Genomic DNA, 55864 nt, shown 5'->3' on the forward strand with positions numbered 1-55864 from the left:
CTTCCTCACCATCATGGATGGCGAGGCCCGGCGGATGCAGCGGCTGGTGGATGATCTCATGTCCCTCTCCCGCATCGAGGCGGACAAATATCGCTCGCCCGACCAGCCGGTGGCCTTCGCCCCGCTGGTGGAGGAAGTGGTGCAGGTCTTCCGCCAGGGGCAGAACAAGCGCGGGCAGGATATCGTGACGCAGGTCGACCCGGACTTGCCGCCGGTGCGCGGCGACCGTGCGCAGTTGAGCCAGCTGCTTCACAACCTCATCAGCAATGCGCTCAAATATGGCGCGGCCGGCACGGCGGTGACGGTTCGGGCCGAGCCGCATGAGCGCAACATGGTGCTCCTGGCGGTGAGCGATCAGGGCGAGGGCATTCCACCCGAACACCTCCCCCGCCTCACCGAGCGCTTCTACCGAATCGACTCAAGCCGCAGCCGCGCGATGGGCGGAACGGGCCTTGGCCTCGCCATCGTGAAGCACATCGTGCAGCGCCATGGCGGAATTCTTCAGTTCGACAGCAAGGTCGGCGTGGGCACCACCGTGCGGGTGGAACTGCCGGTCTTCCGCGCTCTTGCGGGGGAAGAGGCCGCTGCCGGCACCGCGCGGGCCGCTTCTGCCGGGTGACCGAGTCACAAAAGTGAAACAGAAACGTCACAGAGGCGCGAGGAACCCGGTTCTAAGGCGACGCCGGGCAACACAAGCGCCTCCCGGAGACCAGTCCATGCGTCACGCATTTTTCGCCGCGTCCCTGCTCATGCTCGCGGCCTGCCAGAACCAGCCCGGTGGCGGCGCGCGCGATCAGATTCGCGCGGTCGGCTCGTCCACAGTCTATCCGTTCGCGCAGGAAGCCGTGCGCCTCTTCCAGAATGACAATCCCGGCATGAAGGCGCCGATCATCGAATCCACCGGCACCGGTGCCGGCATCAGCCTGTTCTGTAAGGGTGTCGGCGCCCAGAACCCGGATATTGCCAACGCCTCCCGCCGGATGAAGAAATCCGAGTTCGAGGCGTGCAAGGCAAACGGCGTCAACGAGATCATCGAAATCCAGATCGGCCTCGATGGCCTGGCGCTGGCGGAGTCCGTGAAAGGCCCCAAGATCGCGCTGACCACCAAGCAGGTCTATGAAGCGCTGGCCGCCAATCCCTATGGCAAGGGCCCGAACAAGGCCAAGACCTGGAAGGACATCGACCCCGCGCTGCCCGCCATTGCCATCTCCGTCTTCGGCCCGCCCTCGACCTCCGGCACGCGCGATTCGCTGGCCGAGCTGATCCTGACCCCGGGCTGCGACACCGACCCGGCCATGAAGGAGCTCAAGGCCAAGGATGAAGACAAGCACAAGCAGCTCTGCACGCAGATCCGCGAGGACGGCGCCTATGTCGATGCCGGCGAGAATGACAATCTGATCGTGCAGAAGCTGAATGCCAACCCCGATGCAGTCGGCATCTTCGGCTTCTCCTTCCTCGAGGCCAATCGCGACACGGTGCGCGACATCGCCATCAACGGTCAGGAAGCCACTTACGAAACCGTTGCCGGCGGCTCCTATCCCGGTGCCCGTCCGCTCTATATCTATGTGAAGAAGGCCCATCTCGCGGCCATTCCGGGCCTCAAGGCCTATATGGAAGCCTTCGCCAAGAACTGGGCACCCGATGGTGCGCTGGCCCGCCGTGGCATGGTCGCCGCGCCCGAGGATGTGCGCACGGCCAATGCCGAGCGCATCGCAAACCTCACCGTGCTGAACGGCGACGAACTGCACTGATCGGACAATCCAACCGGTGACGGCGCGCTGCCGCCACCGGTTCCTGCCAGGTTGAATGGCCAAGGGGGTATGAGCGAATGAGCGGCGTAATGATCGTCCTGATCATAGGCGCGCTTGGGGTGATCGGCTGGATCATCGCCCGGGCACGCGCCACCCGGCTGCAGGCGGAGGTCGGTCGTCTCGCAACCAACAGCCGCCCCACCCAGCACGGTTGGTATGTGGCTCTGTGGACCATGCTGCCGGCTTTCGCCTTCCTCGCAGTCTGGGCGAATGTAATGCCGGCGCTGATCGCGGACTCCGTGCTGGCCACGCCCGCGGCCCAGAGCCTGCCCACCGACGATTTCTCCCGCAACGCGATCCTCGCCGAAGCACAGTCCATTGCCACCGGGTCGCAGGCGGCCGCCTTCAATCCCCAAGCCACGGAGCTGGTCGAGCCCTATCGCGTCGCGACGATGCGCTATTCGACCACGGGCGCGATCCTCGCCGCGATCCTGGCCTTTGCCTGCGGCGCCTATGCCCTCTCCCGCGTCCGCCCCGCCTTCACCGCCCGCCACCGCGTCGAGAAGGTGGTGATGTGGTCGCTGCTCGGCGCCTCGTTGATCGCCATCGTCACCACCGCCGGCATCGTCGCCTCGCTGGTGTTTGAATCGATGCGCTTCTTCTCGATGGTCAACCCGCTCAACTTCCTGCTCGGCCTCAACTGGAGCCCGCAATCGGCCGCGATGGGTTATGGCAATGAGGACGCCTTCGGCGCGGTGCCGCTGTTCTGGGGCACGATCTTCATCGGCGCGATCATCGCCATGATCGTCGCCATTCCGCTGGGGCTGATGAGCGCCATCTACCTCACCCAATATGCCCGCCCGACGACCCGCAAGTGGATGAAGCCGATCCTTGAGGTGCTCGCAGGCGTGCCGACGGTGGTCTACGGCTATTTCGCCGCGCTGACCGTCGCGCCGGCACTGCGCAGCCTCGCGGTTTCGCTCGGCATTTCCAACGCCTCCTCCGAGAGCGCGTTGGCCGCGGGTCTCGTCATGGGCATCATGATCATCCCCTTCGTCTCCTCCATGGCGGACGACAGCATTGCCGCCGTGCCGCAATCGATGCGCGATGGCAGTCTGGCCATGGGTGCAACGACCAGCGAGACGATCCGCAAGGTGCTGATCCCCGCCGCGCTGCCCGGTGTTGTCGGCGGCGTGCTGCTCGCCGTGAGCCGCGCCATCGGCGAGACGATGATCGTGGTGATGGCGGCCGGCCTTGCCGCCAACCTCACCCTCAATCCTTTCTCCAGCGTGACGACCGTGACCACCCAGATGGTCCAGTTGCTCACCGGCGACCAGGAGTTCGACAGTGCCAAGACGCTCGCCGCCTTCGCCCTCGGGCTGGTGCTGTTCGTCGTCACATTGCTGCTCAACATCGTCGCCCTGCGGGTCGTGAAGAAATATCGGGAGGCTTACGAATGAGCGGCGAGACTGTTCTCGACCGGGCCGCAGCCAGCGACCGCGCCGAACGGGCGCCGACCGACTGGCGCGGCGACGCGATGAAGCGTCGCATTGCGCGCCGCTACGCCGCCGAGCGCCGGTTCCGCCTGTGGGGCATGGCCGCCGTGCTAGTTTCGGCCGGCTTCCTCGCCTTCCTGCTCATCTCGATGATGGGCAATGGCCTGCGCGGCTTCACGCAGACGGAAGTCGCCGTGCCCATCGATTTCCCGCGCTCGCCCGCGCTGATCGATCCGGCGGTGCTTGCGACCAACCCCGAGCAGGCGCTGGCCAGTGCCAATCTGCCGGCGGTGCTGGAGCAGGCCACAAGGGAGGCGTTCGGCCTCCCCGAGACCCAGATCCTCTCGCCCAACGCCGTGCTCACCCTGCGCAAGGCGATCATCAACGATCCGACCATTCTCCAGCGCAAGGCCACGGTGAGCCTGCCCGCCTCGACCGGCTTGGACGTCGCGATGAAGAGCGACGGCACACCTGCCGACGAGGCATTGGTCGCGAAGCTCGGCGATGCCGGCGCGCTCTCCACCGCCTTCAACATCGGCTTCCTCACCGGCAGCGATGGCACGGACCCGACCATGGTCGGCATCTGGGGGGCGCTCAAGGGCTCGCTGATCACGATGGTGATCACGCTTGCGCTGAGCTTCCCCATCGGCGTGTTCGCCGCGCTCTATCTGGAGGAATATGCGCCGCGCAATCGCTGGACCGACCTCATCGAGGTGTCGATCAACAATCTGGCGGCGGTGCCCTCGATCATCTTCGGCCTGCTCGGCCTCGCTATCTTCCTTAACGTGATGCACCTGCCCCGCTCCGCGCCGCTGGTCGGCGGCATGACGCTGGCGCTGATGACCATGCCGGTCATCGTCATCGCCGGGCGCAATGCGATCAAGGCCGTGCCACCCTCGATCCGCGATGCGGCGCTCGGCATCGGCGCCTCCCCGGTGCAGGTCGTGTTCCACCATGTGCTGCCGCTGGCCCTGCCCGGCATTCTCACCGGCACCATCATCGGCATGGCCCGTGCCTTGGGCGAGACCGCACCGCTGCTGATGATCGGCATGCGTGCCTTCGTCTCGCAGCCGCCGGGCGGCTTCACCGATCCCGCCACCGTGCTGCCGGTCCAGATCTTCCTGTGGTCGGATGAAGTGGGCCGGGGCTTCATTGAAAAGACCTCCGCCGCGATCATCGTGCTGCTGGCGTTCCTGCTCACGATGAACAGCATCGCGATCTTCCTGCGCAACAAATTCGAGAAGAAATGGTAATGGCCGATATTCAGACCAGCGCACCCAAGATGTCCGCTCGCGGCGTCAAGGTCTTCTATGGCGAGAAGCAGGCGATCGACAATGTCTCGATCGACGTGGACCTGGATCATGTGACCGCCTTCATCGGCCCCTCGGGTTGCGGCAAGTCCACCTTTCTTCGCACGCTCAACCGCATGAACGACACGGTGGCGAGCGCACGGGTGGAAGGCGAGATCACACTCGACGGCGAGGATATCTACGCCTCTGGCATGGACGTCGTGCAGCTGCGCGCGCGGGTGGGCATGGTGTTCCAGAAACCCAATCCCTTCCCCAAGTCGATCTATGAGAACATCGCCTATGGCCCGCGCATCCACGGCCTTGCCGCCAGCAAGAGTGATCTCGATCAGGTCGTGGAGAAGTCGCTGCGCCGCGCCGGCCTGTGGGAGGAAGTGAAGGACCGCCTCAACGAGAGCGGCACCGCCCTTTCCGGCGGCCAGCAGCAGCGCCTGTGCATCGCCCGCGCGATTGCCGTGGACCCGGAAGTGATCCTGATGGACGAGCCCTGCTCGGCGCTCGACCCGATCGCCACCGCCAAGATTGAGGAGCTGATCCTGGAGCTGCGCGGCAACTACGCCATCGTGATCGTAACGCATAACATGCAGCAGGCGGCGCGCGTCTCCCAGCGGACGGCCTTCTTCCACTTGGGCAAGCTTGTGGAACAGGGACCGACGACCGAAATCTTCACCAACCCGCGAGAAGAGCGCACCAAGGATTACATCACCGGACGCTACGGCTGACATCGGCCGATTGGATGGACAGGAACGAGCTATGACGGAACACACGCTCAAGGCCTTCGACGACGACATCAACGCCCTGCGGGCGCTGATCGCCGAGATGGGCGGCCTCACCGAGGATGCCATCGACAATGCCATCAAGGCGCTGACGACACGCGATGTGGCGCTCGCCAAGAGCGTCGTTGCCGGCGACGCGCGGATCGACGAGCTGGACGCGCATATCGAGCGGCTGGTCGTGCAGACCATCGCGCTGCGCGCGCCAATGGCGGACGATCTGCGCGAGATCATCGCGGTGCTCAAGATCGCCGGCATCGTCGAGCGCATGGCCGACTATGCCAAGAACATCGCCAAGCGCGTGGAGACGGTGACGGCCTCCAGCCGCATGGAGCCGCTCTCGCTGCTCCCCTCCATGGCGCAGATCGCCCGCGAGATGGTCAAGTCCGCGCTCGATGCCTTTGCCGCGCGCGATGCGCAGCAGGCGCTGGCCGTGATCGAGCGGGACCGGGCGGTGGACGATTTCTACAATTCCATCTTCCGCACCATGGTGACGTTCATGATGGAGAACCAGAAGATGATCTCCGAGAGCGCGCATGTGCTCTTCATCGCCAAGAATCTGGAGCGCATCGGCGACCACGCCACCAACATCGCCGAGATGGTCCATTATGTCGCGACCGGAGCCAAGCCGCCGGAGCGGGAGAAGGGAACGTCAGTCGACCTGCTGGCGGAGGACTGAGTGGTGGTCCGCGCAAAGATGTTGCTCGTCGAGGACGATGCAGCGCTGGCGGAATTGCTCATCTGGCACTTCCAGCGCGAAGACTTCGACGTCACGCAGACGCCCGACGGCGAGGAAGCGCTTATTCTGGCGCAGGAGAGCACGCCGGATATCGTGCTGCTCGACTGGATGGTGGAGAATCTCTCCGGCATCGAGGTCTGCCGGCGACTGCGGCGGATGCCAGAGACGGCCAATGTGCCGATCATCATGCTCACCGCCCGCGGTGAAGAGGAAGATCGCGTGCGCGGCCTGGAAACGGGCGCTGACGATTATGTGACCAAGCCGTTCAGCCCCCGCGAGTTGATCGCCCGCGTGAATGCGGTGCTGCGCCGCGTCCGCCCTGCCCTCGCCGGCGAGGTTCTGACCTTTGCCGATCTGGAAATGGATACGGTGGCCCACAAGGTGCGGCGCGCGGGGCAACTCGTGGCCCTCGGCCCCACCGAATTCCGCCTGCTGCGCCATCTGCTCGAACATCCCGGCTGGGTGTTCTCCCGCGAGCGCCTGCTCGACAGCGTTTGGGGGCAGGACAGCGAGATCGAACTGCGCACCGTCGATGTCCATATTCGCCGGCTGCGCAAGGCGGTGAATGCCGGCGGCCTGCCGGACATCATCCGCACCGTCCGCTCAGCCGGCTATTCGCTGGATGCCGACGCCGCCTGACCGCGCGCCTTTAGAAACGCGCGGTCCCGCCGGCCGTCAGAACTCATACTGCGCGCGCAGACCGAACACGTCGCTACCATAATCGTCCCGCGTGCCGGCGACGACGGGCGTATCGCGCACTTCGACGCGCAGATAATTGGCCAGGAACTTCACCCGCTCGATCGGCACCCAGATGAGTGACACGCCGTAGGTCTGCTCGCGGCCGCCATTGATCAGGCCATCGTCGAGATCGAGCCAGTCATAGCGCAGGTTGAGCTGCCAGGCGCCCGAGCCGCCCTTGTCCAGCCCGCGTGTGGGCTTGATCGAGCCGAAGGCGCCGTTGCGATAGCCCCGGCCGGAGGCGCCAGCGAGGATGTAGCCGACTTCCCCATAACCACCAAAGAAGGTCGGATCGGCAAGGCCGGGCCGCGCCACCTGCTGCCAGAAGCCTTCCGCCGCCACATGCCACCGTCCCCGCAAGGCCGCGAATTCCAGGCCATAGCCTGTCTCCGCGCTGGCGCTGAACAGGCCGGTGTCGACAAAGCGGACATCGGTCGTCCGCGCGCCGGGCCGGGCGCGATATTGGAGGACGTCGGTCAGATCGTTCAGCTCCCGGTGATGCAGCGAGCCGCCAATATGAAGTTGCGTGTCGCCGAGCTTGGGCATGAACACCAGCCGGCCATCCAGCGCATAACTGTTGCTGGTGACGCCCGACGTGCCGAGCGCCGCGAGATCATCTGCAAAGGCGCCGGCCGAGAGCATCACGTCGCCGTTTCGATAGGTGGCCGAAAGCCCCAGCCGCCGCTCCAGACCGAAGGCCTGCGTATAGGCCGCGCGCTCGAGGAAACTGGTTTCCAGATCGCTGGTCAGATCTTCCAGCGTGGTGATGCGGTGATGCCCGACCGTCAGCGTAAGCGGCCCTCGCTCATAAGTGAGCCAGGCGTCGGTGAACTGCGCGCTGCCGGACGCGAAATCCAGCTCCAGCCGATAGCCAAAGCCGCCACCCAGCGTGCCGTCCGCACCCAGATAGGCGCGGCGCACGTCGGCCGACCAGCCCAAAGTGGGCGCATTGATGCCATCCGGGCGGGAAACGACGTTGGTATCGAGTTGCAGCCGACCGCGGGGCTTGAAAGAAAGCCCGCCCTCGCCGCTAAATTGGGGCGCACCACGCCAGCTGAGCTGCGCATCCGGCTTGGCGCTCGCTGCGGGCGCGGGAGTGGCAGTCTGGGCAGAGGCGACCGCCGCCTCGGGGGTCGCGGACGGCGTGGAGGACGCGTCCTGTGTGCCCTCGACCTTGCCGAGCCGGGCCTCCATGCTCTCAAGCTGCGCTCTTAGCCGCGTAATTTCTGCCCGCAGCGCGGCGACGTCATCCGGGGCAGAGGCTTGCGAGGAGGCCTGGGCCAGCACGGGCGCGGGTATCGTCAGCGCGCTCGCAGCGAGAAGCGCCGCCATCAGGGGAAATCGCAAGGTCCATGCTCCGTTCAAATGTCGGACGCCGGTATGACAGTTTGATGACAGTTTTGCGACAGTCGGGTGAGAGACCTGGCGGCGACGCGCCTGCCCCTAATCCTCGATCAGCTTCATCAGCCGGCGTTCGACAGGCGCCAGAATTCCGGCCAGTTCCTGCCCCCGGCGCAGGATCACGCCATTCTCGCCGATCAGCGCCCACATGCCCTGACGGTTGCGCAGAGACGGGCGCTTCTCGATGCGCACCTCCGGGCGTTCCGCCGTGCGGCGGAAGGCGGAAAAGATCGCGACGTCCCGATTGAGATCGATGGCATAATCGCGCCACTGCCCGGCCGCGACCATGCGTCCGTACAGATCCATGATGCGCGAGAGTTCCAGTCGGTCGAAACTCGTCTGCGTGGGCGGGCTATTGGCCGGTGTGGGCCGGGGAGGAAATGGTGTGACGTTGCTCATCAAGCCGAGGTGCGGGACTGGCCGTCAGCGCCGTCCGCGCGCCGGGCTTCCTGCTCGGCGACCAGATCCGCCAACCGCTTGCGCAGCACTTCGACCTCGCACTGGAGGATTTCCAGCTTCTGCGTCGCCGGATCGTAGGTCTCGCTGCAGGGCGTACCATAAGGCGTGAACGGCTTTTGATATTCCTTGGCATCGACCAGCGTCGCGCGGGCTGGAATGCCGATCATTACCGCGCCCGCCGGCACGTCCTTGGTCACCACGGCATTGGCCCCCACCCGCGCGCGCTCACCCACGGTGATCGGGCCGAGCACCTGCGAGCCCGATCCGATGATCGCGCCGTCGCAGATCGTCGGGTGGCGCTTGCCGGCGATTCCATTCGCCGGATCGGTGCCGCCCAGCGTCACGCACTGGTAGATGGTGACATTGTCGCCAATCAGCGCCGTTTCGCCGATGACCGTGAAGCCGTGATCGATAAAGAAATTCTTTCCGATCGTCGCACCCGGGTGAATGTCGATCGCGGTCAGGAAGCGGGAAAAATGATTGACCAGACGCGCAAGGAAGAAGAGCCGCCAGCGAAACAGCTGATGCGCGACCCGATGCAGGCCGAGCGCCCAGACTCCTGGATAAATAAGGATTTCCAGCCGCGAGCGCGGCGCGGGATCGCGCTCTTTCACGGAATCGAGATAGGACAAAAGCCCCATGGCAAAGCGTCCCTTGCTGGCCGACAAGAGCAGCTATCTAGTCGCGATGCGTTGAAATTTCTAGAGCGTTGCCAGGATTAGGCCCAAGGACAATTTCCTTGCCAAGCCGGAAACGGCGGGCCTATTGTCCAGTGAGTTAATTGAGAAAGGCTTGCCCTTGCCCGACGCCTGGATGGATTTTGCGCTGATGCTGTTGCCCTTCGTGGCCGTCGGCTTCGGTGCGCAGATAATCGATGGCGCGCTCGGCATGGCCTATGGCGTCATTTCCAGCAGCCTCCTGCTCGCGCTCGGTGTTCCGCCCAAGGCAGCCTCCGCCAGCGTTCATGCCGCGGAGACCTGCACCACCGCCGTCTCCGCGATCAGCCATGTTCTGCATGGCAATGTCGACTGGAAGCTGTTCTGGAAGCTGGTGGTTCCCGGGATGATCGGCGGCGTTGCGGGCGCCTATTTCCTCTCGAATATCGATGGCGAGCTGATCCGGCCCTATATCCTCTCCTACCTTGCCTTTATCGGACTCTGGCTGCTGTGGCGCGGGCTGCGTCATACCGAGGCGCATGTGCGCGACCCCCGGTTCGTGTCCCCGCTCGGCCTCCTCGGCGGCTTTCTTGATGCCTCCGGTGGCGGCGGATGGGGTCCGGTCGTGACCTCGAACTTGCTGATCCAGGGCACCAGCCCGCGCCACACCATCGGCACGGTCAACACGGTCGAGTTCTTCCTGACGCTGTCGATCAGCATCACCTTCCTCGTCCATCTCGGCTGGGAGACGTTCACGACCGCCACGACCGGCCTGTTGATTGGCGGCGTGCTGGCGGCGCCGCTCGGCGCCTGGATCGCCAAGCATGTTCCAGCCCGGCCTCTGCTCATCATGGTCGGTTGCGTACTGACTCTGACGACCGGGTACGGCATCCTGCGCTCGCTTGAACTGATCGGCTAGATCGATTAAATTGTCCCTTTCCAGCGGAAAGGGCGATCAATGTCGATCTACATGCCGACCCTCAAGCAGCTCCAATATCTGGTTGCGCTGAAGGAACATGGCCATTTCGGGCGTGCGGCGGATGCGTGCTTCGTCACCCAGTCCACCCTCTCGGCAGGCATCCGCGAACTGGAATCGCTTATCGGCGTCACCTTGGTCGAGCGAACCCGCCGTATCGTGCGCTTCACGGCGCTGGGCGACCGCATCGTCACCAAGGCCCACCGCGTGCTGCGCGAGGCCGAAGAACTTGCCGCCATTGCGCAGGCCTCCGGCACGCCGCTGGTCGGCGAATTGCGGATGAGCGTCATCCCGACTATTGCACCGTTTCTCCTCCCCCGGCTGTTGCCCAAATTGCGCGAAGAGCGCCCGGCGCTGCAGCTTTATCTCCGCGAGGAAACCAGCCACGCGGCGCTCGACTCGTTGCGCCACGGCCATGCAGATTGCGTGCTGCTCGCCCTGCCCTTTCCCTGCGGCGATGCGGAAATCGAGGTGCTGTTCGATGATGCGCTGTTCGTGGCCTTCCCCAAGGACGATCCACGCGATCCGCCGGCCCTGATCACGCCCGAGATGATCGACGGCAACCGCCTGCTGCTGCTGGAGGATGGCCACTGCCTGAAGGAACATGCGCTGGCTGCTTGCAACCGCGCGGAGTTGCGCACCGAGGCGACCATCACCGGCACGTCGCTGCATACGCTGGTGCAAATGGTGGATAATGGCCTGGGGCTGACCTTGCTGCCGGACATGGCGATAAGGGGCGGCATTCTTGCCAACACCAAGATCACCGCGCGGCCGATCCAGTCGCCGAGCGCCCATCGCGAGATCGCCCTGGTCTGGCGGCGCAACTCGCCGCGAGAAGCCGACTTCCGATTGATGGCTGACATTCTGCGCAACGCCGCGACCAGCCAGCAGGAGACAGCCGAGGCCGCCTGAGCGCGGCGGCCGTCAGATCGGGTCCAGCCGCCCCTGCCGCCAGATCGCGGCGCGCGCGTCGTCGGCGCCTTTCGCTTCGACCCAGCCGGCCGAGCCGTCATGCCGGATTTCCTGCTTCCAGAAGGGCGCTGAGACTTTCAGCCAGTCGATGAGAAACGCACAGGATTCGAGCGCAGCGACGCGGTGGGCCGAGGCGGTGCCAACGAAGACGATCCGCGCGCCGACCGGCAGTTCACCGAACCGGTGGATCACCGTCACGCCGAGCAGCGGCCAGCGGGCGCAGGCCTCTTCGACCACCGCTCCGATCTGTGCTTGCGTCATCGCGGGATAATGCTCCAGCCGGAGCGCGCGCAGCCCGCCATCATCGCGCACCAGCCCCGTAAAGCTCGCGATCCCGCCGCCCTCCAGGCCTTCCAGCCGGGCCAGCTCGCGGCCGGGATCGAAATCCTCCGCCGTGACGCGCAGCGAGATCGAGGGGGTGGCGTCAGCCACCGGTCACGGGCGGAAAGATCGCCAGCTCGCGCGCCTGGCCGATGGCAGTGTCCAAGGGCACGAACTTCTGGTCCAGCGCCGCGCGCAGACGCGCTCGGTCAGCAAAGGCCGCCGCATGACCAGCGCTACCGGCTGCCAAGGCATCGAGAAGTTGCGCAACGGTCGTCTCCGGCGATGGCACGGGCTGCTTCTCCTCATCCACGCCGATCCGCTCGCGCACCCAGGCGAAATAGAGAATCGTGATGTCGGCCATGTTCAGACCGTCATGTGCTTGAGGCCGGCGCGCAGATAATCCCAGCCGGTAAGCAGGGTCAGCAACGCTGCCGCCCACAGGGTGACGAGGCCGGCAAGCTGGATGAACGCGATGTGCGGCAATCCGCCCGCCAGAATGAGCGCGCCCAGCGACACAAGCTGAAACGCCGTCTTCCATTTCGCGAGGCGCGAAACCGGGACGGAAATCCGCAGGCCCGCGAGAAACTCCCGCAGGCCGGAGACCGCAATCTCCCGCAGCAGGATCACGAGCGCGGCGATGATATGGACGCCGTTGATGTTCTGGTTGGCACACAGGATGAGAATCACCGCGCCGATCATGATCTTGTCCGCGATCGGATCGAGGAACACGCCGAGCTTGGAGACCGTGCCCTGCGCGCGAGCGAGATAGCCATCGAAATAATCGGTAATGCCCATCAGGCAGTAAAGCGCAAACGCCGCGAGATAGCCGATGCGCCAGGCATGGACCGAATCCGCCGGCCACAGCAGGGCCACAAGCAGGGGCACGGCGAGAATCCGCGAGAGGGTGAGAATGTTTGGCAAGAACTTCACGACAATGCGGGTGCCACAGCCGCCGAGCGCAGACAAGGGGCTGCGCGATGCGGCATCCAATGTCTTTTCAGCTGCCCATTTCGCCGCTAGAAGCCCGGCGACGGCGCGAGTCCGGCCGGATCACAAGAGTTCACGCACTTATGCAGGCATCCCTGCGGCTGCTCGGCCACCGGAAGTTTCTGCCCCTGTTCGTCACTCAGTTCCTCGGGGCCTTCAACGATAATCTCTTCAAGACTGCGATGATCCTGTTCGCGACCTATGGCGTGTTTCAGGACCCGCAGCAGGAATCGGCGTTCAATGCGGTCGCGACCGGGCTGTTCGTGCTGCCCTTCTTCCTGCTCTCGGCGCTCTCCGGCCAGCTTGCGGACAATATCGACAAGTCCAGGATCATCCGCACGGTCAAGCTCGCGGAAATCCTGATCATGACGGTCGGTGCGGCCGGCCTGCTGGTGAGCGCGCGGCACCCAATGACCGGCGTTGGCCTCATGCTGACCGCATTGCTGGCGATGGGCGTTCACTCGACCTTCTTCGGGCCGATCAAATATGCGATTCTCCCTCAGCATCTGGAGCAGGATCAGGTGCTCGGCGGGACGGGGCTCGTCGAAGCCGGCACCTATATCGCCATTCTGACCGGGACGATCGTCGCGGGCTGGATCAGCCCGACCGCCGCGGCGTGCGGCGTCCTCATCATCGCGATGATCGGCTACCTCTCGGGCCGCATGGTGCCGCCCGCCCCGCGCGTCGGGCCGCCGATCGACATGGATTACAATATCTTCCGGGCCTCCTGGCGCCTGATCTCGGCAACCATGCACATCCGCCGCCTGTTCCTGGCGATCATGTCGATCAGCTTCTTCTGGATGATCGCCACGGTGCTGGTCATCATCTTCCCGCCGCTGGTGAAAAATGAGTTCACCGCGACCAAGGAAGTCGCGAGCATGTTCCTCGCGATCTTCTCGATCGGCGTGGCGGTAGGATCGGTGGCGGTCAACCGCCTGCTCGGTGGCGTCGTCTCCGCCCGTTACTCCCCCATCTCGGTGCTGATGATGGCCGGCTTCATCTGGTTCTTCTCCTATGCCTCCGGCGACTGGGTCCGCGCGCCCGCCGATACGCTCTATACGGTCCGCGATTTTCTCGCCGCACCACATAGCTGGCGCATCGTGATCGCTTTGTTCGGCATCGCGACGTTCGGCGGCATGTTCGTTGTGCCGCTCTACGCCTTCCTCACCACCACGGTGAGCAAGGACCAGACCGCGCGGACAGTCGCCGCCAACAATGTCGTCAACTCAGGCGCGATGGTCTTCGGCGCGCTCGTCATCATGGCCGCGACCAGCGCGGGCCTGAGCAACCGGGAAGCACTGCTCATCATGTGTGGCATGTGCGGCATCTGCGCCCTGCTGGCGCTGAAGCTTCACCGGGCGTGCGAAGCGGACCTGGCAGCCGCGCGGGAAGCCGGCGGCCGCTGAGTCCTCACACGATGAACGTGTAGGCGACCGTAAAGAACGCCGCGAAGCTCAGCACAAACAACTTCCAGTCCTTGTCTTCGTCCGGCGCAGGGCGGGCTTGCGACGTCGCGTCCGGCGCAGGCCGGAACACATGGCGGGGAAGCGACTGGCGAAACGGATGTCTCGCCTCTTCGTGAGTCAGAACGGGGGCGCGTCTCATAGTTAAGAACTGTTAACCATTGTAACCCGGCAGGGAAGCCCGGAAGATGGTTAACGCGCCGTGCGGCACCCCGAGGCGCAAATTTGCGGTGAAATTTTACCGACTTCGCCTCCAACCATCTCAAAAACGGACCCAGTTCCAAGATGATAAACTTTTCGTCAATTATATTTGGCCAACGTCCGGACACGAACCCTCGAACCGTCTCGCGCTCATTAATCCGGAGTTTCGCCCCGTCATGGTCAAGCAGAGCAAGTGGGCTATGCCCCTCCTCATCACTCTTCTGACCACCGCCTGCGGAGGCGGTGGAGCGGGCGGCGTCAATTCCACGCCGACCCCGACACCGACGCCGACTCCCACAGCTACCCCGACACCGACGCCGGCCCCGACGCCTACCCCTACGCCGACTCCCACACCTACCCCGACACCGACTCCCACTCCCACGCCGACGCCGACCCCCACCCCGACGCCGGCGCCCGCCCCCAGCCCGAACCCGATTGTCGGGCCGAATACGAGCCTGATGGGGCCGCTGCAGAGCCAGACGTTCACCAGCAATGGCGGCAATCTTTCCGGCCGCTTCTATGCCGATGAGCGGCCGGTCGAGAATGGCCAGTCGGCCCGGGGCACGCTCTCGATCTCCTATAACGCCGCCACGCAGAGCTATTCCATCGCCACGGCCAACCGCAGCGCCACCTTCGCCCCAGCCGATCTGGTCGCGTCCGGATCCCCGGCGTTTATCAGCTTCCAGAAGCTCGGCACGACCAGCGAGGCACTGACGCTGACACGGCCCGGCACATCGGGAGAACTGACCTATCGCTATGTCGGCGGCGGCGCATGGGAGCGCGCCACGGTCTCCGGTAACACCCTCGACTTCACCTATGATCCGTTCACTTATGGCATCCAGACGCCTGCCGGCCAGCTCCAGCCATCCGGCACCGGGCGTTATGCCGTGAGCCTCGTCGGTGCGCGGGCGATCGATTCTCCCTTTGCGGTCGCGGGGAGCGGCGCCCTGCAGATCGACTTCCAGAGCGGCGCCCTGACCAGCAGCGGCGTGCTGACCACGATCGACGTGGACACCGGCCTCATCAAGGGCATCGGCGCCTATTTCGGTGAGGCAGCGCTGACCAGTGGCACCACCGCCTTTTCCGGCAACTTCTTCATGGATGACGGCAAGCGCTTCAACGGCGGTTGGGACGGTCGCTTCTACGGGCCCAATGGCGAGGAAGTCGGCGCGACCTGGTATCTCTATAGCGCCGACGGCGAGGTGACCGCCGGCTATATGCTGGGCCGGCAGGACAGCACAGTGGCCGGGCTTAACATGTCGCTCACCGCCCTGCAGTTCGACGACAGCTTCGAGCACCGGTTCAGCCAGCTCAGCCTGACCGATATGGGCAGCGGAAACAGCGCGAACAATGCAGCACTGCTCCGCTCCAACGGGCTGTTCACCTACAACGCCGCGCAGGGCAGCTACCGCTATCAGGATAGCGACCGGGGCATCGACACGACATTCGGTTCCGCCAGCCTGGACTCGGCGGCCTCCTCGAATGCACTCGCGGTCTACAAGATCACCGGCGGGGATGGCCTGTCCTACACGCTCTCGCTCAACAAGGCCGGCGCGGGCAACACCGCCATTGCGCTCAGCTATGCGAGCTTCGGGCGCTGGGAGCGCGCGCAAGCACCGGGCAGCGACCGGCTCGACCGCTGGTTCGCCTGGGGAATCCGCACCAACGGCTTCCAGATCCCGACCGGATCGGGCAGCTTCACGGGCATCATTCGCGGCACGGCGGCGCAGTTCGGCGGCGGCGCGACCTATGCGCTGAGCGGAACGAGCAACTTCGCCGTCAATTTCGGCGCCGGCACATTCACTGGCTCGCTCAACCCGATCGGCAAGAGCAATTTCGACGGCAGCACCCGCAATTTCGGCACGTTTACCTTCGACCGCGGGGTCATGGACATCGACGCCGGACTGACGGCGGACGTCGTGAACGGCAGCAATGCCTATCTCGGCTTCTTCGAGGGCGCTCTCTACGGCCCGACGGCGACGGAGATCGGCGGCACCTTCGGCTTCCAGACCGCGCCGGGCGATACCAGCAGCACATATTATCTAAGCGGCGCGACGGTGGGCAAACGCACCAATTGATTTGTCCATAGCGCACCGGCAAGGGCCTGCCATGACATTGCGACGACTGAGTTGGCTGGGGCTGATCCCAGGCCTGTGCCTGCATGCCCCGCTGGAAGCGCAGGCGCAGGCCCAACCGCCCGCTGGCAGCACGCCGACCGTTTCCGAAGACGCCAGGTCCATCTCCGGCCTCAATGCTGCGCAACTGTTCGACCTCGCCGATCAGGCGCGCGTCGCGGGGCGGCTGGAGGATGCCGAGACCATCTATCGTGCGCTTGCCCGCGATCCTGATCTCAAGGTCCGCTCCGAAGCGCGCTTTCGCCTGGGCATGATGCTCGATGAGCAGGGCCGGCAGACCGATGCCGCCCTCGCCTTCCGCGCTATCTTGGATGAGGAGCCGGGCGCGACCCGCGTGCGGCTGGAACTCGCGCGCGTGCTGGCGGCAATGGGCGATGAAAGCCGCGCCCGCCAGCAATTGCGGCAGGCGCAAGCCAATGGCTTGCCGCCGGACGTGCAGCAGGTGGTGGATCGGTTCGCCGCCGCACTGCGCTCCAACCGGCGCTTCGGCGGCAATTTCGAACTGGCCATGGCGCCGGACAGCAACATCAACCGCGCCACCGATGCCAAGGAGCTGGATACGGTCATCGCCCCGCTCACGCTGGATGAGGATGCGCGGGAGCAATCGGGCATTGGCCTGCGCCTCTCAGGGCAGGTCTATGCCCGTGTCGGGCTGGGCCAGGGACTGACGCTGGTGCCGCGGCTCTCGGGCGATGGCACCTTCTATCGCGCCAGTCAGTTCAACGACCTTTCCGGCAGTGCCCTGCTGGGGCTGGAGTGGCAACGGGGGCGCAGCCGCCTCATGCCTTCTGCCGGCGTCACCTGGCGCACTTATGGCGGCAAGGCTTATGCTCGCACGGAGACGGCCGATCTCCGCTGGACGCAGCGCATCGGGCGGCGGGCGCAAAGCGATGTCGGCTTTTCCTACGGCCGGTCCCATTACAATCGCAACGCCCTGCAGGATGGCGCGCTCTACAATCTGAGCGCCGGCATCGAGCGCGCGCTGTCTGCCCGCAGCGGCGTCGGCATTCAGCTGAGCGGCACGCGGCAGACCGCGCGCGATCCCGGCTATGCGACCGCCTCGGGCGGGGCGACCTTGCTCGGCTGGCGGGACATGGGCCGAACGACCCTGTTCGCCAATGCCACGGTGCGGCGGCTAGAAGCCGATGCCCGGCTGGCTCTGTTCCCGGAGCGCCGCAAGGAGTGGTTTCTGCGCGGATCGGTCGGCGCGACCTTCCGCCAGATCGAGGTGGCAGGCTTCTCGCCGGTCGTGCGGCTGGCCTATGAGCGTAATATCTCGACGGTCGGCATCTACGATTATCGGCGCACGACCGTGGATCTGGGCATCACCCGCGCCTTCTGACTCTGCCCCATGCGGTGGGGCGTGACGGCGCGCGGGAAAGGGTGTAACGGCTCGCCCATGCCTCGTTTGCTCGCCTCGATCCATGATGTGACGCCGCATTTTGAAAGCGAAGTCGATGCGCTGTTCGACCGCCTGAGCGGCCTGCTCGGTGGTCCGCGCATCGCCATGCTGGTGGTGCCCGATTTCGAAGACAAGGCGCCGCTCGCCGGCAATGCCGCCTTTGCCGGCAAATTGCGCCGTTGGGCCGATGCCGGGGTGGAAATGTTTCTGCACGGCTGGTGCCACCGCGACGATGCCCGCGAAAAGGGCTTCATGCAGAAGCACATGACGGCCGGCGCCGGTGAGTTCGCGCAGCTCTCGCGGGAGGAAGCGCGTCGCCGGCTGGAGCGTGGTCGCCCGATCGTGGAGGACGCTATCGGCCGGCCCGTGACCGGGTTCATCGCCCCGGCCTGGCTCTACTCGCAGGATAGCCTGCAGGCGCTCGCCGATTGCGGCTTCCCGCTCGCCGAGGATCATCTCAAGGTCTGGCAGCCGGAAACGGGCCTTGTCGTCGCCAAGGGGCCGGTCATCACCTGGGCCAGCCGCACGAAGGGCAGGATCGCCAGTTCGCTGATCGTCGCCGCCGCCGCCCGCGCCGCGCCCTGGGCGCTGCCCAATGCTCGCATCGCGGTGCATCCGCCTGACACCACCGTACCCGCTTTGCTCGACAGCATCGACGCGACCTACAGCAAGTTCATGCGCACTCACACGCCCGCGCGCTACGCGGATCTTGCCGCCTGATGGGTGACGAGAGGCCGTTGTTCGTCCTGAGCGTGCTCCACAGCCTCGAACCGGGCGGGGTCGAGCGCGATCTGCTGCGCTTTACCAAGGCCTGGCGAGAGGCTGGGCTCGATGCCCGCATCGCGCTTGGCCGGTGGGAAGGCCGGCTGCAGGAAGAGGCGCCGGACGTCCCCTATATCATCCCGCCCCCGGGCCGGCTCGCGCGGATCGAGACCGAGAGCCTCTGGATGATGATCAAGCTGCCGGGCATTGTGCGGCGGTTGAAGCCCGATGTGCTGTTCTTCCCCAGCAACGGGCTGATGGCGGTGGCTGCGGTCACGCGCCTTGTTCTGGGCAAGAGCTGCCCGCCCATCGTGCTGCGCCCGAGCAACAGCCTCGACGAGCGCCACAGCAGCCCGCTGCGACGGCGGCTGAGCCGGTTCATCATGCATGGCCACAGCCATATCTATGCGGCTGTTGTCGCGATGGCGCCGCCGGTTCGTGACGAGATCGAAACCGAGATGGGCGTCCCACCTGAGCGGATCGCCATCATTCACAATGCCTCGATGACGGCGGCGGTGGCGCAGCGTCTGGCCACTCTGCGCGACGCCACGCCCCGCAATCACCCGGGCCGGCATTTCCTCGGCGTGGGGCGCCTCTTCCCGCAAAAGAACTTCGAGCTGCTGCTGGATGCCTTTGCACGGATCGCGCGGCCGGACGACCGGCTGACGATCGTGGGTGAAGGCCCCCTCCGCGCCACACTGGAAGCGAAGGCGCAGGCGCTCGGCGTCGCCGCGCAGCTTAGCCTTCCCGGCCATCACAACCCTGTCGACCCCTGGTTTGCGCAGGCCGACGCCTTCATCCTGTCCTCGGACTTCGAAGGCGTGCCGGCGGTCATCGCGGAGGCGCTGGCAGCCGCCATTCCCATCGTCGCGACGGATTGCACCATCGCCATGCCGATGATGATGGAGGATGTGGGCACGCTGGTTCCAATCAAGGATGTCTCGGCTCTCGCCGCCGCCATGGATCGCGTGTGCGACCAGAAGCCGCAGATATCCGCCATGCGCGCGCGTGCATCCCTGTTCACGATGGAGGCGACGCTAGAGAAGTGGATCGCCCTCTTCCGCCGTGTTGTGGGGAAATAGACTTTGACCCCGGCCAGATTGTTGCTATCCGCAGCGCGGACGCGATCGGGCCTTATCAAGTAAGCAAACACACATGCAGACACCAGCCCCTGCTCCGTCGAGCGACGATCCTTCCAAAGACCCGATCCCGCTTCCTGTCCGCCAGACCTCGTGGTGGGTGTGGATCACCCCGGCGCTGTCCATTGCCATTCTTGCGGTTGTCATCTGGCAGTTCCGCTCGTTCCGCCTTGACGATCTGTTGCAGACCATCCCGGCCAATCCTTTGTTCTGGGTCGCCTTTTTCGGCTATTATTTCACGGGCCTGGCCTTTGATTTCATCATCTTCCGCTGGCTTTGGCATATTCCGGGCGAAGGCCTCGTCGCCCTTGCGCGCAAGAACGTCACCAACGAGCTGATCGTCGATTATCTCGGCGAGGCCTATTTCTACAGTTGGGCACGCAAGAAGATCAAAATGGAGGGTTCGCCCTTCGGCGCCGTCAAGGACGTCGCGATCCTCTCCGCCGTGGTGTCCAACATCTTCACGCTCGCGATGATGGCCTTGGTCTATCCTTATGCGAAGAGCCTGAACCTCGGCATCACCAGTTCCGCCCTGGCCGCATCGGTCGGCGTCATCATGGTCGTCTCCCTGCTGGTTTTCGTGTTCAGCAAGCGCATCTTCAGCCTCACGCGCACGCAACTCTGGGCCATTTCCGGCCTGCATTTCGCGCGACTGCTGGTCGGCAACGTCCTGCTCGCGGTGGTGTGGAGCCTGGCCCTGCCGGACGTGGCGCTGGGGTGGTGGCTGGTGCTGGCCACGGTGCGAATGCTGCTCTCGCGCCTGCCACTGATCAGCAACAAGGATATCATCTTCGCAGCGGTCGCCGTGTTCGCGGTCGGGCAAGACAGCGAGATCCACATTCTCATCGCGCTCATCACCACCCTCATCCTGCTGACCCATCTCGTCATCGGTGCGGTGCTGGCCATTGGTGATCTCGCCACGATCAGGGTTGGCAGAAAAGAAAAGCGGGCCTGATGGCAGGATCGCGCGACAAGGTGGACGCCATGTGCGCCCGCGCCGGGTGACATCCATGCGCATTGTGGATGTCGCCGCCTTCTACACGCCCTATGGAGGCGGCGTAAAAACCTACATCGACCGCAAGCTTCTCGCCGGACCTGCGGCGGGGCATGAGGTGGTGGTGATCGCACCAGGGCCGGGGTTCCGCGTTGAGGATCATGGCCCCAATGCGCGGATCATCTACCTGGAGAACCCTCAATTTCCATTGGACCGGCGTTACCATTATTTCCGCGACGTCGACACGTTGCACGATACGCTGAGCCAACTCGAACCCGACGTCGTCGAATGCTCCTCGCCCTGGCGCAGCGCCCGCTTTGTAGGTGAGTGGCCAGGCAAAGCACCGCGGGCGCTGGTGATGCATGCCGATCCCATGTCGGCTTATGCCTATCGCTGGTTCGATCCTTTCCTGCCCCGTCCGGCCATTGACCGCGCTTTCGGCATGTTCTGGCGCCACCTTAAGCGAATGGACCAGCTGTTCGACGGCTCGATCACGACTGGCGAGGACCAGACCAATCGCCTGCTGGCGGGTGGGATGAAACGGGTCGTGACCAATCCCATGGGCGTCCAGCCAGGCATTTTCTCTCCGGACTTTCGAGATGAAGAGTTGCGCGCGCGCCTCCTTGCGCGCTGCGACCTGCCGCCCGAAGCAACGCTGCTGCTGGGGGCTGGGCGGCACGGCCCGGAGAAGCGCTGGCCTATGGTGATCCAGGCCGTGACCATGGCGGGGAACAAGGCGCCGGTCGGCCTCGTGATTGCCGGCGATGGGCGCGATCGCGCGCGTGTGGCCCGCGCCGCCGCGCAAATCCCGCACGTCCATCTGCTCTCACCAATCTCGGACAGGCAGGCAGTCGCGCGTCTTTTCGCCAGCTGCGATGCTCTGATCCATGGCTGCGAGGCGGAGGTGTTCTGCACCGTCGGCGGTGAGGCGCGTGCGGCCGGCCTGCCCCTCATCATGCCGGATCGTGGCGGCGCTGCGGATCACGCCCGCTTGTGCGAAGGGTGGCTGTACAAATCAGCCGATCCCACAGCCGCAGCCAAGGCGATCCTGGACTTCATTGCCACGCCCAAGGAAGAGGTGCGCGCCAAAGCCCTCCATTATGCGCAACATGTGCGCACCATCGACGAGCATTTCGCCGATCTGTTCGCTTATTATCAGCAGCTCGTCGACAATCCCGTCGTGCGACGGACGGGCACGCTGGCAGCCTGAATCGCGAGGGCGGCTAGGCCAGCCCTCCCCTTTCCGCTACTTCTTCAGCGGGCCAAAGCAGACCAGACTGCGACGATATTGCATGGTGACGTTGATCGTGGTCGGGCCATTGCCGACGGTCGCCCGCGCATCGCGGCCCTTGGGCTGGCCCCAGCACAGCTTGGGATCACCCGGAAAAGCGACGCCATCCACCGACAGGCCGAGCTTTCGGTTGGAATCGCGGTCATGCAGCAGGCTCAGCGTGTAGGTGCCCGCGCTCGGCGCGCGGATGCACAGCACGACCGGGCCGCTGGCCGGCACCTTCATCTCGGCGCGACGGAAGGGCTTGCCCGCCATGAGCAGGACATTGTCGTCGGCGAGGAAATCCTCGTCGCTATTGGGATAAAGCTCAACGCGAACCAGACCCTGACGGTCCTTCAACCCGTTGATGTTGATCATATAGGCCGGGCCGCTTTCATTCGCGCGGCAGCGCCCTTCGGCCATCCCCAGCGTGGGGCTGGACGGGATATATTGCGGCGATCCTGCGGCCGCCGCCGCGGCAAGCAACACACTCAGTGTCATCAGCACTCATTCTCCTGCACCGGGCAGACCCCGCACCGCATGGCACGCGATCCGCACTGGCTCAAACTACCAAAGGCCCGGCTCAAAGCCGGTACCGACAAGGGCGCAGAGGCCCGTTGCGACAAGCTGAAAGCCTATCTGCATGACATCATCCGGCTCGGCAATGCCTGACTGGCACGGACAGTTACAGCGTCAGCGCGTCCGTGAACCGTTACAATGCCGCGCCGACCTGAAAGATCCATGGCATGGCGCGCCTGAACACAGGATGGATCGGCCCTTGTTCGCCCCTTGGGGAGCGGCTACCGGATGCTGCGCTTGATGGTCAGATATGCGACCAGGTGACTCTCGCGATGACGCAGTTCGCGCTCATAGGGCATCAGCGAGCGCCGATCCGGATCGTAGAAGTCGCGCACGCGCCGCTTGCCGCCATCCAGCAGGTTCTCGCTGCCGAGCGTCACCGTCCAACGGGAATTCGGGCGATATTCGACAAAGGCGGCGACATTGGGCGCGATCCCCCGGTTGAAGTCCACCTCGTCGATCCGATAGCTGTCCGACCCGCTATTGCCGGTCATGCTCGTGCCCCAGGCGAAGCGGCCCAGATCCTGCCGGAAGCGCGCCTCGTAGTAGAAGGGCGCATAGCCGGAAAAGGGGCGGTAGCGCAGGGTGTACGGATCCCGCACGGAGGTATCGATGTAGGAGCCATAAAGCGTGAGCCGCCCGCCTTTGACGCCCAGCCGGGAGAGCGGCAGATCGATATTGGCCGCCGCGCTGAACTGGGTGCCGTCCCCCAGATTACCCGGCGCATCGAAGCCCTCCGGCGTCGGCACGCGGTCCTGAACCTTGGCGATGAAATCATAGCCCAGATCGAGCGTGATGCGCCCGTCTCCGGGCAAGGCGCGATCGACGCTCAGCTTGAACCCCCAGGCCCGCTGCGGGAGGAGATCGGGATTGCCACTGTTTACCCGGTCCGCAGAAAGCTCCGCGGCGCTGACGAAATCCTCGAAATCGAGCTGGGCCACGGTCCGTTCGGCGCTGATCTGGCTGTGCCAGGCGCCGTGCCGCCAATCCAGGGCGACCTTGGGCTTAACGAAATCGAGAGTCCGACGGGCGCTGACATCGCCCCTTACGCTGAGGCGCGAGCGTTCATAGGCAAGGCCCAAATCGATCCGCAGCCGGGATGACAGTGGCCGGCCCGCATTGGCAAAGACCTCGCCGCGATCTTCCGTCACCACGGCATGGCTGACGGGCAGATCATAGACCGTGACCGCCCCATCGGGATCGACGGAAAACAGATCCACTTGCCCATCCAGCCGGGTGCGGACGCCCTCCACGCCTGTCTCGACCGTCCAGCCGGAGAATGCCGTGCCATTCCAGCTCAGGCGGGCCAGCGTCTCGTCCCGCCAGTCACGCTGGTTCTGAAAGAGGCCGCCCAGATCGTCTCCTGCCAGGCTGGCCTCGGTCGCCTGATCGCGCAGGCTGCGATATCGCCGGGAGGCCAGACCGAGCAGCTTGATGCCGCCAGAGCCGAGCGGGCGCGTGATATCCCCGCTGACTTCCATGGTGCGGGTAAACCAACGCTGCACAAGGGCGTCGTTGCGCGCGGATCCATCAGCGGATTGCACGAAGCTGCTTTGCGTCAGGTCATCGTAATTGAGGTTGAGACTGGCGCTGAGATTGACCGTGCGATGCTCCCCCTCGTTCAGCGTCCACCGCACAGAGCCGGAGGGCTGGGGATTGCGGAAGCGGCTGAACTTCTCGCGATATTCCTGCTCGGCCTCGCCGGGCAGCGCGACCAGCTGGTCGAACCCCTCCTCAGATGTCGCAGCATTTTTAACGGCGAGTGCGACGTTGAAAGTCGAAGCGCCCCGATTCCACAGCGCGGAGATGCTGCCTTCCGGAAGGATCGCGCCGCGATATTCCCGGCGCAAGGTCGTCTCAACCGTCGCGGCGAGCCCGCCCTCCTGCGACAGCACGACATTGGCGACCAGCGCGCGCCCCGCATAATCCGTCCCGAACCGATCGCCTGAGGCGAGTTCGATGCGGACGACGCGGGCAGCAGGAATGCGCGAGAGCAGCGTGCCGAGCGTCTCGCTCTTGGCATTGGGCCGTCGGCCATTGATCACGACATTGCCTGCCGCCTGCCGAAAACCGCGAATCTCGGCATCGCCCTCGTCCAGCGTGAAGCCGGGCACCAGGGAGATCATCTCCAGCGCATTGCTGGGTGCGGAGGGGCTAAAAAAAGCGGCCTCGTAAACGGAGCCGCGCGATTGGTCTGCAGGCTGCCCCTGTGCCAGCGCTGGCAAGGCTCCGCCGGCCAGACACGCATATCCAAAGATGAGCCACTTGCGGCGTGACAAACCAGATCCCCCAAGGCGATACCCACACCGGCTCTCGGGAAGCCGACCGGCCTGCTCGCTCCCACAGGCCAAGTCCCTCATTATGGTTAACAATTCCTCATGTCATGGCCCGAAGATGCACCTTGCCAAGAAAGCATGAGGGATGTGGCAATCAGATCATAGCCTGCTAAGGAATTTGCGCGTTAAGCGGCAAGGCCCAGTTCTTTATCGGTCGCGGGGCGCCCCCATTTGTCTCGGGGAGGCATGGGGCGGTTACGCCAGTCGAAATCCGGGGAGAAGCTGGAGACGGCCCGCCCTTCGGGAATGCGGCCGTTGCCGCCGCCCTGGCTGTAATCATAGTAGAGCTTGATCAGCTCTTCATGGCTGCGGTGCTGGGCGGCCGGATGCGCGACGCAGGCTGCGCGCCAGCGCAACACCCGGTCGAACTGGGCGGGCACCGCATAATCTTCGTAATATTCGAGGAACCACAGCCGCTTGAACATCGGCGTGAAGGCGACCTCCGCCCAGCCGAAGCGATCCTCGAACAGAAAGTCCGCGCCCGTGGCGTAGCGGCGCAGAAAGGCATCCACCTTGCCGAACTCCGCGTCCACAGCCGCGCGCATTTCCCCACGCTTGTCCGCATCGCGGTTGAGGATCATACGGTAACCCGCGCCCGAGAACGGGCCGGACAGCTCCGCCAGCATTCCCTCGACGGCGTGGTGGAACGGGTCGGGATGCGCGATGGCAGGCTGCGGATATCGCTGCTCAAGATAGCGCAGGATGACCATGCTCTCCTTGAGGCTCTCGCCATTCTCTACGTCGAGCAGCGGCAGCGCCGTGGTGCCGCCGCTCTTTGCCAGCAGCCAGTCCGGGCGCGGCTTGGAGATGTCGATCTCGACATCCTTCAGCGCCACGCCCTTGAGCGCCATCATGATCTCGATGCGCTCCGAGAAGGGGCAGCCGGGAATGTGGTAGATAGTGAGATCCTGCGTCATTGCCCGGTCCGTCTCTTATCGTTGGTGTATGACCGCCGCCCAGTTCAGGCGGCGGGCTGCGGCTTGGCCTTGAGCAGATCCTCGCTCTTGGCCTTCTCGAACATCGCCTTGATCGCCGGACGCTCGTTGATGCGCGCCAGCCAGGCGCACAGGCCGGGCGTCTTCTGCTCGTTCACATAGTCGCCGAAGAAGCCACCGGGACGCTGCAGGCCATTGGCAATGGCGAAGTTGCAGATGTCTGCGAGGCTAAAGCCGCTGTCGACCAGATAGTCCTGCTTGGAGAGCGTCTCCTCCAGCCGCTGGACCGACACGCCGACCTTGCGGAACTCCTCGTCCAGCATTTCCTGCGGGAAACCGTTGCGGGCGCGGCGCCACTTCACCTGCTGCTCGGGGATCGTCACCTTATTGGTGACATGATCCTCGAACTCCTCGTCGGTCATCTTCTGGGCGATCGCCTTGATGCCGAATGCCCACCCGATGGTGGAGACGCACCAGCAGAAATACTCGTCCACCCATTTGGTCCACACGCGCATTTCCGCGCGCTTAAACGGATCGGCGGGGCGCAGCGATGTGCCGGCATCCGGAAACACGTCTTCAAGATATTCGCAGATCACGGTGGATTCGGTGACGACCTGGCCATCATGCCAGAGCGCCGGCACCTGGCCGCGCGGGTTGATCTTCTTGAACCAGTCCGAATGCTGCTCGAATTTGGCGGGGTCGACGAACACGGGCTCGAATTCAAGGCCCTTCTCATAGAGCGTCGCGAGCGGCTTGAGCGAATTGGCGCCGGGGCCAAAGCTGTACAATTTGAGGGTCATGTCTCTCTCCGATAGTTCTTAGCGCGACCATGGCTCCGCATGGCGCCCCAGCGCAATTCGATCGCGCAATGCGATTATTCGCCCTTCTTGCCGTCGGCGAAGACGCGCGTGCGGTCGCGACCCCAGTTGATCAACGCCTCGGTGCGCAGACGCGCGCCCTCCGGGTCGCTCTCGATCGGCGCGACGGACTCGATGATCGCCTGGAAATGCTTCTCCAGCCCCTCGCGCACTTCTGGATAGGGAATGATGTAGAGCGCGTTTTCCTGAATGCCCCTCATGATCGCCTCGCCCAGCTTCTCGGGATCGAGCCCATGCTGGTGGATCGAGTGCAGGGAGGCGATGGAATCGTCATTCTCGACATAGCCGCTCGACCCAAACTTCTCAGGACGCAGGCGGCTCGCCTCGGCGATGTTGGAGCGGATATTGGCCGGCGTGCAGACCGAGACGCCAATATCATATTGCGCCAGACCCTGCCGGTAGCCTTCCATCAGGTTGATGCTGGCCGCCTTCGCCGCCGAATATGGGCCGGCCAGCGCGCTGCCCATGAACCCGCCGAGCGAGGACACTGTCACGATATGCCCCGGCACACCCGCCGCGATCATGCGCGGGACGAAGGTGACCATGCCATTGATGACGCCGCCGAGGTTGACCCCGACAATCCAGTCAAAGTCATCATAGGTTGTCTTCTCGATCGGCCCGAAGCTGTTGACGCCAGCGGTGTTGGACAGGATCGTCGGCGCGCGACCGAAAACGGATTCGACCTCGTCCGCAGCCTTCGCATAGGCGTCGCGGTCCATGATATCGAGCTTGATACCGTGGGCGCGGATGCCCTCTGCCCGCAGCTTCTCAAGGGCGGCGTCGATTCCTTCCGCGCGCACATCGGCAATGACAATCTCAGCGCCGGCCCGTCCGAACACGGTCGCCTGGCCGAAGCCGGCACCCGAGGCACCACCGGTGATGAAAGCCAGCTGGCCCTTTAAATCCTTCATGCAATCCACTCCTCGCTCCGGTCATCCGACGGGAGACTGACCTGTTATGCCCATCAGGGTGTTCCGTGCTGGTGCGCCAGGCCGCTGGCCCTTCGCTTTGCGCGGAATGATTCCCCATTCCCCGCCCGGTTTTCACTCAATGCCGGACAATGTCAACAATGAGTCGGCGGTGCGCGCGGTCGACGAGGAGCGTGAAGCGGCGACCGTTCGGCAAGTCCGCTTCGTAGCGGACAAAGCCGGTCTCGGCCGATTCCCAGTCGGAAACGCTCATATCCGCCCCGTCCGCTCGGAACCAGCGGCCGGGCTCAGGAAAAGTCGCGAACGCATCGAGATCCGCCGCGCGCGCGGCGGAGAGCGCACAGGCAAAGGCCTCCAGTGAGGTATCGCGATCATGCCAGGCAAGCCAGGAGAGTGGATTATCCTGCGCATAAGCGTTGTTGTTGCCCTGCTGGTTGCGGCCAAATTCATCGCCGGCCGTCAGCATGATCGTGCCGGACGAGGCAAAGAGCGTCGCGAGCAAGGCCCGCAGATCGTCCCCGCGCGCCGCGATCACGTCCGGGTCGTCGCTCGGTCCCTCGACACCGTGGTTCCAGCTGAAATTCTCGCCATGTCCGTCGCGATTATGCTCACCATTGGCGAGATTGTGACGATGGACATAGGCCACGGTATCGGCGAGCGTGAAGCCGTCATGAGACGCCAAAAAATTGACGCTCCGGCTCGGCTTGCCGAAGATGTCCGCCGATCCGGCGAGACGCGTGACGAAAGCGCCGATCCCGCCATCGCCGCGCCAGAAGCGGCGCACATCGTCGCGATAGCGGTCGTTCCACTCCAGCCAACTCTCAGGAAAGCGGCCAAGCTGATAACCGTCCGCGCCGATATCCCATGGCTCTGCGATCAGGATACGATCCGCCAACCAGGGATCGCGCGCGATCTCATCGAAGATCGGCGCCTGCGGATCGAACGCCGGGCCGCGCGCCAGCACCGGCGCGAGATCGAAGCGGAAGCCGTCCACGCCCGCCTCGCGCACGAAGCGCCGCAGCGTCTCCAGCGTGAGCGCCCGCACGGCGGGCTCGGTAAAATCAAGCGTGTTGCCGGTGCCGGCGACGTTAATAAGGTCGCCATCAGCCTCTAGCGCATAATAGCTCCGCTCGCCCAGCCCGCGCATGGACAGGGTCGGCCCGATCCGGTCGCTCTCACCGGTGTGGTTGAACACAAGGTCGAGAATGACGCCGATGCCGGCCTGGTGCAGGCACGCCATCGTTTCGCGCAATTCCGCCATCCCACCGGGACAAAGCCGGGGATCAAGGGCCATGGGCGCGATCGGGTTGTAACCCCAGGCATTGGCCAAACCACGCGCGACCAGATGCCGCTCATCGATCCAGGCGACGATCGGCATCAGTTCGACCGCGCCGACATGCAGCTTCTGGAGATGCGCGATGACCGCCGGGTGGGCAAGCGCCGCCACCGTGCCACGCAGCGCCGGCGGCACGTCCGGGTGCAGCATGGTGAAGCCGCGCACGTTCAACTCGTAGATCAGGCCGCCCTGGCGGAAGTGCGGCGGCGCCGGCGGGAGATCAGCCAGCGGTGCGGTGACGACACTGCGCGGCACCAGCGGCGCCGTCTCTACGCCGCGCTCAGCAAGCTGGGGATCAAAGACAAAAGGCCGATCGATCGCGCTCGCCCAGGGATCGACCAGCAGCTTGGCGGGATCGAAGCACAGCCCCTGCTCCGGCGCCCATGGGCCGTCGGCGCGAAAGCCATAACGCTGGCCGGCGGCAACCCCGGCAATCTGCGCCTGCCAGACATCGCCCTGTTGGGCCATGGCATGGCGATGCTCGCGCTCGTCATCGCCGAACAGGCACAGGGTGACAGCGGTGGCGTCGGGCGCCCAGACGGAGAATGTCGCGCCCTCGCGGGTGAGGTGAACGCCGTACATTCAGGCCCTGGACGCCTGCAATGCAAAGGCGCGCCGCCTCATGTCACGACATCCGGGGCATTGCGGCCCGTGTGGCGCGCGATACCGGCAATCGCCTCCGCCGCTGCGATCAGCTCCGCCAGCATCGCAGGCGTCTCTTCATCCAGCTTGCCGCCAACCGGCTCGTAACGCTCCAGATAGACGCGCAGCGTCGCGCCTTCCGTGCCCGTGCCGGAGAGACGGAACACCACGCGCGAACCGCCCTCGAACAGCACGCGCAGGCCCTGATTGGCACTGACCGAGCCATCCACCGGATCTGCGTAGGAGAAGCTGTCCGCCGCTGCGACGGTGAGCGCGCCGAAGCGCGCACCGGGCAGCGCGGGGAGCGCCGCTATCAGCGCCTCGATGAGCGCATTGGCCTTCTCCGTCTCGATGCCCTCATAATCGTGCCGCGCATAATAATTGCGGCCAAAGCGCGCCCAATGATCGTGGGCCAGAGCATCGACGCTGATCTTGCGCTCGGCAAGGATGTTGAGCCAGAGCAGCACGGCCCACACCCCGTCCTTCTCGCGAACATGGTCGCTGCCCGTGCCGGCGCTTTCCTCGCCGCAGATCGTCGCCATGCCGGCATCCAACAGATTGCCGAAGAATTTCCAGCCGGTCGGCGTCTCGAAGCTCGGGATGCCGAGCGCTTCCGCCACGCGATCCGCCGCTGCGCTGGTCGGCATGGAGCGGGCAATGCCCTTGAGGCCGCCGCGATAGCCCTTGGCGAGATGGGCGTTAGCCGCCAGCATCGCCAGCGAATCCGACGGCGTGACGAAGCGCCCCTTTCCGATAATCAGGTTGCGGTCACCATCGCCATCCGACGCCGCGCCGAAATCGGGGGCGTCCGCGCTCATCATCAGATCGTACAGCACCTTGGCGTGGACGAGATTGGGGTCTGGGTGATGATGGCCAAAGTCCTCCAGCGGTGTCCCATTGCGGACGGTGCCGGGCGCAAAGCCCAGGCGTCGCTCGAAAATCTCGGTCGCATAAGGGCCGGTGACCGCGCTCATCGCATCGAAGGCGAGCGTGAAACCGCCCGCGGCCATGGCGCGAATGGCGGCGAAGTCGAACAGCTCCTCCATGAGATCGGCATAATCGGCCACAGGATCGACCACCTCGACCGCCATGCCGCCGACCGTGACGGTGCCCAACGCATCGAGATCGATGTCGCCGGCTTCCACCATCTGCCACTGGGTGATGGTCTGCGTACGCGTGTAGATTGCCTCGGTCACTTTCACCGGCGCCGGCCCGCCATTGGAGACATTATACTTGATCCCGAAATCCTCGTCCGGCCCCCCGGGATTGTGGCTGGCAGAGAGGATGAGGCCGCCCAGCGCGCCATATTTGCGAATGAGGTGGCTGGCGGCAGGCGTCGAGAGGATGCCGCCCTGCCCCACCATCACCTTCGCAAAGCCATTGGCGGCGGCCATGCGGATCGCCTGCTGGATGACCGTCCGGTTATGATAGCGCCCATCGCCACCAATCACGAGCAGGGCGCCATCCTTGCCGTCAATCGCATCGAAGACCGACTGGACGAAATTCTCGGCGTAATTGGCCTGCTGGAACACCCGCACCTTCTTGCGCAGGCCGGATGTGCCGGGCTTCTGGCCTTCGAACGGCGTAGTGGGAACGCGCGTGATCGTCATCTCTGCTCCTTGATTTGCCGATAGAGCGCAGCATAGGCAGCGCCGCTCCGTCCCCAGCTATTGTCCGTCTTCATGCCCGCCTGCTGGATCGGCCGCCAGGGCGCTCCCGCCCCATAAAGGCGGATCGTGCGGCTGATCGCCGCTGCAAGGCCCTGATAATCGACCGGCGAGAACAGCACGCCGGTGGCTGCCCCCGCGTTCATCGCGGCCTCATTGGCGTCGATCACCGTATCGCCCAGCCCGCCGGTGCGCGCGACGACCGGCACGCAGCCATAAGCCAGACCGTAAAGCTGCGTGAGACCGCAGGGCTCGAACCGGGAGGGAATGAGAATGGCATCGCCCCCGCCCTGCATCAGATGAGCGAGCGGCTCGTCATAGCCGATGCGAATGCCGACGCGACTGGGGTGGCGGCCGGCGGCGGCATGAAGTCCGGCCTCGATTGCAGCATCACCGCTGCCGAGCACCGCGAGCCTGCCACCGAGGCCAACGAGGTGATCGATCACCTCCAGCAGCACGTCCATGCCCTTCTGCCAGGTGAGCCGCGTGATGACGACGAACAGCGGCCCATCGCCGCTCTCCAGCCCGAAGGCGGCCTCGATCGCCCGCTTGTTGGCCACGCGACCGGAGAGGTCGTCCGCCGTGAATGGCGCGGCCAGCGCTGCATCCTTGGCCGGATTCCACTCGGCGGCATCGATGCCGTTGACGATGCCATGCATGCGGTCCTGCCGGCCGACGACCAGCCCCTCCAACCCCATGCCGAATTCCGGCCGGCGGATTTCCTCGGCATAGCCGGGGCTCACGGTGGTGATCGCATCGGCGAGGACCAGCCCCGCCTTCAGCATCCCCACGCCTCCATGATATTCCACGCCCTCGATCGACCATGCGACAGGCGGCAGGGCCAGCCGGGCAAAGAAAGCTGCGTCGAACCAACCCTGGAATGCCATGTTGTGGATGGTCATCACGCTGGCGGGTCTTGTTGCCTGATCTCCGGAATAGACCAGATAGGCCGGCGCGAGCCCGGCCTGCCAATCATGCGCGTGGAGCACATCGAACGGCTTGAGCCCTGTGCGCCCGGCGGCGAGATCGGCTGCGGCCTTGGCGAAGGCGGCGAAACGCAGGCCGTTGTCCAGCCAGTCCCGCCCCATGGCATCGGCATAAGGTCCGCCGTCGCGCTCGAAAAAGCCGGGCGCATCGAGCACCAGCAGCGGGCGCCCCTCATGCTTGGCAGCGAGAATGCGCGCCGGCGTGCCGAGCAGCGAGTCATAGCGGAAGACGGTGCGCTTGCGCGGCAGGGCCTTCAAGACGGAGGGGTAGCCCGGCAGAAAGCGCGTCATCGCCACGCCATGCGGCGCCACCGCCGCCGGCAAGGCCCCGGCCACATCGGCAAGGCCACCGGTCTTGATGAGCGGCCAGCATTCGGACGCGGCGGAGAGGACGGAAAGCTCTGTCATGTTCGTAACAACCCGATGGACGGCGACACGCCTTAAGGCAAAGGATGAAAAATCCGGTTCGACACGCGCAAGTGCTGCGCGCGCCGCAAGACGCTAGTCCAGCCGGTCGATCATCGCCTTGGTGATCAGACAGATGCCGCTTTCCGTGCGGCGAAACCGCTGCCCGTCCAGGCCCGGATCTTCGCCGACGACCAGACCTTCCGGAATGCGCACGCCGCTGTCGATGATGCACCGCTTGAGCCGCGCACCGCGACCGATGTTGCAATAAGGCAGGATCACCGCCTCCTTCACGCTGGCGAAGCTGCCCATCTTCACCCCGGTGAAGAGCAGGCTGCGATGCGCCTCGGCGCCCGAGACGATGCAATCCTGCGAGATGAGCGAACTCACCGCCATGCCCCGGCGGCCTTCCTCATCATGCACGAACTTGGCGGGCGCAGCGATGATCTGGTCGGTCCAGATCGGCCAGTCCCGATCGTACATGTTGAGCTTGGGCACGACGTCGGTCAGGTCGATATTGGCTTCCCAATAGGCATCCAGCGTGCCGACATCGCGCCAATATTCTTCGATCTGCTCGGCGGCGCGGATCGCGCTCGATGAAAACAGATGAGCGACAGCTTTGCCGTGCTTGACGATATAGGGGATGATGTCCCCGCCGAAATCGCGCTTGCTCTCCGGATCGTCGGCATCGCGGCGGAGTTGCTCGAAGAGAAATTCGGTTGTGAAGACATAGATGCCCATCGAGGCGAGCGCGACATCGGGCTTGCCGGGCATGGCCGGCGGGTCCGCCGGCTTCTCAAGGAAGCTGGTGATCTGGCCCTTGTCATCGACATGCATGACCCCAAAGGCCGTCGCCTGCATGCGCGGCACTTCAAGGCAGCCGACGGTCACATCGGCATTTTCCTGCACATGCTGCTGCAGCATGAGCTCATAATCCATCTTGTAGATGTGATCGCCCGCCAGGATGACGATATATTTGGGCGCGTGGCTGGCGATGATGTCGATGTTCTGGAACACCGCGTCCGCTGTGCCCTCATACCAGTGAAACTCGTCGATGCGCTGCGAGGCGGGCAGGATGTCGAAGCTCTCGTTGCGCTCGGGGCGCAGGAAATTCCAGGCGCGCTGCATGTGGCGGATGAGCGAGTGGGCCTTGTACTGCGTCGCCACCCCGATGCGCCGGATGCCGCTGTTGATCGCATTGGAGAGCGCGAAATCGATGATGCGGGACATGCCGCCGAAATAGACCGCAGGCTTCGCGCGATTGTCGGTCAGTTCCATCAGGCGGCTGCCGCGCCCGCCGGCCAAGACATAAGCCATCGCATCGCGTGCCAGAGGTTGTTTGCGGCCTTCTCTTTGTGTCACCTGTTCCCACTCCTTCCTCTGGCGCGCCATTATGACGGCAGACGCCTCAATCCTCTCCGTGCAGCATGATCGTGGCGAGGGGCGGCAAGGTCATCCTCGCCACGCCTTTCTCGGCCTGCACCGCACCCAAATTACCGACACCGCTGCCCCCATAGATCGCGGCATCGGTGTTCATCACCTCCTGCCAGACGCCATCATGCGGCAGCGGCACGCGATAATCATAATGCACCACCGGCGTCATGTTCGCGATCACCGCGACAGGCGCCTCGCCGGGTGCCTTGCGGACCCAGGCGAACACCGAATTCTCGCGATCGTCCACGATCAGCCATTCAAAGCCCTCGCCCTCGCAATCGCGCTGATAAAGCGCGGGAAGAGAGCGATACAAGCCATTGAGATCACGAATGAGCGTCCGGATGCCGGCATGGGCAGGCGCGTCCAGCAGCTCCCAGTCAAGCGCCCGCGCTTCGCTCCACTCGCGACGCTGGGCGAACTCCTGCCCCATGAACAGCAGCTTCTTGCCGGGATAGCCCCACATGAAGGCATAATAAGCGCGCAGATTGGCGAATTTCTGCCAATCATCGCCAGCCATCTTGTTGAGCAGCGAGCCCTTGCCGTGGACCACCTCGTCATGGCTGAGCGGCAGCACGAAATTCTCGGTATAGGCGTAGGTCAGCCCGAAGGTGATTTCTTCGTGATGGTACCGCCGGTGGATCGGATCACGCGCCATGTAACTGAGCGTATCGTTCATGAAGCCCATGTTCCACTTGAACCCGAAACCCAGGCCATTGTCATGCACGGGATGCGTGACGCCCGGCCATGTGGTGGATTCCTCGGCAATGGTCATGATGCCGGGATGGGCGCCGTAGATCGCCTTGTTCATGGTCTGGAGGAAGGCCGCGGCCTCCCAGTTCTCGCGCCCGCCCTCCGCGTTGGGCACCCATGCACCCGGCTCGCGGCTATAGTCGCGGTGGAGCATGGAGGCGACGGCATCGACCCTTAATCCGTCGACATGATAGCGCTCGGCCCAGAACAGCGCATTGTTGACGAGGAAGCTCGCCACCTCGCGCCGGCCGAAATTGTAGATCGCGGTGTTCCAGTCCGGATGGAAGCCCTGGCGCGGGTCTTCATGCTCATAGAGCGCCGTGCCGTCGAAGCGGGCCAGCCCGTGCGCATCCGTCGGGAAATGCGCGGGCACCCAATCGAGCAGCACGCCAAGGCCGGCGCGGTGGGCGCCATCGACAAAGCGGGCAAAGCCGGCCGGATCACCGAAGCGGGCCGAAGGCGCATAAAGACCGGTGGTCTGGTAGCCCCAGCTCGGGTCATAGGGATGCTCGGAGACCGGCAGGAACTCGATGTGCGTGAAGCCCATGTCCGCCACATAGGGGATCAGTTCCTCGGCCATCCGGTCCCATGACAGGAACCAGCCGTCCTCGTCCCGCCGCCAAGACCCGGGGTGAACCTCGTAGATGCTCACCGGTACGCGGCGCGGATCGACCGAGGCCCAATGCGCGCGGTGGGCGGCATCCCCCCAGTCCGGCTTGGCAGGAGAGAAGGTCATCGACGCGGTTTTCGGCCGAAGTTCGGAGGCGAAGGCGAACGGATCGGCCTTGAGCGGCTGGACCGTGCCGTCCGGCCCGACGATCAAATATTTATACGCCTCCCACACCCCCAGGCCGGGCATGAAGATTTCCCACACGCCATTGTCGCTGCGGCGGCGCATCACATGGCGTTGGCCGTTCCAATCATTAAAGTCGCCGACCAGCGCCACGCGCTGTGCATTGGGCGCCCAGACGGCAAAGTGAACGCCACTGGCGCCTTCATGTTCAATGAGATGCGCGCCAAGCTTGTCGAACAATCGGAAGTGTGTGCCTTCCCCGATCAGCAGATCGTCAAGCGGGCCCAAAACCGGCCCAAAGCTGTACGGGTCCGTGATTGTCCATTCTGCCCCCTGCCCCTTCACACGATAGCGCAAGGGCCGACGCGGTCCCGACACGGCGCCTTCGAACAGACCGCGCGCATCGACGCGCTCCAGCGTGCCCAGCCGCGTGCCCGCCAGATTATAGGCGTCCACCTGCTCGGCACCCGGCACGACAGCGCGCACGAACATGCCAGTCGGCCCTTCGTGCGGCCCGAGCAACGAAAAGGGGTCGGCATGGGTGCCAGCCAGCAAGGCTTCAAGGGCCGCTTTGGGCGGCTTCACATAACTCCCCAGATGTCTTTGGCATATTCCGCGATGGTGCGGTCTGAGGAGAACCAACCAACGTTCGCAATGTTCCGCAGTGCTGCACTTTGCCAACCCGCGGGGTTTGACCAGCGCGCATCGACAGCGCGCTGGGCCTGGCTGTAGCTCTCGAAATCGGCTGCGACCATGAACCAGTCATGGTCATACAGGCCGCCGATCAGCTCGACATAACGGTTGGGGTCGTCCGGCGAGAAAACGCCCGAGGCAATCGCTGACACCGCCTGCTGCAACTCGCGCGACTCCTCGATGATCTGGCGCGGATTATAGCCATTGGCCCGCTGGTGCGCGACTTCATCCGCCGTCAGACCGAAAATGACGATATTGTCATCGCCCACCCGGTCCTTGATCTCGATATTGGCGCCATCGAGCGTGCCGATGGTCAGCGCGCCGTTGAGCGCGAACTTCATGTTGCCGGTGCCGGATGCCTCCATGCCGGCGGTGGAAATCTGCTCGGAGAGGTCGGCCGCCGGGATGATCTTCTCGGCGAGGCTCACATTGTAGTTCGGCACGAAGACGACCTTGAGCAACCCGCCCACCGAGGGGTCGCTGTTGATCCGCCGGGCGATGTCATTGGCCAGTTTGATGATGAGCTTGGCATTATGGTAGCTCGGCGCCGCCTTGCCGCCGAAAATCTTGACGCGCGGCACCCAGTCGATCTCCGGATGGCTGCGGATCTGGTCGTAGAGCGCCACCGTCTCGATGAGATTGAGGAGCTGGCGCTTATATTCGTGGATGCGCTTGATCTGCACGTCGAACAGCGCGGAGGGATCGAGGCGGATACCCATATGCTCGCGCAGATGCTGCGTCAGCGCCTCCTTGTTGGCGCGCTTGATGGCGCCCAGCCGCTCGCCGAGAGCCGCATCATCAGCGAACCGGTTCAGCTCGTGGAGCTTCTCGGCATCGTCCATGAACCCATCGCCGATCGTCTCGCGAATGAGCGCGGTGAGGCCGGGGTTGCACTCCAGCAGCCAGCGCCGCGGCGTCACGCCATTGGTCTTGTTATTGATCCGGTCCGGGTAGAGCCGGTGAAGATCGGCAAAAACGGTCTGCTTCATCAGCTCGGTATGCAGTGCCGCGACGCCATTGACGCTGTGCGCGCCAGCAAAGGCGAGATTGGCCATGCGCACGCGACGCTCGCCATTTTCGTCGATCACGGAAATGGCGGAGATAGCTGCATTGTCGAGCTGCTTACTGGCCCGCGCCTCACGCAGCACCAGCGCATTGATGGCGTAGACGATCTGCATATGCCGGGGCAGCATCCGCTCGAACAGCGGCAGCGGCCAGCTCTCCAGCGCCTCGGGCAGCAGAGTGTGGTTGGTATAGCCGAAGGTGGCGCGCGTGATGGTCCACGCATCCGCCAGTTCCAGCCCGTGATCGTCCATCAACAGGCGCATCAGTTCCGCGACGGACACCGCCGGATGGGTATCGTTGAGCTGGATGGCGACCTTGTCCGGCAAGGTGCGGATATCGCCATGATATTGCATATGCCGCCGCACGATGTCCTGAATGGAGGCCGACGAGAAGAAATATTCCTGGCGCAGCCGCAGTTCCTGCCCCGCCTGGGTCGAATCGGCGGGATAGAGCACGCGCACCAGGCTTTCGGCGCGCACCTGTTCGGCCAGCGCGCCGGCATGATCGCCAGCATTGAAGGCATCGAGCCGCAGCGGATCGACCGGGAAGGCATTCCACAAGCGCAGCGTGTTCACGCGACGTCCGCGCCAGCCAACCACGGGGGTGTCGACCGCCATGGCGATGACCTTCTCGGCCGGATGCCATTCGACGCGCCCATCGACATCGCCGACCACTTCGCCGCCAAAACCGACGCGATAGGCGCTCTCCCGCCGCTCGAACTCCCAGGGATTGCCATGGGCCAGCCAGTTTTCCGGTAGCTCGACCTGCCAGCCATCATCGATGCGCTGGCGGAACATGCCGTTCACATAGCGGATGCCATAGCCATAAGCGGGGATGTCGAGCGTCGCGAGGCTCTCCATGAAGCAGGCAGCGAGACGGCCGAGGCCGCCATTGCCCAGCGCAGCATCCGGTTCGATCTCCACGATCTCGTCCAGGTCCACGCCATGTTCGGCCAGCGCGGCGCGAACTTCCTCCACCACGCCCAGATTGCTCAACGCATCGCGCAGTAACCGTCCGATCAGGAATTCCAGGCTGAGATAATAGACTCTCTTCGCACCTGCAGCATGAGCCGCCTTGGACGATTCCATCCACCGCTCGATGATCTCGTCGCGCAGGGTATAGATCGTCGCGGCAAGCCAGTCGTGTGGCAGCGCAGCTTGGCTATCCTTGCCAATCCGGTGGACCAGCGCGTCAACAATCCGCATCTGAAGCGCCTTGTCCGACCTGCTGTCTCTACTCGCCATTACCCCTGCCCCTTTTCGATTCATGCCGCGTCGCGGAATCACCCATCGATAACACAGACGCACGCATGCGCCAGCCTTGCTTTCAATGCTTTTCCCCAACCCTCCGGATCAGTGAAGAGCCCAAATTTCGATTGAATCTTAGTAGTTGCCGTCTGCATTTATTTGAATAGCATTCATTTGAAGCTGACCTTTCGAGTCGGCGACGCAGACGGGGAGGATATGGCTGCGCGGCACAGGTCCGCGCAGGCAGATGGCGTTCGCTCATTCGATGTTCCTGCGCACGATGACGCGTATCCACGCCGCTCACTCTTCCTCGAGAGACGACCACGCTGCGCGAATGGCTCGCGCGACGCAGGGGAGGAAGACTGATGAACCCACGAACTGACAGATGGACGGCGCGTGCCCTGATGAGTTGCACGGCGCTCGCCTTTGCCTTCAACGCGCCAAGCCCGGCAAAGGCCCAGTCCACCGAGGCGGACGCGCAGGAGACGCAGGCGATCGTCATCACCGGATCGCGGATCGTGCGCCGCGATTATACCTCAGCGACGCCGCTGACCACCGTGACCAGCGACACCTTGCAGTCTTCCTCGGATCTCAGCATCGATCAGGGCCTGAAGGAAATGCCGCAGTTCACAGGCGGCGTCGGCGCAACCGGTCGCGGCGGCGCCGGCCTGACCGGTCTGGCCGGATCTGACGTGCAGGCCACACCGACCAACAGCCCCGGTATCGCGACGCTCGACCTGCGCGGCATCGGCGCCAATCGAACGCTGGTCCTCCTGGATGGACGGCGCACCCAGCCGGCCAATGCGACACTGGTGGTCGACATCAACACCATTCCGAAGGCAGCGCTCGACAGCGTCGAGGTCATCACCGGCGGCGCGGGCGCAACCTATGGCGCGGATGCCGTTGCCGGCGTCGTCAATTTCAAGCTCAAGCGCGACTATTCCGGCGTCACGATCGATACCAGCATGGGAATCAGCGAACGTGGCGATGGCCGGCAGTTCGAGATATCCGCGCTTGTTGGTGGCAACTTCGCCGATGGACGCGGCAACGCCATGCTGGGCGTGACCTATCAGGACCGCGACATCATCTATCAGGCGGATCGCCCCTTCTATCAGGCCGGTTATACCGATCCCGCCAGCAGCGGCGGCGCGGTCTTCTTCGGCAGCAGCTTCGGCGTTACGCCGCGCACCAATACGACCGGCGTACCGGGCGTGGTGGCCGGCTTCGACTTTGGCACACCAGCCGGCAACCCGTCCCAGGCGGCCGTCAATCAGGTGTTCGCGCGCTACGGCTTCGCGCCGGGCGAAGTCACGATTGCCGGGCCGGGCCTGTCGACCAGCTTCTTCTTCAACAAGACCGCCAATCCGCTCGATGCCACGATCTTCTCGGGCGTCGTCGGCCGCGTGACTGGTGCGCCCGCACCCAATTACAACGGCACCGACCCCAATGTGAAAATCCTGGAGAACGGCAATGCCTCCTTCGTCAGCAAGGAAGGCTATCTCCAGTTGCCGCTGCGGCGAATCTCCTTCTTCGGCAGCGCGCATTACGACATCACGGATGACATTACGGCCTATGTTCAGGCCAAGTTCGACCAGAACAACGTCCAGACCCAATCCACCTATGCCACGGCGTTTAGTCAACTGAACGCGGGTATCACTTTCGACGCCGCGACATGTGGCGCGGCGGTGGGGCATCCTGTGCCGCAGGACCTCTGCGACATCCTGCGCAGCCGCTCCCGCCCAAATGCGCCATGGTCGCTCAATCAATCGATGACGTTCATGGGCCCCTCGCGCACCGAAACGAACACCTATAATTATGAGGTGATTGGCGGCTTCCGCGGCAATGTCGGCATTCGCGACTGGACGTTCGATGTCTTCGGCGGTCACGGCAAGAGTTCGCAAGTTACGCGCTATGAGAATTTCATCGATCTGGATGCCTACCAGACGCTCATCGGCCTACCCAATTACGGCGCCGGAACAACCTTTCTGCACCCCAGCCTCGGCATGTCCGCAAGCTGCACGAGCGGCCTCAACCCGTTCACCACCGCCCCGGTCTCGCAGGACTGCCAAGACCTGATCCAAGCGAACATCAAGGCTGAGACGGTCGTCGGGCAGACGCAGGCTGAAGTGAACTTCCAGGGCGGACTGTTCGACCTGCCGGCCGGAGAAGTGCGCTTTGCGGCCGGCGCGTCCTATCGCGAAAACAACTTCTTCTATGAGCCCAGCGGCCCGCTCAACGCGCAGACGATCAACAGCGGCGTCATCAGCCTGCCCGGCGTCTCGCGAACGGAAGGCAAGATCTTCGTCAAGGATTTCTACGGCGAGGTCCTGATCCCGCTTCTGTCCGATCTGCCCTTCATTCAGGCACTGAACCTTAATGCGGGCTATCGTCACTCGAGCTACAACACGGCAGGCTCGGTCGGCACATGGAAAGTCACTGGCGACTGGGACGTGAATGACTGGCTGAAGTTCCGCGGCGGCTATCAGGTGGCCAACCGCGCACCGAACATCGCGGAAATCTTCCAGCCGGGCATCTACACCGTGGTCAACTGGCCCGGCGGCGATCCGTGCGCGACCCACGCCAACAATTCCGCCTATCCCGGTTATGGCAATCGCGCCGACAACCCGGATCGCGCACAGGTTCTGGCACTCTGCTCCGCGATCTCAGGCGGCTTTCCGATCGGTCCGGATTTCGTCGGCAATCAGCCGCAGCTGTTCCCGCTCGGGCGGGATGTCACATTGGGCAACCCAGATCTCAAATCCGAGGAAGCCCGCACCTTCACGGCCGGCATGGTCATCCGCTCGCCATGGCGGGATTCCCCATGGCTCAGCCGGCTGACCCTCTCGGTCGACTATTATAATATCAAGATCGCAGGCGCCGTCTCGACCCTGTCGACCGATTATGTCTACCGCCAGTGCTTCAACTTCGATGGGACGAGCAATCCCACTTACGATCCCGGCAACGAGTTCTGCACCCGGATCATCCGTGAGCCGCAAAGTGGCTTCTGGTCGGCGACCCGCGCCTTCTTCGAGAATCTGGGTAAAATCCACACCGCAGGCATCGATGCCAATCTCAACTGGACCGTCCCGGCGCCTGGGCTGTTCGGGGATGAGGGATCGTTCACCACCAATATCGCGTTCAACTATCTCGCCAAGTTCGACGTTCAGAGCTTGCCGGGCGGGCCGACGGCCGATTACCGCGATACCATCGGCAGCAACCAGTATAGTGCGCAGTTCAAATGGAAGCTGTCGACCAATGTCGCCTATAATTTCGGGCCGGGGGCGATCAGCCTGACATGGCGTCATCTGCCCAAGGTTCGCTACTTCACCTACGCGACCAGCACGACCGCGACCGAACTCCCAATCCCCGCCTATGACATCTTCGATCTCTCAGGGCGGATCGCAGCGACATCCACTGTGGAGTTGCGGTTCGGCGTGGACAATCTGTTCGACAAGCAGCCCCCGCGCCTCGGCGTGCGGGCGGGCACGCTCGCGCAGGGAGGCTCTTCGCAGTCCGGTGTCACGGACCCGAGTACCTACGATGTGCTTGGCCGGCGCTTCTTCCTCGGCGCGCGGTTGCGCTTTTGACAAGGGTGTGGCGGGCGCATTGGGCGTCCGCCACTTGCCTCCCAACGCGCCCCTGAACGGTTGCAGACAAGACAGGTCGCGCGGGCGGTTGCACATTGCTCACGCGCAAACTAATTTTGCCGATCGCAGCGGTTTTTGCGATCTTTTGGGCGATCGCGCCCTGCTGACAAGGTAACGAAGGAACAGCATCGCATGAAAAGCGCTCCCAAGACGGCAGGCAGCGAAGCTGAAATCTTCGGCAAGGTCCTGCCACCGAAATCCGGCTATCCCTCCCCGGACATGGCGCTGACCATCACCATCGTGATGCTGGCCCGCCGCTGGCGCGCGCTGGTCGATGAGAAGCTGCGGGATATCGGCCAAAGCGCATCGCGCATGGAGGCGATGTCCTCCATCGCCTATGCACCGCCCGGCACGACCCAGATCCAGATCGCCAAGCGCGTCGGGATCGAAGGCCCTACCCTCACTCGCACGCTGGACCTGCTGGAAGCCGAGGGACTGGTGGAGCGGCTGCCCGATCCCAGCGACCGGCGCAACAAGCTGATGCGCCTGACGGCAGAGGGCTATCAGACGCTGGCCCATATGCTCGAAATCGCCGCCAGCCTGCGCGCGCATTTGCTTGAGGACGTCTCCGAGGAGAAGGTGCGGGAAGGCTATGACTTCTTCTCGATGTTGCTCCAACGCATCGAATCCGGGCTCGATCTGCCCGCCGACCAGATCGGGAAGCTGCCGGGATTCGCAAATAACGGACTGCCACCGGCCACCCGCTGACGATTTATGGGCTCGGATGGTCCGCGCCGGATAAGCGGGCCTACGGACAATGCAATCGATCGATTGCGCTGATTCAGGCTTCCGTCCCGGGGGACGCGGTTTCAACTGCTCATCATGGGAGATGGTGGAAGGGGCTGGATTCGAACCAGCGTACGCTCACGCGGGCAGATTTACAGTCTGCTGCCTTTAACCACTCGGCCACCCTTCCAGAGGCGCCTGACCCGGACGGCAGGGCCGTCAAACGGATTGGAGGCGGCTCAATGGCGAATGGGGCCTTGCCTGTCAATGCCATGCTGTGGAAAAGCGCACGCATGAAACGGGGACACAGAACAGGAAAGCCGAAAGGCGGGTATCCGAGGCTCTATGGGCGCCACGCCATCACGGCTGCGCTCGCCAATCCGGACCGGGTGATTCGCAAGATCTGGGGCACGCGCGAGGCATTGGCCGCGCTCGATCTGCCGCCGGTGTTGCCGATCGTCTATTCGGACGTGGCGGATCTGGGCCGCATGGTGCCGGGCGACGCGCCACATCAAGGCCTTGTGGCCGAGGTGGAAGCGCTGGAGGATATCTGGCTCGGCGATCTGCTGGAACAGGGCGTGCCGGATGAACAGGCGCGCCGGCCGATCCTGGTGCTCGATCAAGTGACCGACCCACACAATGTCGGCGCGATTTTGCGCTCGGCCGCGGCCTTCAATGCGCTGGGCATCGTCACGCAAGACCGTCATGCACCGCCCGAATCGGGTGTGATCGCGCGCGCGGCAGCCGGCGCGCTGGAAATCGTTCCCTGGGTGCGGGTGGTGAACCTCGCCCGCGCGCTCGATGAAATCGCCGAGGCCGGCTATTGGCGCATCGCGCTCGATGGCGACGCACGCGATACGATCGCGGGTGCGCTGGACAATACCACCCGCGTCGCGCTTGTGCTGGGCGCCGAAGGTGAAGGTCTGCGCCTGAACAGCGTCAATCACTGCGACATGGTCGCTCGCCTGCCTATCAGCCCGCGCATGGAGAGCCTCAACGTTTCCAACGCCGCGGCAATCGCGCTATACGCCTGCATGACGCGCTAGGCGCAAGCCTGGCGCCGTGCCTCGCGGGGGATGAGCGATTGACGAACCGGGCGATGATGACGCGCTGGCTGCTGGTGCTGATCGCGCCCCTGCTGCTTTCGAGCTGCCTGCTCGTGCCGACGCGATTCGCGGCGACGCTCGATATCAAGGCCGACCGCAGCTTCACCTTCGCTTATGTGGGTGAGGTGCAGCTGCTCAAGAGCAGTCCGTCCGACATGACCGACGGGCTGCTGGATGAAGACAATGCCGCAGACGACGACGCCACCGATGCCGCGACGGACGATGCGCAGATGTTCAAGATCGCCAGCCAGCCGCAAAGCAAGAGCGGGACTGCGGACGACGCCGATGCCGACGATGAGGCGCAACTCCGGCGTCTCGCCGAGGCGCTGAGCAAGGAATATGGCTACCGTTCCGCGCGGTACATCGGCGACCGCAAGCTGGCCATCGATTACCGGATCAGCGGGCGGCTCGACCATGGCTTCGTTTTCCCGTTCAACCCGGATGGGGAAGTCGTCCTTCCCTTCCTCGCCATCGAACTGCGCGGCAAGGATCGCGTGCGCGTGAAGGCTCCCGGCTTTGCCAATGATAGCGATGCCGCCACCCTGCCGATGGGCACGGCGAGCGGTCGTGAGAGCCCTGGCGGGCTTCTGGACGGGACATTCACGCTGACCACGTCGGCAGAGATCGTCAGCCAGAATCAGGAAGAAGGCGCCGAAACCATGATGGATGGACAAAGACGGATCGTCTGGAAGGTCACCCCGGCCACCAAGGATGCACCAATGGCCGTGCTACGCGTGGCTCCGCTGCCATGAGGGTGCACGCAAGCCTTGGGCTGCTGATCGCTAGCGCCGCTCTAAGCGCTAGCGCAGGCCGCGCGGCGGAAAGCGAATCGCTTGGCATCTGGACCAATCCGCAGCGCAGCGTGCAGGTGCGCGCGCATCGCTGCGGCACGGCGATGTGCGGGACGGTGATTCAAGCCAGCGAAAAAGCCCGCGCGGATGCGCGCAAGGGCGGGATGGACAATCTGATCGGCGCGCGCCTGTTCAGCGGCTTCGTGCCCGAGAAGGAGAATGTCTGGCGGGGCAAGGTGTTCGTACCGGATATCGGCAAGACCTTTTCCGGCACCATCACCCTGGTCAACGAGCGGACGCTGAGCGCGCAAGGCTGCCTGATCGGCCGCATCGGCTGCCGATCACAGGTCTGGACCCGGGTGGACAACTAGACCCGGCGGGCGCCCGCTGGCGCGCACCGGGCCAAAGCGCTCAGTCTTCCGGTGCGATCGTGACGACCATGCCCTCGAGCTCCGGACTGACCGGGATCTGGCAGGAGAGACGGCTGGAGGCATTGCGATGCTCGGAGCTGTCGAGCAGATCGTCCTCGTCGCCCTTGAGCGGCGGGAGCTTGTCCGCATAAGCCTCGTCAACATAGACATGGCAGGTTGCGCAGGAACAGCAGCCGCCACAAATGGCCAGCAGTTCGTCGATTCCGTTGTCGCGGATCACTTCCATGACCGTGTGGCCATTCTGGGCCTCGATCTCGTGGCGCGCGCCGTCCCGTGTCACAACCGTCAATTGCGGCATTTTTATCTCCAAACCATGGTTTGGCTCGCTATGAGGGGCTGCTGGACAGAAATCAACCCGGCGACGCGCGCCGCTCTTTATCCTGGGACGAACCATGCTCGATGATGCCGCATTGCGGACTTCGCTGGATGCGCTGGCGGCAGATCAGCCGGCGATCGCCGCGTTGATCGAGCGGCTCGGTTACCCCCCGTCCCGCCAGCGTGAGCCGGGATACGAAACGCTGCTGCGCACCATCGTCGGCCAGCAGGTGAGCGTCGCCGCGGCAGCCTCCGTATGGAGCAAGCTGGAGGCCGCACTCGGCGCCGGATGCGCGCCCGATGCCCTGCTGGCGCAGGATTTCGATACGCTGCGCGCCTGCGGCCTCTCCCGCCAGAAGCAGGGCTATGCCCGCAGCCTTGCTGAACTGGTGGTCAGCGGCGGGCTGGACCTGCACGCTCTGCCACAAGATGATGAGGAGGCCATTGCCGCGCTCGTGCGGATCAAGGGCATCGGGCGCTGGTCGGCGGAGATCTATCTGCTGTTCGCGGAAGGCCGCAGGGACATCTGGCCGGCGGGCGACCTCGCCGTGCAGATCGCGGTCGGGCAGATCATGGGCCTCGACAGTCGCCCAGCCGAGCGCGAAACCCGGGCGCTGGCCGAAGCCTGGCGCCCGCACCGCAGTGCCATGGCGCTGATGGCATGGCATCATTATAATACGCCTGTCTTCTGATGCGCCGTCTCCCCCGCCCCCTCCCCGTCAGAGCAACACGTCGATCGCCTTGGCGAGGGCAATGTCGCGCGCGCTCAGGCCCCCGGCATCATGGGTGGTCAGGCGAATATCCACGCGATTATAGACGTTCGACCATTCCGGGTGATGATCGGCGCGTTCGGCCAGCAGGGCGACCTTGCTCATGAACCCGAAGGCGGCGACGAAATCATCGAACCTCAGGCTGCGCGAAATGCCGCTGGCATCATCCGATAGCCTCCAGGCCGGGACGGTGCTGAGCGCTTGCGCGCGCTCCTCGTCGGAGAGACGGGCGATCCTTGGCATGGCGGTCTCCTTTTCGCGCGCCCCCTTCTCGGCCACGCGCGCATGGACCGTCAAGCCATGAGCGGCGCAGCGCTCCGGCTGGAGGATGTCGCCTGCCTGCGCGGGGGACGGCTGCTGTTCGCCGGCGTCAATCTCAGCTTGGCGGCAGGCGGCAGCGCACAGATCGCGGGGCCGAACGGCATCGGCAAATCGAGCCTGCTGCGCATCATTGCCGGGCTTCTGCGGCCCTTTGCGGGGACGGTGACCTGCGAGGGCGCGGTGGCGCTGACCGACGAGCTCGATGCGCTGGACCGTGACCGCACGGTGCACGATGCCCTCGCCTTCTGGGCCAAGGTGGACGAAGCGCCGTCCGCGCGCATCGACGCCGCGCTCGATGACCTCGCCATTGCACATCTGCGCGATATTCCGGTGCGGATGCTCTCGACTGGCCAGCGCAAGCGCGCCGCGCTGGCGCGCACGCTGATCACCGCGGCGCCGATCTGGCTGCTGGATGAGCCGGCGAACGGCCTCGACGTCGCCTCTGCCGCGCAGCTCGGCACCCTGGTCGACGAGCACCGTGCGCGCGGCGGCATTGTGCTCGCAGCCTCGCATATGCCCCTCGCCTGGACGCAGGACGCGGTGATCAACCTTCATGCGCCGGCCCCGGCTGCGGGCGAGGAGCGCGACGCATGATCGGCCCGATCATCCTGCGCGACCTTGGCCGGGCGTGGCGGAGCGGTGGCATCTGGCTGCCGCTGGCCTTTCTGCTGCTGATTGCGGCGCTGTTTCCTTTCGCGGTCGGCCCCAATGCCACGCTGCTCAGCCAGACCGGCGGAGGACTGCTGTGGGTCGCCGCGCTGCTGGCCAGCCTGCTGCCCATTGACCGGCTGATCGAGCCGGACCGCGACAGCGGCGTGATCGACCAGCTCGTGCTGCGCGGCGTGGGGGAAGGCACGATCCTGTTTGCCAAGGGCGTCGCGCATTGGCTGAGCTTTGGCCCGCCGCTTCTGATCGCCGCGCTGCCGGCCGGGGCCCTGCTCAAGCTGGAGCCGGAGATGCTGCGGCTGGTGATGATCGGTCTGGCGCTTGGCACGCCCGGCCTTGCCGCGCTCGCCCTGCTGGTGGCAGCGCTCACCGCCGGCCTGCGGGGCAGCGGCGCGCTGACCGGCCTGCTGGTGCTGCCGCTGGCGGTGCCGATCCTGATCTTCGGTGCCGGGGCCCTGCAATTTGGCAGCGACAGCGCGCTCAAGCTGGTCGCGGCCTGCTCGCTGTTACTGTGGGTGGTGGCGCCCGTCGCGGGCGGTGCGGCGCTAAGGGCGGGACGGGATTAGGTAGGGCTGGATTGAGGGGCGCCGCATACCAGGCCTTCCCTCTTCCCCGTTCGTGTCGAGCGAAGTCGAGACACCAAGCTCAGCGCTGGACGTGTCTCGACTTCGCTCGACACGAACGGAAAGGTAGGCGGGTTTACGCAGGCGCTTGCGGTGCGCTGACTCTACGAGCGAACCCCTCCCCCCGAAAGCCCCTCAGTCCCGCGTCCAGCGCGCCCAGATTGCGGTGGGGAGCAACAGCCCCCGCGCCTCTTCCCGCACGGCCAGCTCGCCGCATTCGATCCGTCCTGGCAGATCGCCCAGATGCGCGCGGAGCAGTTCACCGATTGCCAGGGCGGACATGCGCACGGCGTAGACCGTGAGGAACAGGAAGCGGCTCTCGCCATCCAGCAAGCGGCGGCAATCGGCGATCAGGCCGGGCAGGTCTTCCTCAAGCCGCCAGATCTCGCCATCCGGCCCTCGGCCATATTTGGGCGGATCGAGCAGGATGCCATGATAGCGCCGCTCGCGCCGCACCTCGCGTGCCACGAATTTGGCGGCATCGTCGATGATCCAGCGGACGGGATTGCTCTCCATGCCGGAGAGTGCCGCATTGGCACGCGCCTGCGCGACCGATTTCTTGGAGGCATCGACATGCACGCACTGCGCCCCGGTCGCGGAAAGGGCCAGCGTGGCAACGCCGGTATAGCCGAACAGGTTGAGGAAATGGGGCGCGTCGACTCCGTGCAGCCGCTCGCGTGCCCATTGCCAGACCGGGGCCATGTCGGGGAAGAAGCCGAGATGCCGGAAGGGCGTGCAGCTTGCCTGAAAGCGCGCTTCCTCCCAGCGCAGCGGCCAGCCATCGCGCGGCATCGGCTTGTCGAAATGCCAGCGCCCGCCGCCATCCTCGTCCGAGGCGGGGATGAAGCTGCCATGCGCGTCCCAGTCAGCCTGCGCCGGCTGCCACATCGCCTGCGGCTCCGGGCGGATGAAGCGATAGGGGCCATAGCGCTCCAGCTTGCGACCGGCGCCGCTATCGATGAGACCATAATCGCCCCAGGGCTCGCCGACCATTGTGGCGAGTGGGAGGGGGGAGGGCGTGACTGACATCTAGCCCCTCCCCTTCAGGGGAGGGGTTGGGGTGGGGCTTGCTACAGATGAGCCTAATCGCTGCGCGAGCGCTGCTCCGCATCGCCCCCACCCCCGAACCCCTCCCCTGAAGGGGAGGGGCGAGCGATCATCGGTCTTACCCACGGCGCGGTGTGGCGCGTTCCGCGATATATTCGGTTACTGCCTCGAACGTGCCGGGCAGCGTCACATAGCGCTCCTCGCGCCCGAACAGATCGCCCACGCGTGACGGCAGCGAGGGGCGCACACCCGTTGCGCGTTCCACGGCATCGCGGAACTTGGCGGGATGCGCCGTCGCAAGCGTCACCACCGGCACGGACGGATCCAGCGGCACGGCATGGGCCGCCGCAAGGCCGACTGCGCTGTGCGGGTCGATGACCTGAGAGGCCGCATCATAAGCCCAGCGCATCGCCCGCGACATGTCGTCGCCATCGACGCGCGCGGACGAGAAGAGCTTGGACGCCCCGTCGCGCTGCGCGTTCGTCAGGCGCATGGCCTTTGTCGCCTCAAAGCCCTTCATCTGCTCGGCCAGCGCCAGCCCATCGCGCCCACCGAGATCGAACAGCAGCCGCTCGAAATTCGAGGAGACCTGAATGTCCATGCTGGGCGTGGCCGTCGGCACGACGCCTTCCTGGCTGTAGTCGCCCTGCGAGAGCGCCCGGTGCAGAATGTCGTTCACATTGGTGGCCACGATCAGCCGCTCGATGGGAAGTCCCATGCGCGCTGCGACATAGCCGGCGAACACATCGCCGAAATTGCCGGTCGGCACGGAAAAGGCGACCTGCCGATGCGGCGCGCCGAGGCGCACGCCGACATAGATATAATAGACCACCTGCGCCACGAGTCGCGCCCAGTTGATACTGTTCACCGCCGACAGATCGAAGCGGCCGGCGAACTCGGCATCGTTGAACATGCGCTTCACCAGCGCCTGCGCATCGTCGAAGCTGCCCTCGATGGCGATGTTGTGGACATTCGGCGCCAGCACCGTCGTCATCTGCCGGCGCTGCACGTCGGACACGCGATCTGCGGGATGGAGCATGAAGATGTCGATCTTGGCACGGCCCGCGACGGCATCGATCGCAGCTGAGCCGGTGTCGCCGGACGTGGCACCCACGATGGTCAGATGCGTGTCGCGCCGGCTGAGGAACTTCTCGAACAGCAAGCCGAGCATCTGCAGCGCGACGTCCTTGAACGCCAGTGTCGGCCCGTGGAACAGCTCAAGCAGCCAGTGTTGATGATCGAGCTGCACCAGCGGCGTCACCGCGGCGTGAGAGAAGCGGCCATAAGCCTGCGTGCACAACTCGCGCAGTTCGTCTTCGCTCAGGCAATCGCCCACGAACGGGCGAATGACGCGAACGGCAGTCTCGACATAGGAGAGGCCGCGCATGGCCTCCAACTCGTCGGCGGAAAAGCTGGGCCAATGCTCGGGCAGATACAGCCCGCCATCGCTCGCCAGCCCTGCCAGCGTTGCGCCCTCGAAATCCAGCGCAGCCGCGCGCCCCCTGGTGCTCACATATTGCATGACCGGCCCTTAGCCTTGTGGCTGCCGTAGCGCAACGGAGTGGATCAACCCTCGCGCGCTTCGCCCCGCCAGCGCTTGCGCAGGGCGAGCGCATAAATCACCAGCGCGATCGTGGCGAACAGGAACCACTGCACCGCGTAGGACCGGTGATTATTGGGCACGGATGAGGGATCGGGCCGCGCGGAGGCGAGCAGCCCGGGCGCCGGCTCGTCCGCAACGATCATCAGCCGCAAGGGCGATGCCTTGCCCTGCACCCGAGCCATCAGCGAGGAATTGTCCGGCTCATGGGTGGCTGTGCCAGTCACCGGGCCGCCCTGCCAGTCGGTCTTGCCATCCGGCCGCACGCTCACGCCCATGTCCACCACAAGTCCCGGCCCTTCGGCACCGGTCGCGCAATATGCGATGTGCCGCCATCCGGTCTCGCCGCTGCGCGCCCGACCGCCGATCACCTGCCAGTCGACCACGCGCAGACACTGGGCCGCGAGACGGCGAAACATGTAGCTTTGATCGGTTGGGTTCTGCCGGGGATAGGCGGTGAGCGGCAGATGCAGATTCGCGCGCCAGGCATCCAGCGCGGCCTCCTTCTGCTGGGCGCGACCGATCTGCCAGATGCCCAGCGCGATCATCACGGCGACGGCGAGTCCAACCAGCACGGTCGGCACCAGCGGCACGCGGCGGCTCATGGCGCGCCCTCGCCCGGCTGACGCGCATCGGCAATGCGCCCCTCGCGCGCCTTGTTGCGATATTCGATGATCAGCAGTGCTGCCTTGGACAGGCGCAAACAGCCGATGACCAGCGCGGTGGTGAGCGGCACCCAGAGCAGGATATGCACCCAGAATGGCGGATCGGCGGCCAGTTGGACCATCAGAGCCAGCGCCGTGACCAGCCCGCCGACGATCAGAATGAGGAAGGCCGCAGGGCCATCCCCGACATTGAACGCGGCCAAATCCAGCCCGCAGGCCCGGCAGCGCGGCGCGAATCGTACCCAGCCATCGAACAGCGGCCCGACGCCGCAGCGCGGGCAGCGGGCCTTGACGCTCGCCTTGACCAGATAAGCCGGTGTGACAGCGGCTGCCTTTGGCGCCTCTGCGGGCTTAGTCTCGCTCATCCAACCTGTCCTTCGCAATGCCGCGTGCCGGAAACGAAGCGACGCGCGGAAGGGCTTTCCGCGCGTCGCCTTTGCTATCGATAGATGAGGAGCAAGCATGGGCCTTGGCGCCGCACATGCCGTGCTCCCCGGCCGATCAGCCCGCGTGCATCGGAGCTCCCCAGCCGCCCCACACATAGATCGAGACGAACAGGAACAGCCACACCACGTCGACGAAGTGCCAGTACCAGGCCGCCGCCTCGAACCCGAAGTGCTGGCGCGGCGTGAAGTGACCCTTATAGGCCCGCACTTGGCAGACGATCAGGAAGATCGTGCCGACCAGAACGTGGAAGCCGTGGAAGCCGGTCGCCATGTAGAAGGCCGAGCCATAAGGCGTTGTGCCGAAGGCGAAGGGCGCGTGGGCATATTCATAGGCCTGCACGCAGGTGAAGACGATGCCGAGGATGATCGTGAGCCACAGGCCCTTCTTCAGGCCGTCCCGGTCGCCATGGATGATCGCATGGTGCGCCCAGGTAATGGTGGTGCCCGAGCAGAGCAGGATCAGCGTGTTGAGGAGCGGCAGCTCGAAGGGATTGAGGACCTCAATGCCCTCGGACGGGAACAGGCCGTCAATCGGCGGCAGGGCCGTCGGGAAGAGGCTGAAATCGAAGAACGCCCAGAACCAGCCCACGAAGAACATGACTTCCGAGGCAATGAACAGGATCATGCCATAGCGCAGGTGAAGCTGCACGACAGGGGTGTGATCGCCGGCATGCGCCTCGCGAATGACGTCCGCCCACCAGAAGAACATGGTGGCGAGTACGCCGGCCAGACCGAGGAAGAAGCCCGCGCCGCCCCAGCTGCCCATTTCAGAGGGGTGCATCCAGGCAACGGCGCCCAGCGCCATCACCAGGGCCGACATCGAGCCCATCAACGGCCAGAAACTGGCGGGGAGAATGTGATAATCGTGATTCTTGGCGCCGGCCATATCGTATTCCCTGTATCTAAGCGCTTTATCCGAGCGCTCGTTTGCGCGCTTCTTTAGCTCTGGTCGTCCGGCTTCTCAACCGGATAGAATGTGTAACTCAGCGTGATTTCCTGGACGTCCTTGCCGTCAGAATCATCAAGGAACGCCTTGTCGACGTAGAACAGCACGGGCATCCGCACCTGCTGCCCCGGCTGCAAGGTCTGCTCCGTAAAGCAGAAGCACTGCACCTTGCTGAAATATTTGCCGACATATTCGGGCGTGACGTTGAACACGGCCCGCCCGGTGACCGGCTTATTCGAGGTGTTCTTGGCGATGAAGATCGCCATCGACTTGCCGCCGACGCCCACGGTCACGCGGCGCTTCTCGGGGTAGAATTCCCACGGAATGCCGCCGCCGATATTCGAGTCGAACCGAATCGACAGCTGCCGGCCCTGCGTCTGCAGCGAGACCGCCTTGGCGGCCTCTGCGGCGTCGACGCGCTGAGTGGTCCCGCCGAAGCCGGTAACCTGACAGAATAGGCGGTAGAGCGGGACCGCCGCAAAGCCGAGGCCGAGCATCGCCACCGCCACCAGCGCAGCCAGCAGGGCTGTCTTGCGGTTACTCACGCGCTTTCCAGCAATCGTCGTCATCGCGCCGCTCCTCAGGCCATTTTCGCGATGGTGATCGCGAAGAAAAGCACGACCAATGCGGCGAGGATCCACGCCATGATCCGCGCCCGCGCCCGCTGGCGTTCCTGAATGAGTTTCTGGTCTTCAGGGGTCATACCGCAAACACCCAATGGTCGACGACAACCGCGCCGAAGAGCAGGAAAAGATAGAGAACCGAATATTTGAACAGCCGCCGCTCCGGCTTCATTTGGGCGGGATTGCTCTCCCGGCGCAGCGAGACCTGCAGGGCCATGGCCGCGAACACCGCCGTCGCCAGCAAAGCGGTCACGCCGTAGATCGGGCCGGTCAGCCGCAGGACCACCGGCGCCAGCGCGGCGACGCCCATGATGCTGGTATAGCCCAGTATCTGGCGGCGGGTGGTCACCTCCCCGGCCACTACCGGCAGCATCGGGATGCCCGCATTGGCGTAATCCATCCGCACGAACAGCGCGAGCGACCAGAAGTGCGGCGGGGTCCAGAAGAAGATCAGCATGAACAAAGCGATGGGCAGCAGCGCCACATCGCCCGTCACCGCCGCCCAGCCGATCAATGGCGGAAAGGCACCGGCCGCACCACCGATCACGATATTCTGCGCCGTGCGTGGCTTGAGCCAGATGGTGTAGATGAACACATAGAAGAGGATCGACGTCGCCAGGATGCCGGCGGCGAGCCAGTTGGTCGCAAAGCCCATCAGCAACACAGAAAAGGCAGCGAGGCCGACGCCGAAATGCAGCGCCGTTTCCCGGCTCATCCGGCCGGCAGGCAGCGGACGACCTGCGGTGCGCTTCATCTTCGCGTCGCGGTCGACTTCATACCATTGATTGAGCGCACCTGCCGCACCAGCGCCGAGGGCGATGCAGAGAATAGCGGTAAAGGCGAGCACCGGAGACAGGCTGCCGGGTGCGACCAGCAATCCGCACAGGCCGGTGAATACGACGAGCGTCAGCACGCGCGGCTTGGTCAGCGCGAGCAGATCGCGCCAGTCCGCGGGGAGCGGAACCGTCGACCCGCCAAGCGGAGACTGTTGTGGCGCGGTGCCCATGATCGATGCCTTGCTCGCCAAAACCTCTGACCTTGCGTTCAGTTCAACTCGTCAGTTCATATCGCAAGCGGGAGCGCTTGCGCGCCCCCGATCGCCATCTTGTCTGTTCAAGCCGCCACCCTGAAGACGGCGGCTCGCGGGTGAAACCCGCTGTCGATCAATCGATGACCGGCAGAGTTTCGAACTGGTGGTACGGCGGCGGGCTGGACAGCGTCCATTCCAGCGTCGTGGCACCCTCACCCCACGGATTGGCAGCGGCCTTCTTGCCAGCCAGCAGGGAGATGAAGACGTTCACGAAGAAGATCAGAACGCCCACGCCCATTATCGCATAACCGAACGAGGCGATGCCGTTCCAATAGGCCAGCGCATCGGTGTAGTCCGGCACGCGGCGCTGCATGCCACTCATGCCCAGGAAGTGCATCGGGAAGAACATGATGTTCACGCCGATGAAGAACACCCAGAAGTGGAGCTGGCCCAGGAACTCGTTGTACATCTTCCCGAACATCTTCGGGAACCAGTAGTAGAAGCCTGCGAACAGCGAGAACACGGCGCCGAGCGAGAGCACATAGTGGAAGTGCGCAACCACATAATAGGTGTCGTGCAGGTTATCGTCGATGCCGCCATTGGCGAGCACCACGCCGGTCACGCCACCAACGGTGAACATGAAGATGAAGCCAAGCGACCAGACCATGGGGGTCTTGAAGCTCATCGAGCCGCCCCACATCGTGGCGATCCACGAGAAGATCTTCACGCCCGTCGGCACCGCGATGACCATGGTGGCGGCCGTGAAGTACATCTTCATGTTCACGGTCATGCCGGTGGTGAACATGTGGTGCGCCCACACGATGAAGCCGACGACGCCGATGGCGACCATGGCATAGGCCATGCCGAGATAACCGAAAACGGGCTTGCGGCTGAAGGTGGACACGATCTGGCTGACGATGCCGAAGCCCGGCAGAATCATGATGTACACTTCGGGGTGGCCGAAGAACCAGAACAGGTGCTGATAGAGAACCGGGTCGCCACCGCCGGCGGCGTCATAGAAGACGGTGCCGAAGTTACGATCGGTCAGGAGCATGGTGATGGCCGCAGCCAGCACGGGCAGTGCGAGCAGCAGCAGGAAGGCAGTGACCAGCACCGACCACACGAACAGCGGCATCTTGTGGATGGTCATCCCCGGTGCGCGCATGTTGAAGATGGTGGTGATGAAGTTGATCGCGCCCAGAATGGAGCTGGCGCCCGCGATGTGCAGCGAGAGAATCGCCATGTCGACCGCCGGACCAGGGCTGCCGCTGGTGGACAGCGGGGCATAGACGGTCCAGCCGGTGCCCGCGCCATTGCCGGTGCCGCCGGGCACGAAGGCCGAGCCGAGCAGGAGCAGGAAGGCAGGGATGAGCAGCCAGAAGCTGATATTGTTCATCCGCGGGAAGGCCATGTCCGGCGCGCCGATCATGATCGGAACGAACCAGTTACCGAAGCCGCCGATGATCGCCGGCATCACCATGAAGAACACCA

General features: G+C 64.5%; 54 protein-coding genes and 1 tRNA gene (2 of these 55 only partly in view). 25 read left to right on the forward strand and 30 right to left on the reverse strand.

The genetic code is table 11. From position 1 onward, the window contains the following. The 7 genes from M2332_RS05120 to phoB form a co-directional block, all read left to right on the forward strand. On the forward strand, positions 1-619 hold the end of the coding sequence (locus M2332_RS05120) for a sensor histidine kinase (RefSeq protein ID WP_264573222.1). The gene continues 653 nt to the left of window position 1, outside the view; the window shows 619 of its 1272 coding nt (coding positions 654-1272); its start codon lies off the left edge, out of view; its stop codon occupies positions 617-619. Positions 620-716: 97 nt separating this feature from the next. Further along, positions 717-1751 (forward strand): substrate-binding domain-containing protein, encoded by a 1035-nt coding sequence (locus tag M2332_RS05125; RefSeq protein WP_264573223.1) that lies wholly within the window; start codon positions 717-719, stop codon positions 1749-1751. Positions 1752-1828: 77 nt separating this feature from the next. Further along, a complete protein-coding gene (gene pstC / locus M2332_RS05130; RefSeq protein ID WP_264573224.1) occupies positions 1829-3211 on the forward strand; it encodes a phosphate ABC transporter permease subunit PstC in 1383 nt (460 codons plus the stop codon). After that, positions 3208-4500, forward strand: a complete 1293-nt coding sequence (pstA, locus tag M2332_RS05135) for a phosphate ABC transporter permease PstA (RefSeq protein ID WP_264573225.1) — start codon at positions 3208-3210, stop codon at positions 4498-4500. Before pstC ends, pstA begins: the two co-directional genes overlap by 4 nt. Further along, positions 4494-5276 carry a phosphate ABC transporter ATP-binding protein PstB gene (gene pstB / locus M2332_RS05140; RefSeq protein WP_264573226.1) on the forward strand — a complete coding sequence of 261 codons (783 nt, stop codon included), beginning with the start codon at positions 4494-4496 and terminating at the stop codon, positions 5274-5276. Before pstA ends, pstB begins: the two co-directional genes overlap by 7 nt. Before the next feature lie 31 nt (positions 5277-5307). Then, positions 5308-6006 (forward strand): phosphate signaling complex protein PhoU, encoded by a 699-nt coding sequence (gene phoU, locus M2332_RS05145; RefSeq protein WP_181560146.1) that lies wholly within the window; start codon positions 5308-5310, stop codon positions 6004-6006. 3 nt (positions 6007-6009) lie between these two features. Next, positions 6010-6705, forward strand: a complete 696-nt coding sequence (gene phoB, locus M2332_RS05150) for a phosphate regulon transcriptional regulator PhoB (protein ID WP_181560147.1) — start codon at positions 6010-6012, stop codon at positions 6703-6705. A gap of 36 nt (positions 6706-6741) precedes the next feature. Here phoB and M2332_RS05155 read toward each other — a convergent pair whose 3' ends face one another. The 3 genes from M2332_RS05155 to epsC all read right to left on the reverse strand — a co-directional run bounded on the left by M2332_RS05155 (position 6742) and on the right by epsC (position 9305). After that, entirely contained in the window at positions 6742-8136 is a 1395-nt protein-coding gene (locus tag M2332_RS05155) for an OprO/OprP family phosphate-selective porin (protein WP_264573227.1), read from the reverse strand. A 111-nt stretch (positions 8137-8247) separates the two neighbouring features. Further along, entirely contained in the window at positions 8248-8604 is a 357-nt protein-coding gene (locus M2332_RS05160) for a DUF2794 domain-containing protein (protein ID WP_181560149.1), read from the reverse strand. Beyond that, a complete protein-coding gene (gene epsC / locus M2332_RS05165) occupies positions 8604-9305 on the reverse strand; it encodes a serine O-acetyltransferase EpsC (protein WP_181560150.1) in 702 nt (233 codons plus the stop codon). Before epsC ends, M2332_RS05160 begins: the two co-directional genes overlap by 1 nt. Positions 9306-9477: 172 nt before the next feature. Between epsC and M2332_RS05170 the strand changes: the two genes are divergently transcribed. Both M2332_RS05170 and M2332_RS05175 read left to right on the forward strand, forming a co-directional pair. Further along, complete coding sequence (locus tag M2332_RS05170; protein WP_181561460.1) at positions 9478-10239, forward strand: sulfite exporter TauE/SafE family protein; 762 nt, start codon at positions 9478-9480, stop codon at positions 10237-10239. A 39-nt stretch (positions 10240-10278) separates the two neighbouring features. Next, positions 10279-11208 (forward strand): hydrogen peroxide-inducible genes activator, encoded by a 930-nt coding sequence (locus M2332_RS05175; RefSeq protein WP_264573228.1) that lies wholly within the window; start codon positions 10279-10281, stop codon positions 11206-11208. Positions 11209-11220: 12 nt separating this feature from the next. Here M2332_RS05175 and M2332_RS05180 read toward each other — a convergent pair whose 3' ends face one another. The 3 genes from M2332_RS05180 to pgsA are packed head-to-tail and all read right to left on the reverse strand — an operon-like array spanning position 11221 to position 12558. Further along, the gene (locus M2332_RS05180; protein ID WP_264573229.1) at positions 11221-11700 is read right to left on the reverse strand and encodes a molybdenum cofactor biosynthesis protein MoaE; all 480 of its coding nucleotides are present in this window, start codon (positions 11698-11700) and stop codon (positions 11221-11223) included. Continuing rightward, positions 11693-11953 (reverse strand): molybdopterin converting factor subunit 1, encoded by a 261-nt coding sequence (gene moaD / locus M2332_RS05185; protein WP_264573230.1) that lies wholly within the window; start codon positions 11951-11953, stop codon positions 11693-11695. The genes M2332_RS05180 and moaD overlap by 8 nt, the downstream gene beginning before the upstream one ends. A 2-nt stretch (positions 11954-11955) precedes the next feature. Further along, positions 11956-12558 carry a CDP-diacylglycerol--glycerol-3-phosphate 3-phosphatidyltransferase gene (pgsA, locus tag M2332_RS05190; protein ID WP_413715941.1) on the reverse strand — a complete coding sequence of 201 codons (603 nt, stop codon included), beginning with the start codon at positions 12556-12558 and terminating at the stop codon, positions 11956-11958. A 104-nt stretch (positions 12559-12662) separates the two neighbouring features. On the opposite strand from pgsA, the gene M2332_RS05195 reads away from it, so the two are divergent. Then, entirely contained in the window at positions 12663-13985 is a 1323-nt protein-coding gene (locus M2332_RS05195; RefSeq protein WP_264570830.1) for an MFS transporter, read from the forward strand. Between the two features lie 4 nt (positions 13986-13989). On the opposite strand, the gene M2332_RS05200 is transcribed toward M2332_RS05195, so the two are convergent. Next, complete coding sequence (locus M2332_RS05200) at positions 13990-14184, reverse strand: hypothetical protein (protein WP_181560155.1); 195 nt, start codon at positions 14182-14184, stop codon at positions 13990-13992. A gap of 517 nt (positions 14185-14701) precedes the next feature. Between M2332_RS05200 and M2332_RS05205 the strand changes: the two genes are divergently transcribed. The 6 genes from M2332_RS05205 (at position 14702) to M2332_RS05230 (ending at position 21885) form a co-directional block, all read left to right on the forward strand. Further along, positions 14702-16321 carry a transferrin-binding protein-like solute binding protein gene (locus M2332_RS05205; protein WP_264573231.1) on the forward strand — a complete coding sequence of 540 codons (1620 nt, stop codon included), beginning with the start codon at positions 14702-14704 and terminating at the stop codon, positions 16319-16321. A gap of 31 nt (positions 16322-16352) precedes the next feature. Next, the gene (locus M2332_RS05210; protein ID WP_264573232.1) at positions 16353-17720 is read left to right on the forward strand and encodes a surface lipoprotein assembly modifier; all 1368 of its coding nucleotides are present in this window, start codon (positions 16353-16355) and stop codon (positions 17718-17720) included. A 57-nt stretch (positions 17721-17777) separates the two neighbouring features. Continuing rightward, positions 17778-18500 carry a DUF2334 domain-containing protein gene (locus tag M2332_RS05215; RefSeq protein ID WP_264573233.1) on the forward strand — a complete coding sequence of 241 codons (723 nt, stop codon included), beginning with the start codon at positions 17778-17780 and terminating at the stop codon, positions 18498-18500. Continuing rightward, positions 18500-19624: a glycosyltransferase gene (locus tag M2332_RS05220; RefSeq protein WP_264573234.1), complete on the forward strand. Its 1125-nt coding sequence runs from the start codon at positions 18500-18502 to the stop codon at positions 19622-19624. The genes M2332_RS05215 and M2332_RS05220 overlap by 1 nt, the downstream gene beginning before the upstream one ends. 73 nt (positions 19625-19697) lie before the next feature. Next, complete coding sequence (locus M2332_RS05225) at positions 19698-20636, forward strand: hypothetical protein (RefSeq protein ID WP_264573235.1); 939 nt, start codon at positions 19698-19700, stop codon at positions 20634-20636. A gap of 55 nt (positions 20637-20691) precedes the next feature. After that, complete coding sequence (locus M2332_RS05230) at positions 20692-21885, forward strand: glycosyltransferase (protein WP_264570836.1); 1194 nt, start codon at positions 20692-20694, stop codon at positions 21883-21885. Between the two features lie 36 nt (positions 21886-21921). On the opposite strand, the gene M2332_RS05235 is transcribed toward M2332_RS05230, so the two are convergent. Then, positions 21922-22446: a DUF2141 domain-containing protein gene (locus M2332_RS05235; RefSeq protein WP_181560162.1), complete on the reverse strand. Its 525-nt coding sequence runs from the start codon at positions 22444-22446 to the stop codon at positions 21922-21924. 39 nt (positions 22447-22485) lie between these two features. On the opposite strand from M2332_RS05235, the gene M2332_RS05240 reads away from it, so the two are divergent. After that, positions 22486-22617 (forward strand): hypothetical protein, encoded by a 132-nt coding sequence (locus tag M2332_RS05240; RefSeq protein ID WP_264573236.1) that lies wholly within the window; start codon positions 22486-22488, stop codon positions 22615-22617. A gap of 128 nt (positions 22618-22745) precedes the next feature. Here the strand turns inward: M2332_RS05240 and M2332_RS05245 are convergent, their stop codons facing one another. The 10 genes from M2332_RS05245 to M2332_RS05290 all read right to left on the reverse strand — a co-directional run bounded on the left by M2332_RS05245 (position 22746) and on the right by M2332_RS05290 (position 38617). Continuing rightward, positions 22746-24650, reverse strand: a complete 1905-nt coding sequence (locus M2332_RS05245; protein WP_264573237.1) for a TonB-dependent receptor — start codon at positions 24648-24650, stop codon at positions 22746-22748. A gap of 335 nt (positions 24651-24985) precedes the next feature. Further along, positions 24986-25777: a glutathione S-transferase family protein gene (locus tag M2332_RS05250; RefSeq protein WP_264573238.1), complete on the reverse strand. Its 792-nt coding sequence runs from the start codon at positions 25775-25777 to the stop codon at positions 24986-24988. Positions 25778-25821: 44 nt separating this feature from the next. After that, positions 25822-26595, reverse strand: a complete 774-nt coding sequence (locus tag M2332_RS05255) for a glutathione S-transferase family protein (RefSeq protein WP_264573239.1) — start codon at positions 26593-26595, stop codon at positions 25822-25824. A gap of 74 nt (positions 26596-26669) precedes the next feature. After that, positions 26670-27584, reverse strand: coding sequence for an SDR family NAD(P)-dependent oxidoreductase (locus tag M2332_RS05260; protein ID WP_264573240.1), 915 nt, complete (start codon positions 27582-27584; stop codon positions 26670-26672). Positions 27585-27720: 136 nt separating this feature from the next. Continuing rightward, entirely contained in the window at positions 27721-29520 is a 1800-nt protein-coding gene (glgX, locus tag M2332_RS05265) for a glycogen debranching protein GlgX (RefSeq protein WP_264573241.1), read from the reverse strand. 38 nt (positions 29521-29558) lie between these two features. Further along, complete coding sequence (locus M2332_RS05270) at positions 29559-31190, reverse strand: alpha-D-glucose phosphate-specific phosphoglucomutase (protein ID WP_264573242.1); 1632 nt, start codon at positions 31188-31190, stop codon at positions 29559-29561. Then, the gene (gene glgA / locus M2332_RS05275) at positions 31187-32641 is read right to left on the reverse strand and encodes a glycogen synthase GlgA (RefSeq protein WP_264573243.1); all 1455 of its coding nucleotides are present in this window, start codon (positions 32639-32641) and stop codon (positions 31187-31189) included. Before glgA ends, M2332_RS05270 begins: the two co-directional genes overlap by 4 nt. A gap of 93 nt (positions 32642-32734) precedes the next feature. Further along, the gene (gene glgC, locus M2332_RS05280) at positions 32735-34000 is read right to left on the reverse strand and encodes a glucose-1-phosphate adenylyltransferase (RefSeq protein WP_264570843.1); all 1266 of its coding nucleotides are present in this window, start codon (positions 33998-34000) and stop codon (positions 32735-32737) included. A gap of 46 nt (positions 34001-34046) precedes the next feature. Then, positions 34047-36200: a 1,4-alpha-glucan branching protein GlgB gene (glgB, locus tag M2332_RS05285; RefSeq protein ID WP_264573244.1), complete on the reverse strand. Its 2154-nt coding sequence runs from the start codon at positions 36198-36200 to the stop codon at positions 34047-34049. Further along, the gene (locus M2332_RS05290; protein ID WP_264570845.1) at positions 36197-38617 is read right to left on the reverse strand and encodes a glycogen/starch/alpha-glucan phosphorylase; all 2421 of its coding nucleotides are present in this window, start codon (positions 38615-38617) and stop codon (positions 36197-36199) included. Before M2332_RS05290 ends, glgB begins: the two co-directional genes overlap by 4 nt. Before the next feature lie 368 nt (positions 38618-38985). Between M2332_RS05290 and M2332_RS05295 the strand changes: the two genes are divergently transcribed. Next, positions 38986-42207, forward strand: a complete 3222-nt coding sequence (locus M2332_RS05295; RefSeq protein ID WP_264573245.1) for a TonB-dependent receptor domain-containing protein — start codon at positions 38986-38988, stop codon at positions 42205-42207. Between the two features lie 192 nt (positions 42208-42399). Then, the gene (locus M2332_RS05300; protein ID WP_264573246.1) at positions 42400-42975 is read left to right on the forward strand and encodes a MarR family winged helix-turn-helix transcriptional regulator; all 576 of its coding nucleotides are present in this window, start codon (positions 42400-42402) and stop codon (positions 42973-42975) included. Positions 42976-43097: 122 nt separating this feature from the next. Here the strand turns inward: M2332_RS05300 and M2332_RS05305 are convergent. Continuing rightward, positions 43098-43183, reverse strand: a tRNA-Tyr gene (locus tag M2332_RS05305). A 103-nt stretch (positions 43184-43286) separates the two neighbouring features. Here M2332_RS05305 and M2332_RS05310 point away from each other — a divergent pair. Genes M2332_RS05310 through M2332_RS05320 form a run of 3 tightly spaced genes read left to right on the forward strand, consistent with a single transcriptional unit; the run spans position 43287 to position 45261 of the window. Then, a complete protein-coding gene (locus tag M2332_RS05310; protein WP_264573247.1) occupies positions 43287-44039 on the forward strand; it encodes a TrmH family RNA methyltransferase in 753 nt (250 codons plus the stop codon). Positions 44040-44092: 53 nt separating this feature from the next. Next, positions 44093-44851 carry a hypothetical protein gene (locus M2332_RS05315; RefSeq protein WP_264573248.1) on the forward strand — a complete coding sequence of 253 codons (759 nt, stop codon included), beginning with the start codon at positions 44093-44095 and terminating at the stop codon, positions 44849-44851. After that, positions 44848-45261, forward strand: coding sequence for a DUF2147 domain-containing protein (locus M2332_RS05320; protein WP_264573249.1), 414 nt, complete (start codon positions 44848-44850; stop codon positions 45259-45261). Before M2332_RS05315 ends, M2332_RS05320 begins: the two co-directional genes overlap by 4 nt. 40 nt (positions 45262-45301) lie before the next feature. Here M2332_RS05320 and M2332_RS05325 read toward each other — a convergent pair whose 3' ends face one another. Continuing rightward, positions 45302-45619, reverse strand: coding sequence for a 2Fe-2S iron-sulfur cluster-binding protein (locus M2332_RS05325; RefSeq protein WP_264570850.1), 318 nt, complete (start codon positions 45617-45619; stop codon positions 45302-45304). A 94-nt stretch (positions 45620-45713) separates the two neighbouring features. On the opposite strand from M2332_RS05325, the gene M2332_RS05330 reads away from it, so the two are divergent. After that, positions 45714-46328 (forward strand): DNA-3-methyladenine glycosylase family protein, encoded by a 615-nt coding sequence (locus tag M2332_RS05330; protein WP_264573250.1) that lies wholly within the window; start codon positions 45714-45716, stop codon positions 46326-46328. Positions 46329-46355: 27 nt separating this feature from the next. Here M2332_RS05330 and M2332_RS05335 read toward each other — a convergent pair whose 3' ends face one another. Next, a complete protein-coding gene (locus M2332_RS05335; protein WP_264573251.1) occupies positions 46356-46649 on the reverse strand; it encodes a 4a-hydroxytetrahydrobiopterin dehydratase in 294 nt (97 codons plus the stop codon). Positions 46650-46706: 57 nt separating this feature from the next. On the opposite strand from M2332_RS05335, the gene ccmA reads away from it, so the two are divergent. Together ccmA and M2332_RS05345 are read left to right on the forward strand one after the other, a co-directional pair. Beyond that, on the forward strand, positions 46707-47321 hold the full coding sequence (gene ccmA / locus M2332_RS05340; RefSeq protein ID WP_264573252.1) for a heme ABC exporter ATP-binding protein CcmA: 615 nt from the start codon (positions 46707-46709) through the stop codon (positions 47319-47321). Continuing rightward, positions 47318-47959, forward strand: a complete 642-nt coding sequence (locus M2332_RS05345) for a heme exporter protein CcmB (RefSeq protein WP_264573253.1) — start codon at positions 47318-47320, stop codon at positions 47957-47959. Before ccmA ends, M2332_RS05345 begins: the two co-directional genes overlap by 4 nt. 192 nt (positions 47960-48151) lie before the next feature. Here M2332_RS05345 and M2332_RS05350 read toward each other — a convergent pair whose 3' ends face one another. The 9 genes from M2332_RS05350 to ctaD form a co-directional block, all read right to left on the reverse strand. Beyond that, on the reverse strand, positions 48152-49045 hold the full coding sequence (locus M2332_RS05350; RefSeq protein WP_264573254.1) for a class I SAM-dependent methyltransferase: 894 nt from the start codon (positions 49043-49045) through the stop codon (positions 48152-48154). Between the two features lie 136 nt (positions 49046-49181). Further along, positions 49182-50585 (reverse strand): threonine synthase, encoded by a 1404-nt coding sequence (gene thrC / locus M2332_RS05355; protein ID WP_264573255.1) that lies wholly within the window; start codon positions 50583-50585, stop codon positions 49182-49184. Between the two features lie 44 nt (positions 50586-50629). After that, positions 50630-51268 carry an SURF1 family protein gene (locus M2332_RS05360; protein WP_264573256.1) on the reverse strand — a complete coding sequence of 213 codons (639 nt, stop codon included), beginning with the start codon at positions 51266-51268 and terminating at the stop codon, positions 50630-50632. Continuing rightward, positions 51265-51693: a DUF983 domain-containing protein gene (locus M2332_RS05365; RefSeq protein ID WP_264573257.1), complete on the reverse strand. Its 429-nt coding sequence runs from the start codon at positions 51691-51693 to the stop codon at positions 51265-51267. The genes M2332_RS05360 and M2332_RS05365 overlap by 4 nt, the downstream gene beginning before the upstream one ends. Positions 51694-51829: 136 nt before the next feature. Continuing rightward, a complete protein-coding gene (locus M2332_RS05370; protein WP_181560186.1) occupies positions 51830-52660 on the reverse strand; it encodes a cytochrome c oxidase subunit 3 in 831 nt (276 codons plus the stop codon). Between the two features lie 53 nt (positions 52661-52713). Beyond that, positions 52714-53289 carry a cytochrome c oxidase assembly protein gene (locus tag M2332_RS05375; protein ID WP_264573258.1) on the reverse strand — a complete coding sequence of 192 codons (576 nt, stop codon included), beginning with the start codon at positions 53287-53289 and terminating at the stop codon, positions 52714-52716. A gap of 11 nt (positions 53290-53300) precedes the next feature. Further along, positions 53301-53423 (reverse strand): hypothetical protein, encoded by a 123-nt coding sequence (locus M2332_RS05380; RefSeq protein WP_264570860.1) that lies wholly within the window; start codon positions 53421-53423, stop codon positions 53301-53303. Continuing rightward, complete coding sequence (locus M2332_RS05385) at positions 53420-54349, reverse strand: heme o synthase (protein WP_264573259.1); 930 nt, start codon at positions 54347-54349, stop codon at positions 53420-53422. Before M2332_RS05385 ends, M2332_RS05380 begins: the two co-directional genes overlap by 4 nt. 157 nt (positions 54350-54506) lie before the next feature. After that, positions 54507-55864: the 3' portion of a cytochrome c oxidase subunit I gene (ctaD, locus tag M2332_RS05390; RefSeq protein ID WP_181560188.1), read on the reverse strand. It continues 313 nt past the right edge of the window; the window shows 1358 of its 1671 coding nt (coding positions 314-1671); its start codon lies beyond the right edge, outside the window; the stop codon is at positions 54507-54509.

The organism is Sphingobium sp. B11D3A, assembly GCF_025961695.1.
Classification (GTDB): domain Bacteria; phylum Pseudomonadota; class Alphaproteobacteria; order Sphingomonadales; family Sphingomonadaceae; genus Sphingobium.

Excerpts from the sequence above, each read along its gene's own strand:
- M2332_RS05125 (WP_264573223.1), top strand. The coding sequence starts at position 717 with ATGCGTCACGCATTTTTCGCCGCGTCCCTGCTCATGCTCGCGGCCTGC.
- pstC (WP_264573224.1), top strand. The coding sequence starts at position 1,829 with ATGAGCGGCGTAATGATCGTCCTGATCATAGGCGCGCTTGGGGTGATC.
- pstA (WP_264573225.1), top strand. The coding sequence starts at position 3,208 with ATGAGCGGCGAGACTGTTCTCGACCGGGCCGCAGCCAGCGACCGCGCC.
- pstB (WP_264573226.1), top strand. The coding sequence starts at position 4,494 with ATGGTAATGGCCGATATTCAGACCAGCGCACCCAAGATGTCCGCTCGC.
- phoU (WP_181560146.1), top strand. The coding sequence starts at position 5,308 with ATGACGGAACACACGCTCAAGGCCTTCGACGACGACATCAACGCCCTG.
- M2332_RS05155 (WP_264573227.1), bottom strand. The coding sequence starts at position 8,136 with ATGGCGGCGCTTCTCGCTGCGAGCGCGCTGACGATACCCGCGCCCGTG.
- M2332_RS05160 (WP_181560149.1), bottom strand. The coding sequence starts at position 8,604 with ATGAGCAACGTCACACCATTTCCTCCCCGGCCCACACCGGCCAATAGC.
- epsC (WP_181560150.1), bottom strand. The coding sequence starts at position 9,305 with ATGGGGCTTTTGTCCTATCTCGATTCCGTGAAAGAGCGCGATCCCGCG.
- M2332_RS05170 (WP_181561460.1), top strand. The coding sequence starts at position 9,478 with ATGGATTTTGCGCTGATGCTGTTGCCCTTCGTGGCCGTCGGCTTCGGT.
- M2332_RS05175 (WP_264573228.1), top strand. The coding sequence starts at position 10,279 with ATGTCGATCTACATGCCGACCCTCAAGCAGCTCCAATATCTGGTTGCG.
- moaD (WP_264573230.1), bottom strand. The coding sequence starts at position 11,953 with ATGGCCGACATCACGATTCTCTATTTCGCCTGGGTGCGCGAGCGGATC.
- M2332_RS05195 (WP_264570830.1), top strand. The coding sequence starts at position 12,663 with ATGCAGGCATCCCTGCGGCTGCTCGGCCACCGGAAGTTTCTGCCCCTG.
- M2332_RS05200 (WP_181560155.1), bottom strand. The coding sequence starts at position 14,184 with ATGAGACGCGCCCCCGTTCTGACTCACGAAGAGGCGAGACATCCGTTT.
- M2332_RS05205 (WP_264573231.1), top strand. The coding sequence starts at position 14,702 with ATGGGGCCGCTGCAGAGCCAGACGTTCACCAGCAATGGCGGCAATCTT.
- M2332_RS05210 (WP_264573232.1), top strand. The coding sequence starts at position 16,353 with ATGACATTGCGACGACTGAGTTGGCTGGGGCTGATCCCAGGCCTGTGC.
- M2332_RS05215 (WP_264573233.1), top strand. The coding sequence starts at position 17,778 with ATGCCTCGTTTGCTCGCCTCGATCCATGATGTGACGCCGCATTTTGAA.
- M2332_RS05220 (WP_264573234.1), top strand. The coding sequence starts at position 18,500 with ATGGGTGACGAGAGGCCGTTGTTCGTCCTGAGCGTGCTCCACAGCCTC.
- M2332_RS05225 (WP_264573235.1), top strand. The coding sequence starts at position 19,698 with ATGCAGACACCAGCCCCTGCTCCGTCGAGCGACGATCCTTCCAAAGAC.
- M2332_RS05230 (WP_264570836.1), top strand. The coding sequence starts at position 20,692 with ATGCGCATTGTGGATGTCGCCGCCTTCTACACGCCCTATGGAGGCGGC.
- M2332_RS05235 (WP_181560162.1), bottom strand. The coding sequence starts at position 22,446 with ATGACACTGAGTGTGTTGCTTGCCGCGGCGGCGGCCGCAGGATCGCCG.
- M2332_RS05240 (WP_264573236.1), top strand. The coding sequence starts at position 22,486 with ATGGCACGCGATCCGCACTGGCTCAAACTACCAAAGGCCCGGCTCAAA.
- M2332_RS05245 (WP_264573237.1), bottom strand. The coding sequence starts at position 24,650 with ATGATCTCCCTGGTGCCCGGCTTCACGCTGGACGAGGGCGATGCCGAG.
- M2332_RS05250 (WP_264573238.1), bottom strand. The coding sequence starts at position 25,777 with ATGACGCAGGATCTCACTATCTACCACATTCCCGGCTGCCCCTTCTCG.
- M2332_RS05255 (WP_264573239.1), bottom strand. The coding sequence starts at position 26,595 with ATGACCCTCAAATTGTACAGCTTTGGCCCCGGCGCCAATTCGCTCAAG.
- M2332_RS05260 (WP_264573240.1), bottom strand. The coding sequence starts at position 27,584 with ATGAAGGATTTAAAGGGCCAGCTGGCTTTCATCACCGGTGGTGCCTCG.
- glgX (WP_264573241.1), bottom strand. The coding sequence starts at position 29,520 with ATGTACGGCGTTCACCTCACCCGCGAGGGCGCGACATTCTCCGTCTGG.
- M2332_RS05270 (WP_264573242.1), bottom strand. The coding sequence starts at position 31,190 with ATGACGATCACGCGCGTTCCCACTACGCCGTTCGAAGGCCAGAAGCCC.
- glgA (WP_264573243.1), bottom strand. The coding sequence starts at position 32,641 with ATGACAGAGCTTTCCGTCCTCTCCGCCGCGTCCGAATGCTGGCCGCTC.
- M2332_RS05290 (WP_264570845.1), bottom strand. The coding sequence starts at position 38,617 with ATGGCGAGTAGAGACAGCAGGTCGGACAAGGCGCTTCAGATGCGGATT.
- M2332_RS05295 (WP_264573245.1), top strand. The coding sequence starts at position 38,986 with ATGAACCCACGAACTGACAGATGGACGGCGCGTGCCCTGATGAGTTGC.
- M2332_RS05300 (WP_264573246.1), top strand. The coding sequence starts at position 42,400 with ATGAAAAGCGCTCCCAAGACGGCAGGCAGCGAAGCTGAAATCTTCGGC.
- M2332_RS05310 (WP_264573247.1), top strand. The coding sequence starts at position 43,287 with ATGAAACGGGGACACAGAACAGGAAAGCCGAAAGGCGGGTATCCGAGG.
- M2332_RS05315 (WP_264573248.1), top strand. The coding sequence starts at position 44,093 with ATGATGACGCGCTGGCTGCTGGTGCTGATCGCGCCCCTGCTGCTTTCG.
- M2332_RS05320 (WP_264573249.1), top strand. The coding sequence starts at position 44,848 with ATGAGGGTGCACGCAAGCCTTGGGCTGCTGATCGCTAGCGCCGCTCTA.
- M2332_RS05325 (WP_264570850.1), bottom strand. The coding sequence starts at position 45,619 with ATGCCGCAATTGACGGTTGTGACACGGGACGGCGCGCGCCACGAGATC.
- M2332_RS05330 (WP_264573250.1), top strand. The coding sequence starts at position 45,714 with ATGCTCGATGATGCCGCATTGCGGACTTCGCTGGATGCGCTGGCGGCA.
- M2332_RS05335 (WP_264573251.1), bottom strand. The coding sequence starts at position 46,649 with ATGCCAAGGATCGCCCGTCTCTCCGACGAGGAGCGCGCGCAAGCGCTC.
- ccmA (WP_264573252.1), top strand. The coding sequence starts at position 46,707 with ATGAGCGGCGCAGCGCTCCGGCTGGAGGATGTCGCCTGCCTGCGCGGG.
- M2332_RS05345 (WP_264573253.1), top strand. The coding sequence starts at position 47,318 with ATGATCGGCCCGATCATCCTGCGCGACCTTGGCCGGGCGTGGCGGAGC.
- M2332_RS05350 (WP_264573254.1), bottom strand. The coding sequence starts at position 49,045 with ATGTCAGTCACGCCCTCCCCCCTCCCACTCGCCACAATGGTCGGCGAG.
- thrC (WP_264573255.1), bottom strand. The coding sequence starts at position 50,585 with ATGCAATATGTGAGCACCAGGGGGCGCGCGGCTGCGCTGGATTTCGAG.
- M2332_RS05360 (WP_264573256.1), bottom strand. The coding sequence starts at position 51,268 with ATGAGCCGCCGCGTGCCGCTGGTGCCGACCGTGCTGGTTGGACTCGCC.
- M2332_RS05365 (WP_264573257.1), bottom strand. The coding sequence starts at position 51,693 with ATGAGCGAGACTAAGCCCGCAGAGGCGCCAAAGGCAGCCGCTGTCACA.
- M2332_RS05370 (WP_181560186.1), bottom strand. The coding sequence starts at position 52,660 with ATGGCCGGCGCCAAGAATCACGATTATCACATTCTCCCCGCCAGTTTC.
- M2332_RS05375 (WP_264573258.1), bottom strand. The coding sequence starts at position 53,289 with ATGACGACGATTGCTGGAAAGCGCGTGAGTAACCGCAAGACAGCCCTG.
- M2332_RS05380 (WP_264570860.1), bottom strand. The coding sequence starts at position 53,423 with ATGACCCCTGAAGACCAGAAACTCATTCAGGAACGCCAGCGGGCGCGG.
- M2332_RS05385 (WP_264573259.1), bottom strand. The coding sequence starts at position 54,349 with ATGGGCACCGCGCCACAACAGTCTCCGCTTGGCGGGTCGACGGTTCCG.